The sequence below is a fragment of the Lentzea flaviverrucosa genome, from assembly GCF_003350445.1.
In the GTDB taxonomy this organism is placed as follows: domain Bacteria; phylum Actinomycetota; class Actinomycetes; order Mycobacteriales; family Pseudonocardiaceae; genus Lentzea; species Lentzea californiensis.
Genome location: NZ_QQAU01000005.1, coordinates 112,778 through 167,711, shown reverse-complemented (window position 1 = coordinate 167,711; position 54,934 = coordinate 112,778). Strand labels below are relative to the sequence as shown.

General features: G+C 68.3%; 61 protein-coding genes and 1 riboswitch (2 of these 62 cut by a window edge). Of the genes, 23 read left to right on the top strand and 38 right to left on the bottom strand.

All coding sequences use genetic code 11. From position 1 onward, the window contains the following. Positions 1-1,074 carry the 5' portion of an adenylosuccinate synthase gene (locus tag DFR72_RS17525; protein WP_090066164.1) on the bottom strand. Its footprint begins 216 nt before the window's first position, so 1,074 of the gene's 1,290 nt are visible here — the first part of the coding sequence; it begins with the start codon at positions 1,072-1,074; its stop codon lies beyond the left edge, outside the window. A gap of 110 nt (positions 1,075-1,184) precedes the next feature. Here DFR72_RS17525 and DFR72_RS17520 point away from each other — a divergent pair, with 110 nt between their 5' ends. Together DFR72_RS17520 and DFR72_RS17515 are read left to right on the top strand one after the other, a co-directional pair. Next, the gene (locus tag DFR72_RS17520) at positions 1,185-1,793 is read left to right on the top strand and encodes a hypothetical protein (protein ID WP_090066346.1); all 609 of its coding nucleotides are present in this window, start codon (positions 1,185-1,187) and stop codon (positions 1,791-1,793) included. A gap of 103 nt (positions 1,794-1,896) precedes the next feature. Beyond that, complete coding sequence (locus DFR72_RS17515; RefSeq protein ID WP_090066165.1) at positions 1,897-2,526, top strand: HNH endonuclease family protein; 630 nt, start codon at positions 1,897-1,899, stop codon at positions 2,524-2,526. Positions 2,527-2,685: 159 nt separating this feature from the next. Here the strand turns inward: DFR72_RS17515 and DFR72_RS17505 are convergent, their stop codons facing one another. Further along, on the bottom strand, positions 2,686-3,846 hold the full coding sequence (locus DFR72_RS17505; RefSeq protein ID WP_114773703.1) for an FUSC family protein: 1,161 nt from the start codon (positions 3,844-3,846) through the stop codon (positions 2,686-2,688). Positions 3,847-4,258: 412 nt separating this feature from the next. Beyond that, positions 4,259-4,669 (bottom strand): DUF3151 domain-containing protein, encoded by a 411-nt coding sequence (locus DFR72_RS17495; protein ID WP_090066168.1) that lies wholly within the window; start codon positions 4,667-4,669, stop codon positions 4,259-4,261. A 303-nt stretch (positions 4,670-4,972) separates the two neighbouring features. Here DFR72_RS17495 and DFR72_RS17490 point away from each other — a divergent pair, with 303 nt between their 5' ends. Further along, a complete protein-coding gene (locus tag DFR72_RS17490) occupies positions 4,973-6,097 on the top strand; it encodes a hypothetical protein (RefSeq protein WP_090066169.1) in 1,125 nt (374 codons plus the stop codon). Here the strand turns inward: DFR72_RS17490 and DFR72_RS17485 are convergent. Further along, positions 6,068-6,448 carry a winged helix-turn-helix transcriptional regulator gene (locus DFR72_RS17485; RefSeq protein ID WP_090066170.1) on the bottom strand — a complete coding sequence of 127 codons (381 nt, stop codon included), beginning with the start codon at positions 6,446-6,448 and terminating at the stop codon, positions 6,068-6,070. The two genes, DFR72_RS17490 and DFR72_RS17485, sit on opposite strands and share 30 nt — an antisense overlap. Before the next feature lie 84 nt (positions 6,449-6,532). Between DFR72_RS17485 and DFR72_RS17480 the strand changes: the two genes are divergently transcribed. Next, a complete protein-coding gene (locus DFR72_RS17480) occupies positions 6,533-7,366 on the top strand; it encodes an SDR family oxidoreductase (RefSeq protein WP_090066171.1) in 834 nt (277 codons plus the stop codon). A gap of 48 nt (positions 7,367-7,414) precedes the next feature. Here the strand turns inward: DFR72_RS17480 and fbaA are convergent, their stop codons facing one another. Further along, the gene (gene fbaA, locus DFR72_RS17475) at positions 7,415-8,449 is read right to left on the bottom strand and encodes a class II fructose-bisphosphate aldolase (protein WP_090066172.1); all 1,035 of its coding nucleotides are present in this window, start codon (positions 8,447-8,449) and stop codon (positions 7,415-7,417) included. Positions 8,450-8,606: 157 nt separating this feature from the next. On the opposite strand from fbaA, the gene DFR72_RS17470 reads away from it, so the two are divergent. Then, entirely contained in the window at positions 8,607-8,891 is a 285-nt protein-coding gene (locus DFR72_RS17470; protein ID WP_090066173.1) for a DUF427 domain-containing protein, read from the top strand. Here the strand turns inward: DFR72_RS17470 and DFR72_RS17465 are convergent. Further along, positions 8,881-9,663 carry a TIGR03620 family F420-dependent LLM class oxidoreductase gene (locus DFR72_RS17465; RefSeq protein ID WP_090066174.1) on the bottom strand — a complete coding sequence of 261 codons (783 nt, stop codon included), beginning with the start codon at positions 9,661-9,663 and terminating at the stop codon, positions 8,881-8,883. The genes DFR72_RS17470 and DFR72_RS17465 overlap by 11 nt on opposite strands. 38 nt (positions 9,664-9,701) lie before the next feature. Here DFR72_RS17465 and DFR72_RS17460 point away from each other — a divergent pair, with 38 nt between their 5' ends. Then, the gene (locus tag DFR72_RS17460) at positions 9,702-10,628 is read left to right on the top strand and encodes an aldo/keto reductase (RefSeq protein ID WP_177224555.1); all 927 of its coding nucleotides are present in this window, start codon (positions 9,702-9,704) and stop codon (positions 10,626-10,628) included. A 45-nt stretch (positions 10,629-10,673) separates the two neighbouring features. Next, a complete protein-coding gene (locus DFR72_RS17455) occupies positions 10,674-11,525 on the top strand; it encodes an SDR family oxidoreductase (protein ID WP_090066176.1) in 852 nt (283 codons plus the stop codon). Here DFR72_RS17455 and DFR72_RS17450 read toward each other — a convergent pair. Continuing rightward, on the bottom strand, positions 11,515-11,796 hold the full coding sequence (locus DFR72_RS17450) for a YciI family protein (protein WP_090066177.1): 282 nt from the start codon (positions 11,794-11,796) through the stop codon (positions 11,515-11,517). The two genes, DFR72_RS17455 and DFR72_RS17450, sit on opposite strands and share 11 nt — an antisense overlap. A gap of 40 nt (positions 11,797-11,836) precedes the next feature. On the opposite strand from DFR72_RS17450, the gene DFR72_RS17445 reads away from it, so the two are divergent. The 6 genes from DFR72_RS17445 (at position 11,837) to DFR72_RS17420 (ending at position 17,077) form a co-directional block, all read left to right on the top strand. Then, positions 11,837-12,400 (top strand): SigE family RNA polymerase sigma factor, encoded by a 564-nt coding sequence (locus tag DFR72_RS17445; protein WP_030477748.1) that lies wholly within the window; start codon positions 11,837-11,839, stop codon positions 12,398-12,400. Positions 12,401-12,541: 141 nt separating this feature from the next. Further along, a complete protein-coding gene (locus DFR72_RS17440; RefSeq protein WP_245983102.1) occupies positions 12,542-13,450 on the top strand; it encodes an ROK family protein in 909 nt (302 codons plus the stop codon). After that, positions 13,450-14,601 carry an N-acetylglucosamine-6-phosphate deacetylase gene (gene nagA, locus DFR72_RS17435; RefSeq protein ID WP_090066179.1) on the top strand — a complete coding sequence of 384 codons (1,152 nt, stop codon included), beginning with the start codon at positions 13,450-13,452 and terminating at the stop codon, positions 14,599-14,601. The genes DFR72_RS17440 and nagA overlap by 1 nt, the downstream gene beginning before the upstream one ends. A gap of 4 nt (positions 14,602-14,605) precedes the next feature. Continuing rightward, on the top strand, positions 14,606-14,800 hold the full coding sequence (locus tag DFR72_RS17430) for a hypothetical protein (protein WP_114773701.1): 195 nt from the start codon (positions 14,606-14,608) through the stop codon (positions 14,798-14,800). Between the two features lie 17 nt (positions 14,801-14,817). Further along, positions 14,818-15,540, top strand: a complete 723-nt coding sequence (locus tag DFR72_RS17425; RefSeq protein ID WP_245983100.1) for a DedA family protein — start codon at positions 14,818-14,820, stop codon at positions 15,538-15,540. Positions 15,541-15,649: 109 nt separating this feature from the next. Then, positions 15,650-17,077 (top strand): amidohydrolase family protein, encoded by a 1,428-nt coding sequence (locus tag DFR72_RS17420; protein WP_090066180.1) that lies wholly within the window; start codon positions 15,650-15,652, stop codon positions 17,075-17,077. Here the strand turns inward: DFR72_RS17420 and DFR72_RS17415 are convergent. Then, positions 17,074-18,444, bottom strand: coding sequence for an FAD-binding oxidoreductase (locus DFR72_RS17415; protein ID WP_090066181.1), 1,371 nt, complete (start codon positions 18,442-18,444; stop codon positions 17,074-17,076). The two genes, DFR72_RS17420 and DFR72_RS17415, sit on opposite strands and share 4 nt — an antisense overlap. 156 nt (positions 18,445-18,600) lie before the next feature. Here DFR72_RS17415 and DFR72_RS17410 point away from each other — a divergent pair, with 156 nt between their 5' ends. Both DFR72_RS17410 and DFR72_RS17405 read left to right on the top strand, forming a co-directional pair. Next, on the top strand, positions 18,601-19,248 hold the full coding sequence (locus tag DFR72_RS17410; protein WP_090066182.1) for a DedA family protein: 648 nt from the start codon (positions 18,601-18,603) through the stop codon (positions 19,246-19,248). A gap of 60 nt (positions 19,249-19,308) precedes the next feature. Continuing rightward, on the top strand, positions 19,309-20,301 hold the full coding sequence (locus DFR72_RS17405) for a right-handed parallel beta-helix repeat-containing protein (protein WP_090066183.1): 993 nt from the start codon (positions 19,309-19,311) through the stop codon (positions 20,299-20,301). Between the two features lie 7 nt (positions 20,302-20,308). On the opposite strand, the gene DFR72_RS17400 is transcribed toward DFR72_RS17405, so the two are convergent. Both DFR72_RS17400 and DFR72_RS17395 read right to left on the bottom strand, forming a co-directional pair. Then, on the bottom strand, positions 20,309-20,944 hold the full coding sequence (locus DFR72_RS17400) for a nucleoside/nucleotide kinase family protein (protein ID WP_030477739.1): 636 nt from the start codon (positions 20,942-20,944) through the stop codon (positions 20,309-20,311). Further along, positions 20,908-21,753, bottom strand: coding sequence for a PfkB family carbohydrate kinase (locus DFR72_RS17395; RefSeq protein WP_090066184.1), 846 nt, complete (start codon positions 21,751-21,753; stop codon positions 20,908-20,910). Before DFR72_RS17395 ends, DFR72_RS17400 begins: the two co-directional genes overlap by 37 nt. A gap of 34 nt (positions 21,754-21,787) precedes the next feature. On the opposite strand from DFR72_RS17395, the gene DFR72_RS17390 reads away from it, so the two are divergent. Continuing rightward, a complete protein-coding gene (locus DFR72_RS17390) occupies positions 21,788-22,765 on the top strand; it encodes a LacI family DNA-binding transcriptional regulator (RefSeq protein ID WP_090066185.1) in 978 nt (325 codons plus the stop codon). Further along, the gene (locus DFR72_RS17385; protein WP_090066186.1) at positions 22,759-23,490 is read left to right on the top strand and encodes a sugar phosphate isomerase/epimerase family protein; all 732 of its coding nucleotides are present in this window, start codon (positions 22,759-22,761) and stop codon (positions 23,488-23,490) included. The genes DFR72_RS17390 and DFR72_RS17385 overlap by 7 nt, the downstream gene beginning before the upstream one ends. On the opposite strand, the gene DFR72_RS17380 is transcribed toward DFR72_RS17385, so the two are convergent. The 4 genes from DFR72_RS17380 to pyrE are packed head-to-tail and all read right to left on the bottom strand — an operon-like array spanning position 23,480 to position 26,222. Further along, on the bottom strand, positions 23,480-24,577 hold the full coding sequence (locus DFR72_RS17380; protein WP_090066187.1) for a glycoside hydrolase family 76 protein: 1,098 nt from the start codon (positions 24,575-24,577) through the stop codon (positions 23,480-23,482). The genes DFR72_RS17385 and DFR72_RS17380 overlap by 11 nt on opposite strands. A 25-nt stretch (positions 24,578-24,602) precedes the next feature. Then, positions 24,603-25,268 (bottom strand): TrmH family RNA methyltransferase, encoded by a 666-nt coding sequence (locus tag DFR72_RS17375; protein ID WP_245983088.1) that lies wholly within the window; start codon positions 25,266-25,268, stop codon positions 24,603-24,605. Continuing rightward, positions 25,240-25,608, bottom strand: a complete 369-nt coding sequence (locus tag DFR72_RS17370) for a DUF2784 domain-containing protein (protein WP_090066189.1) — start codon at positions 25,606-25,608, stop codon at positions 25,240-25,242. Before DFR72_RS17370 ends, DFR72_RS17375 begins: the two co-directional genes overlap by 29 nt. A 59-nt stretch (positions 25,609-25,667) precedes the next feature. After that, complete coding sequence (gene pyrE / locus DFR72_RS17365; protein ID WP_090066190.1) at positions 25,668-26,222, bottom strand: orotate phosphoribosyltransferase; 555 nt, start codon at positions 26,220-26,222, stop codon at positions 25,668-25,670. Between the two features lie 65 nt (positions 26,223-26,287). On the opposite strand from pyrE, the gene DFR72_RS17360 reads away from it, so the two are divergent. After that, on the top strand, positions 26,288-26,839 hold the full coding sequence (locus DFR72_RS17360) for an LURP-one-related/scramblase family protein (protein ID WP_090066191.1): 552 nt from the start codon (positions 26,288-26,290) through the stop codon (positions 26,837-26,839). Positions 26,840-26,848: 9 nt separating this feature from the next. On the opposite strand, the gene DFR72_RS17355 is transcribed toward DFR72_RS17360, so the two are convergent. From DFR72_RS17355 to clpB, 7 genes are all read right to left on the bottom strand, one after another. Continuing rightward, the gene (locus tag DFR72_RS17355; RefSeq protein WP_090066192.1) at positions 26,849-27,304 is read right to left on the bottom strand and encodes a hypothetical protein; all 456 of its coding nucleotides are present in this window, start codon (positions 27,302-27,304) and stop codon (positions 26,849-26,851) included. After that, entirely contained in the window at positions 27,301-28,218 is a 918-nt protein-coding gene (locus DFR72_RS17350; RefSeq protein ID WP_090066193.1) for a WXG100 family type VII secretion target, read from the bottom strand. Before DFR72_RS17350 ends, DFR72_RS17355 begins: the two co-directional genes overlap by 4 nt. Next, on the bottom strand, positions 28,215-28,529 hold the full coding sequence (locus DFR72_RS17345; RefSeq protein WP_090066194.1) for a hypothetical protein: 315 nt from the start codon (positions 28,527-28,529) through the stop codon (positions 28,215-28,217). The genes DFR72_RS17350 and DFR72_RS17345 overlap by 4 nt, the downstream gene beginning before the upstream one ends. A gap of 37 nt (positions 28,530-28,566) precedes the next feature. After that, on the bottom strand, positions 28,567-29,340 hold the full coding sequence (locus tag DFR72_RS17340; RefSeq protein WP_090066195.1) for an SDR family NAD(P)-dependent oxidoreductase: 774 nt from the start codon (positions 29,338-29,340) through the stop codon (positions 28,567-28,569). A 49-nt stretch (positions 29,341-29,389) separates the two neighbouring features. Then, positions 29,390-29,512 carry an LPXTG cell wall anchor domain-containing protein gene (locus tag DFR72_RS17335; RefSeq protein WP_143086722.1) on the bottom strand — a complete coding sequence of 41 codons (123 nt, stop codon included), beginning with the start codon at positions 29,510-29,512 and terminating at the stop codon, positions 29,390-29,392. 310 nt (positions 29,513-29,822) lie between these two features. Next, positions 29,823-30,557: a type III secretion system chaperone family protein gene (locus DFR72_RS17330; RefSeq protein ID WP_090066196.1), complete on the bottom strand. Its 735-nt coding sequence runs from the start codon at positions 30,555-30,557 to the stop codon at positions 29,823-29,825. A gap of 159 nt (positions 30,558-30,716) precedes the next feature. After that, complete coding sequence (clpB, locus tag DFR72_RS17325; RefSeq protein ID WP_090066197.1) at positions 30,717-33,299, bottom strand: ATP-dependent chaperone ClpB; 2,583 nt, start codon at positions 33,297-33,299, stop codon at positions 30,717-30,719. Between the two features lie 156 nt (positions 33,300-33,455). Here clpB and DFR72_RS17320 point away from each other — a divergent pair, with 156 nt between their 5' ends. Beyond that, positions 33,456-33,839, top strand: a complete 384-nt coding sequence (locus DFR72_RS17320) for a VOC family protein (protein ID WP_090066198.1) — start codon at positions 33,456-33,458, stop codon at positions 33,837-33,839. On the opposite strand, the gene DFR72_RS17315 is transcribed toward DFR72_RS17320, so the two are convergent. Both DFR72_RS17315 and DFR72_RS17310 read right to left on the bottom strand, forming a co-directional pair. Further along, the gene (locus tag DFR72_RS17315) at positions 33,737-35,407 is read right to left on the bottom strand and encodes an MDR family MFS transporter (protein WP_245983087.1); all 1,671 of its coding nucleotides are present in this window, start codon (positions 35,405-35,407) and stop codon (positions 33,737-33,739) included. The two genes, DFR72_RS17320 and DFR72_RS17315, sit on opposite strands and share 103 nt — an antisense overlap. A gap of 550 nt (positions 35,408-35,957) precedes the next feature. Continuing rightward, positions 35,958-36,602 carry a pyridoxamine 5'-phosphate oxidase family protein gene (locus DFR72_RS17310; RefSeq protein ID WP_245983085.1) on the bottom strand — a complete coding sequence of 215 codons (645 nt, stop codon included), beginning with the start codon at positions 36,600-36,602 and terminating at the stop codon, positions 35,958-35,960. 317 nt (positions 36,603-36,919) lie between these two features. Here DFR72_RS17310 and DFR72_RS17305 point away from each other — a divergent pair, with 317 nt between their 5' ends. Beyond that, complete coding sequence (locus DFR72_RS17305) at positions 36,920-38,023, top strand: FAD-binding oxidoreductase (RefSeq protein ID WP_090066200.1); 1,104 nt, start codon at positions 36,920-36,922, stop codon at positions 38,021-38,023. Between the two features lie 6 nt (positions 38,024-38,029). Further along, a riboswitch (ZMP/ZTP riboswitch) is annotated at positions 38,030-38,114 on the top strand. Positions 38,115-38,127: 13 nt separating this feature from the next. Next, complete coding sequence (locus DFR72_RS17300; RefSeq protein ID WP_090066201.1) at positions 38,128-39,345, top strand: serine hydroxymethyltransferase; 1,218 nt, start codon at positions 38,128-38,130, stop codon at positions 39,343-39,345. Positions 39,346-39,370: 25 nt separating this feature from the next. Here the strand turns inward: DFR72_RS17300 and DFR72_RS17295 are convergent, their stop codons facing one another. Further along, a complete protein-coding gene (locus tag DFR72_RS17295) occupies positions 39,371-39,940 on the bottom strand; it encodes a TetR/AcrR family transcriptional regulator (RefSeq protein ID WP_090066349.1) in 570 nt (189 codons plus the stop codon). Positions 39,941-40,023: 83 nt separating this feature from the next. On the opposite strand from DFR72_RS17295, the gene DFR72_RS17290 reads away from it, so the two are divergent. Next, a complete protein-coding gene (locus DFR72_RS17290) occupies positions 40,024-40,923 on the top strand; it encodes an SDR family oxidoreductase (RefSeq protein WP_090066202.1) in 900 nt (299 codons plus the stop codon). A gap of 1 nt (position 40,924) precedes the next feature. On the opposite strand, the gene DFR72_RS17285 is transcribed toward DFR72_RS17290, so the two are convergent. The 9 genes from DFR72_RS17285 to DFR72_RS17245 form a co-directional block, all read right to left on the bottom strand. Next, a complete protein-coding gene (locus tag DFR72_RS17285) occupies positions 40,925-41,347 on the bottom strand; it encodes a hypothetical protein (RefSeq protein WP_090066203.1) in 423 nt (140 codons plus the stop codon). Then, entirely contained in the window at positions 41,344-41,772 is a 429-nt protein-coding gene (locus tag DFR72_RS17280; protein WP_090066350.1) for a heat shock protein transcriptional repressor HspR, read from the bottom strand. The genes DFR72_RS17285 and DFR72_RS17280 overlap by 4 nt, the downstream gene beginning before the upstream one ends. 5 nt (positions 41,773-41,777) lie before the next feature. Further along, complete coding sequence (dnaJ, locus tag DFR72_RS17275) at positions 41,778-42,941, bottom strand: molecular chaperone DnaJ (RefSeq protein WP_090066204.1); 1,164 nt, start codon at positions 42,939-42,941, stop codon at positions 41,778-41,780. A 17-nt stretch (positions 42,942-42,958) separates the two neighbouring features. Then, on the bottom strand, positions 42,959-43,579 hold the full coding sequence (grpE, locus tag DFR72_RS17270) for a nucleotide exchange factor GrpE (RefSeq protein WP_090066205.1): 621 nt from the start codon (positions 43,577-43,579) through the stop codon (positions 42,959-42,961). Then, positions 43,576-45,447, bottom strand: a complete 1,872-nt coding sequence (gene dnaK, locus DFR72_RS17265) for a molecular chaperone DnaK (protein ID WP_090066206.1) — start codon at positions 45,445-45,447, stop codon at positions 43,576-43,578. Before dnaK ends, grpE begins: the two co-directional genes overlap by 4 nt. A gap of 187 nt (positions 45,448-45,634) precedes the next feature. Further along, positions 45,635-46,477, bottom strand: coding sequence for a DUF4097 family beta strand repeat-containing protein (locus DFR72_RS17260; protein ID WP_090066207.1), 843 nt, complete (start codon positions 46,475-46,477; stop codon positions 45,635-45,637). Between the two features lie 80 nt (positions 46,478-46,557). Further along, positions 46,558-47,112, bottom strand: coding sequence for a hypothetical protein (locus DFR72_RS17255; RefSeq protein WP_090066208.1), 555 nt, complete (start codon positions 47,110-47,112; stop codon positions 46,558-46,560). 4 nt (positions 47,113-47,116) lie between these two features. Next, positions 47,117-47,689: a TetR/AcrR family transcriptional regulator gene (locus DFR72_RS17250; protein ID WP_090066209.1), complete on the bottom strand. Its 573-nt coding sequence runs from the start codon at positions 47,687-47,689 to the stop codon at positions 47,117-47,119. 14 nt (positions 47,690-47,703) lie between these two features. Next, on the bottom strand, positions 47,704-48,027 hold the full coding sequence (locus tag DFR72_RS17245) for a DMT family transporter (protein ID WP_090066210.1): 324 nt from the start codon (positions 48,025-48,027) through the stop codon (positions 47,704-47,706). A gap of 144 nt (positions 48,028-48,171) precedes the next feature. On the opposite strand from DFR72_RS17245, the gene DFR72_RS17240 reads away from it, so the two are divergent. Beyond that, entirely contained in the window at positions 48,172-50,433 is a 2,262-nt protein-coding gene (locus DFR72_RS17240) for a (Fe-S)-binding protein (RefSeq protein ID WP_090066211.1), read from the top strand. A gap of 69 nt (positions 50,434-50,502) precedes the next feature. Here DFR72_RS17240 and DFR72_RS17235 read toward each other — a convergent pair whose 3' ends face one another. From DFR72_RS17235 to DFR72_RS17215, 5 genes are all read right to left on the bottom strand, one after another. Continuing rightward, positions 50,503-50,883 carry a phage holin family protein gene (locus DFR72_RS17235; protein WP_090066212.1) on the bottom strand — a complete coding sequence of 127 codons (381 nt, stop codon included), beginning with the start codon at positions 50,881-50,883 and terminating at the stop codon, positions 50,503-50,505. A gap of 34 nt (positions 50,884-50,917) precedes the next feature. Beyond that, the gene (locus tag DFR72_RS17230; RefSeq protein WP_090066213.1) at positions 50,918-52,201 is read right to left on the bottom strand and encodes an LPXTG cell wall anchor domain-containing protein; all 1,284 of its coding nucleotides are present in this window, start codon (positions 52,199-52,201) and stop codon (positions 50,918-50,920) included. 23 nt (positions 52,202-52,224) lie between these two features. Next, complete coding sequence (locus tag DFR72_RS17225; protein ID WP_170176302.1) at positions 52,225-53,472, bottom strand: SdrD B-like domain-containing protein; 1,248 nt, start codon at positions 53,470-53,472, stop codon at positions 52,225-52,227. A 23-nt stretch (positions 53,473-53,495) separates the two neighbouring features. Continuing rightward, positions 53,496-54,752 carry an SdrD B-like domain-containing protein gene (locus tag DFR72_RS17220; RefSeq protein ID WP_090066215.1) on the bottom strand — a complete coding sequence of 419 codons (1,257 nt, stop codon included), beginning with the start codon at positions 54,750-54,752 and terminating at the stop codon, positions 53,496-53,498. A gap of 159 nt (positions 54,753-54,911) precedes the next feature. After that, positions 54,912-54,934, bottom strand: the 3' end of a protein-coding gene (locus DFR72_RS17215; RefSeq protein WP_090066216.1) for a MarR family winged helix-turn-helix transcriptional regulator. The gene runs 529 nt beyond the window's last position; the window shows 23 of its 552 coding nt (coding positions 530-552); the start codon falls outside the window, past its right edge — the gene reads right to left on this strand; it ends in the stop codon at positions 54,912-54,914.

Genomic DNA, 54,934 nt, shown 5'->3' with positions numbered 1-54,934 from the left:
CGGCATCTCGTCCGTGCGGCGTCCGTCCACTTCGTACGCGACGCAGACCGGCACCTTCTCGAGGCCGGACAGCACGTCGAGCTTGGTGAGGAAGTAGTCGGTGATGCCGTTGACGCGCGAGGCGTAGCGGGCGATCACGGCGTCGAACCAGCCGGTGCGGCGCGAGCGGCCGGTGGTGACACCGAACTCGCCGCCCTGCTTGCGCAGGTACTCGCCCTGGTCGTCGTTGAGCTCGGTCGGGAACGGACCGGAGCCGACGCGGGTCGTGTACGCCTTCAGGATGCCGATCACGGTGCTGATGCGGGTCGGGCCGACACCGGAACCGACCGTCGCGCCACCCGACGTCGGGTTCGACGACGTGACGAACGGGTAGGTGCCGTGGTCGACGTCGAGCAGCGTGCCCTGCGAGCCCTCCAGCACGACGATCTCGTCGCGGTCGAGCGCCTGGTTGAGCAGCAGGCGGGTGTCGGCGATGCGGTGCACGAAGTGCTGACCGTGCTCCAGCACCTGGTCGACGACCTGCTCGGGGTCGAGCGCCTTGCGGTTGTAGACCTTGACCAGCACCTGGTTCTTGAAGTCCAGGGCGGCCTCGACCTTCTGCCGGAGGATCTTCTCGTCCAGCAGGTCCTGCACGCGGACGCCGACGCGGGCCAGCTTGTCCTGGTAGGCCGGGCCGATGCCTCGACCGGTCGTCCCGATCTTGGCCTTGCCCAGGTAGCGCTCGGTCACCTTGTCGATGGCCACGTGGTACGGCATGATCAAGTGCGCGTCCGACGAGATCAGCAGACCGCTGGTGTCGACGCCCTTCTCCTCCAGGCCCGCGAGCTCCGTGAGCAGCACGCCGGGGTCGACCACGACACCGTTGCCGATCACGTTCTTCACGCCGGGCGTGAGGATGCCGGACGGGATGAGGTGCAGGGCGAACTTCTGGCCGTCCGGGAGGACGACGGTGTGTCCCGCGTTGTTGCCGCCCTGGTAACGAACGATCCACTGGACACGCTCACCGAGGATGTCGGTGGCCTTGCCCTTGCCCTCATCGCCCCACTGGGCACCGATCAGCACGACGGCCGGCATGTGAAACTCCAAGCACTTGGACTGGTTCGAGCGAATGCCGGTAAGTGAGGGTAGACCAGGAGATGACCGTGCGCGGAATCGTGTTGGCCTGCGGAAACACGCAGTTGCCAATGATCGCTCAACGTGACGACGTCCACGTCGTCCCGGCGAGGCCCGGCAAGGACCACGTAGATCCACATCTGGACGCAGAGCGGCTGGTCGTGGCGGGCACCGACGCCGACCTCGCGGCGGTCGCGCTGCGGTTGCTGCGCAAGGAAAAGCTGGGTTCGGTGGCACTGGGTTACGTACCCCTCGCCGATTCGTCCGTTGCCGCACTTTGGGGGCTTTCGACCGACCCGGCACGTGCCCTCGACATCGCCCTGAACGGTGACGTAGATCCCGTCCCGTTCGTCCGCGACGACGTCGGCGGAGTGCTGATGGGTCTCGGCGTGTTGGCACCCGTTCGGGGCGTCGGCTACAGCGACGCGGACAACGTGCTGCGCGGCCAGGCCTCCCGGATCGAGTGCACACCGGACCCGGACCGCGGCGCCGGCCTGCAGGTCCGGATCGTCAACAAGCGCTTCTTCGGCTCCAAGGTCCGGGTGAGCCGCCCGCGCGCGTTCCAGCTCGGCTGCCTCCCCACGACGGCGGTCCTGGACGGCCACAAGCACCCGCGCCCGGTCGACAAGTGGACCTGGTACCGCCACACCGAGGACTTGAGGCTCGTACGAGGTCTGTAGTGGCACCTGTCATTCACTTGAGTGTCACTCGAAGGCATTGCCTAATTCCATAATGTGACTGAGGGTAGGTCCCGATCACTTCCCAACAAGGAAGGTCGGGACGATGTCAAAAGTTAACCGAACCATTGGTGTTCTAGTTGCCACAGCAGCTCTCACCTTTGGTTTTGTTTCCCCTGCACTCGCGACACCGCCAGGAATCCCTCCCGCATCCACCGCCAGGACCGAATTGGCCACCCTCACCGTCCGCGCGGACGGCCCGATGACGGGCTATTCACGCGACAAGTTCCCGCACTGGTCCACCGTCTCGGGTTCCTGCAACACCCGTGAGGCAGTGCTCAAGCGCGACGGCACGAACGTGGTGACCGACTCGAGCTGCGCGGCGACGTCGGGCCGCTGGTTCTCGCCGTACGACGGCGCGACGTGGACCGCGGCCTCCGACGTGGACATCGACCACGTCGTGCCCCTGGCAGCCGCCTGGCGCTCCGGAGCGGCGTCCTGGGACCAGACGAAGCGCCAGAGGTTCGCCAACGACCTGGACGGCCCGCAGCTGATCGCGGTCACCGACAACGTCAACCAGGCCAAGGGCGACCAGGGCCCCGAAAAGTGGCAGCCGTCGGTAGCGTCTTACAAGTGCACATACGCAAGGATGTGGGTACGCACGAAGAAGACCTGGGGACTCAGCGTGAACAGCGCCGAGAAAACCGCACTGAACGGGATGCTGACGAACTGCTGATGCCAACACTCTCCTCGCTTTTCGTAGCGGGTCCTGGCGGCGTGATGACCGACGAGGTCGGCGTGGTCACGGGCGACCTGGAACTGAGCACGGAACTCTCCGACGACGGAAAGCTCCGTGCGCTGGTCCGCTACGAGGGCGCGGAAGAGTGGTACGCGATCACGGGCGCTTCGTGCGTTCTGACGGATCCTCGCGATCACGAACAGGTGCACTCTCTTCTGCACGGGCTTTTGCACCGGCCGGAGGGCTGAGAGGCGGTAACGCCTCCATCGCCTCACTCCGGCTCAGCCCCGTCGCCTGCAGCAGGTCCACCGCGACACTGCGGATCTGCGCCAGCACGACCTTGGACGAGAACCCGTCCCCACCGAGGCGCCGCGCGGTGAGCACCCGCGCGGCGTCCCGCACGGCCTCGCGCGTCAACTTGGGCTCGGCACCCTTCTCCAACTCGCCCCTCAAGCAGTCCACGGCGTCCGCGTAGTCCCTGAGCACGTCCGGCACCCCGTCAGGAATGGGCTCGTCGGCCTTCAACGCAGCCATGGCCCGCCGCGCAAGCACACGCGTGTTCCGAATCGCGTAGTCCACCGGCCCGCCGGCGGTCTGATACCGCTTGAGCTCGTCCTTGGACCGCCACCGAATAGGCGCGATCCGAGCGATCTCACTACCGGTCTGCAACGCCGCCTTGTAGTCGTCGATGGTCGTCTGACTGGTCCGCAACTCGGCCAGCACCCCAGCAGCCTTGACCGAATCCTTCGAGTCGAGCGCCCCAGCGAGATCCCGCAACGCCCCACTAAGGGTGTTCGTGAGCACCTTCAACTGCCGCTGAGCCACCGTCACAGGATTGGCCGGAATGAGCGCAGCCACCGCCAGCCCGACCAGCCCCCCGGTCAACGCGTCGATCATCCGATCGAACCCACCACCAGCACTGGGCGGCAGCAACGTGGCCACCAGCACCGCACTGCTCCCGGCCTGCAACGCGATGACAGAACCACCGTCCAGCAACACCGCAGCAGACATGGCCAACGCCACAACCAGCGCGATCTGCCAGGGCCCACTACCGATCCAGCTGATCAGCGCGTCCCCAACACCAACACCAACCGACACACCAACAACGAGCTCCCCAACCCTCCGCAACCGCTGCCCCAGCGAAACCCCAAGGCAGACAACAGCGGCAATGGGCGCGAAGAACGGGTGCTGATGCCCGATGACGAGCGTCGCGAACATCCAGGCAAGCCCAGCGGACAGGGCACATTGGACGATCGGCAAAGCGGCCCCACGCCACCGGCCGAACCCACGCCTGACTGCTTCCCGAACCGCTCCCACAACTCACCACTCTCACTGCACCCACACAGGCCGCCAGTCTCATCGCAAGCGAAGCCGAAGGCGAGCCGTCCTCCCCAGCGAAGCCGAAGGCGAGCCGTCCTTCCACACGGGCCGGGCGGTGGGGTCCCATCACGAGTCGCGCCATAGCTCTTGCTGCATGTAAGGAGGGGTGTCAACTCGACACGCTTTTCGTCGAGTTGACACCCCTCCTTGCATGTGGCCCGCTCTTGGCTCGGCTCGTGATGGGACCCCACCGCCAACACAACCCTCTAAGCAACCGGCGGCCGCCCAACGCAACAGGCGTGCCATCTGCCCGCTGGCGGCGCTACCCCCTGATCAGATTGCCGGGGTCTGGGGCAGAGCCCCAGGGAAAGCACGCAACGCAACCAGGCCGCCCGCAAGCCGGGACGCGTCAGGCCAGCCCAAGCGCAGCCGGAGCTTCCGGATCCGAGTCAGCGAGGAACTTGGAGCACCGGTCCCACTCCTCGTCCTCCCCGATCTCCCGAGCGGCAAGCGCCAACGCCGCCAACGCCCTCAAAAACCCCTGGTTCGGCCGGTGACTCCACGGCACGGGCCCAAATCCCTTCCACCCAGACCGCCGCAGCTGGTCAAGCCCACGGTGGTACCCGGTACGGGCGTAGGCATAAGCGGCAACGGGATCCCCGGCGTGCAAAGCGCGCTCGGCCAGCAGCGCCCACGCCTCGGAGAAGTCCGGATAAGCCCGGACGATCTTGCCGGGATCAGTACCGCCATCAGCGGCAGCCTGCGCCTCAGGACGTTCGGGAAGACGAGTCGGCTCGGGCCCGAGGAGGTTCTCAACCATGCGCCCCATCGTGCCCCATCCCCGGAACCGGGCTGGACGAACACCCTCAGACGAACATCCTCATCACGGTGGCCACAACGGCCAGCAGCAGCACGGTGACGAGCACGCCGGCGATGATCCGCTGCTTCGTGGTCGCCTTGTAACTGTCGGTCGAGTCAGAGCTCATGGCCGTGCACCTTGCCGATCCAGCCCGCAGAAGTTCAACTTCGTTCACCCCATCGAGCACATCGAATTGGAAACATCAGGGTAAAACCAGGGCCGTTCCGCCTACCTGGACACCACCGGTCAGCTCATGATGTGCGGATGATCCAGGGGGTTAGGCAGTTCCGGGACCAGTACTGGGAGCGGGGCGCGCCCGGCAGGGAGACACCGGCGGCGCTCACCAAGCAGCTCTACCAGCTGTGGCTCGTCGGTCTCCTGCTCAAGTTGATCGGGTCGTCGTGGGACGTCTCGTGGCACTTCAAGTGGCTGCGCGACGACCTCGCGCCGCCGCACCTGATCAACACGGTCGGCACGGTCATCGTGGTCGGGCTGACGTTGTTCCACACGTTCACCGGGTACGGCGGCGACAAGCCGACCATCCGGTTGATGCAGGTCGGGTGCGGGATCTTCCTCGTGGCCCTGCCGATCGACATCATCAACCACCGGGTCAACGGGCTCGACATCACGAGCTGGAGCGGGTCGCACGCGCTGCTCTACCTGGGTACGGCGGTGATGCTCGCCGGCGCGATCCGCGGGTGGATGAAGTACTTCCCCGAGGGCAACGCGCGGACGTTCGGGCTCGTGGCGCTGTGGTTCTTCTTCCTGGAGAACATCTGGTTCCCCAACCAGCACCAGGAGTACGGCGTGCGCGCGTTGCAGGCCTACGACAGCGGTAATGCCGAGGCCGAGCCGATCCTGCTGCAGTTCGCCGCGGACCAGCTCGGCGTGCCGGTCGGGCGGGAGGCGGTCGTGCACTTCGCGCTGCCCATCGCCGACTGGGTCTACCCGGTGTGGGGACTGGTCGCCGCGGCGCTCGTGCTGGTCATCGCGCGCCGGACGATCGGACGGCGGTGGGCCGCCACGGCGGTCGCGGGCGGGTACGTCGCGTACCGGTGCCTGATCTGGCCGTTGCTCGCGGGCATCGACTTCCCGAAGTCCGCGGTGCCGCTGTTCCTGATCCTGGTCGCGCTGGCCATCGACGCGGCGCACGCGGTGGAGATGCCGACCCCGGCTGCCGCGGTGCTCGGCTCGGCGGCCGTCACGACGGTCGGTTACGTCGGCATCTGGTTCCAGCAGGAGTACCTGTGGGGGCCGCCCATCTCGTTCTCGTCGGCGGCGGTCACGGCCGTGCTGCTGGCGGTGCTGTGGACGGTCGGGGACATGCTGGTCCACCGGCCGAGGGCGCAGCTGTTCGCGTCAGGGCCGAAGCTCGGCCAGCTCCGCTGACAGCCGGCTGGTGATCCGGCCGAACAGGTCGGCCAGCGGCTCACCGACGTCCCGCCCGAACTCGGTCAACCCGTAGGTGACCTGGGGCGGGGTCGTCGGCTCCACCCTGCGCCAGATCAGGCCGTCCTCGACGAGTCCGCGCAACGTCTGGGACAGCATCTTCTCGCTGATGCCCTGGATGCCGTCGCGCAGCTCGAAGAACCTCAGGTCGTTGGTCTGCAACGAGATCAGCACCCAGATGCCCCAGCGGCTGGTGACGTGGTCGACCATCTCGCGCGCGGGGCAGTTGGTGTGAAACACGTCATAGCGCCCGTTGTTCTCGGGGCGCGTGAACTGAGCTCCGACCGCCATGTAGGGAGCTTACCCAGAGGTACGTCCTTACGAAATGTAAGCCCGGTTCCTAGCGTCGTGCCCACATCGACGAAGGAGCTCGAAATGATCGTGGTGACCGGCGCTACCGGGAACATCGGCAGGCCGCTGACGAGGGCGTTGGCGGAGGCCGGCGAGCAGGTGACGGCCGTGTCGCGGCACGCGGCGGAGGTGCCTCCGGGCGTCCGGCACGTGCAGGCCGACCTCGCCCGTCCCGACTCGCTCCCGCTGGCGGGGGCGAAGGCGTTGTTCGTGCTGCTGTCCGGAGACCTGCACGTCGCCGGGGCGGTTCCGTCCGGCGTCGTCGACCACGCGAAGGCGAGCGGCGTGCGGCGCATCGTGCTGCTGTCCACGCTGGGCGTGGCGACCCGGCCGTTCGGGCCGACGCGGATCGCGACGCGTGAGCTGGAGGACGTCGTCCGCGGCTCCGGGCTGGACTGGTCGATCCTGAGGCCGGGCGGCTTCGCGTCGAACGCCCTGTGGTGGGCCGAGTCCGTCCGCGCACGAAGGACGGTCGCGGCGCCGTTCGGCGACATCGGCGTGCCGATCCTCGACCCGCTGGACATCGCCGAGGTCGCGGCGGCCTGCCTGACGGACGAGCGGCACGACGGCGGCGTGTACGAGCTGACCGGCCCCGGGCTGATCACGCCGCGCGAGCAGACCGCGGCCATCGCTGCGGCGCTGGGCCAACCGGTGGCGTTCCACGAGCTCACCCGCGCCGAGGCCAAGGCGGGCCTGGAACATCTCATGCCCGGCGAGCTCGCCGACGACACCCTGGACATCCTCGGCGCGCCGACCGAACACGAGCAGCGGGTCAGCCCGGACGTGGAGGAAGTCCTCGGCCGCGCCCCGCACACGTTCGCCGACTGGGCCGAGCGGAACGTGGAAGCCTTCCGCTGAAAGCGAAAGGGCCCCGGCGCACAGCCGGGGCCCTCGTCACGCCAGGTGTCAGCCCGCGATCATGCGGCCCGACGACTTGAGGTGCTCGCACGCCGAGGCGATGCGGGCGGCCATGGCCTGCTCAGCGGCCTTGAGGTAGCTGCGCGGGTCGTAGGCCTTCTTGTTGCCGACCTCGCCGTCGATCTTCAGCACGCCGTCGTAGTTGGCGAACATGTGTGCCGCGATCGGACGGGTGAACGCGTACTGCGTGTCCGTGTCGATGTTCATCTTGATGACGCCGTACGACACGGCCTCGTGGATCTCCTCGAGCAGCGAGCCGGAGCCGCCGTGGAAGACCAGGTCGAACGGCTTGGAGCCGGCCGCGAGGCCGAGCTTCTCCGCCACGACGTCCTGGCCCTGCTTGAGGATCTCGGGGCGCAGCTTCACGTTGCCCGGCTTGTAGACGCCGTGCACGTTGCCGAAGGTCGCGGCGAGCAGGTAGCGACCCTTCTCACCGGCGCCGAGCGCCTCGACGGTCTTCAGGTAGTCCTCGGCCGTCGTGTAGAGCTTGTCGTTGATCTCGTTGTCGACGCCGTCCTCCTCGCCACCGACGACGCCGACCTCGATCTCGAGGACGAGCTTCGCCTTGGCGGACAGGTCGAGCAGCTCGCTCGCGATCTGGAGGTTCTCGTCCAGCGCGACGGCCGAGCCGTCCCACATGTGCGACTGGAAGAGCGGGTTGCCGCCCTTGTCCACCCGCTCCTGGCTGATCGCGATCAGCGGACGCACGTACCCGTCGAGCTTGTCCTTCGGGCAGTGGTCGGTGTGCAGCGCGATGTTCACCGGGTACTTGGCGGCGACCACGTGCGCGAACTCCGCGAGCGCCACGGCGCCGGTCACCATGTCCTTGACCTTGGTACCCGAGGCGAACTCGGCTCCACCGGTCGAGAACTGGATGATGCCGTCGCTCTCAGCCTCGGCGAAGCCGCGCAGAGCCGCGTTGAGCGTCTCCGACGACGTGACGTTGATGGCGGGGTAGGCGAACTCGTTCGCCTTGGCCCGGTCCAGCATCTCCGCGTAGACCTCGGGAGTTGCGATGGGCATCGGTGGTCCTCCTCAGGCGCCCTGAACGGGTGTCAGCTCGCATCCTACGAGGCAGTGTCACGGGGCCGGCGCGGTGGCCGCCATCACAGAGTGATCGATCAAGTGGCAGTTGACCAGCCGCTCCGCGCTACCCGCCGGTAGGGGGATAGTGGATGACATGGCAACCGCTCAGTGGAACGGCAAGATCATCGCTTCGAGCGACGACACCGTCGTGGTCGAAGGCAACCACTACTTCCCGCTGGAGTCCGTCGATCCGGCCGTCTTGAAGCCGACCGACCACACCTCCCACTGCCCGTGGAAGGGCGACGCGAACTACTACTCGTTGCAGGTGGACGGCGCCGAGAACACCAACGCGGCCTGGTACTACGCCGAGCCGAAGGAAGCGGCGAAGCAGATCAAGGGCCACGTGGCGTTCTGGAAGGGCGTCGAGATCAGCGCCTGAGCCCGAGGGCGCCGGCCAGTTCCGCGTAGTGGCCGTTCAGCGACTGGACGGCCACGTGGTCGGCACCCGCGTCGACGTGCGCCTGCAGCTTCGCGGCCACCTGGTCCGGGCTGCCGTGCGCGACCAGGGCGTCCAGCAGGCGGTCCGATCCCTGGACGTCCTCCTCGGAGAACCCGTACCGGCGCCAGTTCTTCACGTAGTTCGTGAGCGTGAAGTAGACCGCCAGCTGCTCCCGCGCGATGGCCCGCGCGACCACCGGGTCCTCCTCCACGACCACGGTCACCTCCGGCGCGAGGAGCTTGTCGCCGACCGCCTTGCGCGCTTCCGCCGTGTGCTCGACCGGCACCAGGTACGGGTGGGCGCCCGCGGTCCGGTCGGCGGCGAGCTTCAACACCTTCGGGCCGAGGGCGGCGAGCACGAGCCGATCGGCCGGCACGTCGAGCCGGTCGAGGTAGGACACGAGCTTCTCGTAGGGCTTCTCGTAGGCCTGGTCGAGCTGCCGGTGCCCCGCGCCGACGCCGAGCAGGAACCGGTCGCTGGCGAGCCGGTGGAACTCGGCGGAGATCGCCTCGGGCTCGGTCTGCCAGACGTTGGTGATGCCGGTGGCGATCGTCATCGACGTGGTGGCGGCCAACGCCTGCTCCACCAGGGCGATGTCCGGTGAGGCGCCGATCCAGAAGGCGCCGTAGCCGAGTGCTTCGAGCTCGGCGATCTCGCCGATCTTCCCGGCCCATTCGTAGTGCGAACCCCAGACCCCGAACGTTCCCAGCATCCGAACCCCAATCGTCGTGGCGGACTACCTTGCGCAGTATGCCGATCTTGAGCACCACAGACCTGGACGTGTCCCGCCTCTGCCTGGGCGGCAACGTGTTCGGCTGGACCGCCGACGAGGACCAGTCGTTCGCCGTGCTCGACGCCTACACCGCGGCGGGCGGGAACTTCCTCGACACCGCCGACGTGTACTCGGCCTGGGCCGACGGCAACTCCGGCGGCGAGTCGGAGACGATCATCGGCCGGTGGCTGGCCAGGCGCGGCGACCGCGACCAGGTCGTGGTGGCCACCAAGGTCGGCATGCTCGCCGGGTTCGGCAACCAGAAGCGCGACACCGTGCTGACCGCCGCCGAACGCTCGCTGAAGCGGCTCGGCGTCGACCACATCGACCTCTACTACAACCACCTCGACGACCCGAACACGCCGCTGGAGGAGACGCTGGCCGCCTACGACCAGCTCGTCCGCGACGGCAAGGTCCGGTACCTCGCCGCGTCCAACTTCTCCGCCGAACGGCTGGCGCTGGCTCTGGAGGTCCAGGAACGCGAGGGCTTCGCGAAGTTCGTGGCGCTGCAGCCCGAGTACAACCTGGTCAGCCGCGACAAGTTCGAGGGCGCCCTGCAGGACACCGTCGCGGAGCACGGCCTGGCGACCGTGCCGTACTGGTCGCTCGCCAAGGGCTTCCTGACCGGCAAGTACCGGCCGGGCGTCGAGGTGCAGAGCGCGCGGGCGGGCGCGGCGTCGAAGTACCTCGACGAGCACGGTCTGCAGGTGCTCGAAGTGCTCGACGAGTTGGCCGAGACGCATGCGACGACGGTCGCGGCGGTCGCCCTGGCGTGGCTCGCCCAGCAGCCGACGGTCGCTGCGCCGCTCGCGTCCGCACGAACGTTGGAGCAGCTCAGCGACCTGCTCCCGGTGCTGACCCTGGAGCTCACCCAGGCCGAGGCAGACCGTCTCAGCGCAATTTAACTTGCCAGTAGCTTACCGGGAGTAGGTTGCGTTACCGTGACGAGCATGGACGTCACGGGCAAGGTGGTACTGATCACCGGCGCGGCCAGGGGCATCGGCGCCGAGGTGGCGAGGCAACTGGCCGGGCGCGGGGCTCGTCTCGCGCTCGTCGGGCTGGAGAAAGCCCAGCTCGAAGAGGTCGCGCGGGAGACCGGCGGCAAGGCGTGGGAAGCCGATGTCACGGACTGGGACGTGCTCGACCGCGTCATGAACGAGGTCGCTGCCCACTTCGGCGGCATCGACGTCGTGGTGGCGAACGCGGGCATCGCGGCCACCGGGTTCGTGCGCTCGATGGACCCCAAGGCGTTCGAGCGCGTCATCGAGGTCAACCTGCTCGGCGTGTGGCGCACGGTTCGCACGGCGCTGCCGCACCTGATCAAGAGCCGCGGCTACTGCCTGGTCGTCTCGTCGCTCGCGGCGATCGTCCACATCCCCGGCAACGCGGCCTACTCGGCGGCGAAGGCGGGCTGCGAAGCGTTTGCGGACAGCCTGCGGGCCGAGGTCAGGCACCTGGGCGTGGACGTCGGCACCGCGTACTTCTCGTGGATCTCCACGGACATGGTCAACAGCGCCGACGAGCACCCGGTCTTCGGCAAGCTGCGCCAGGGCATGCCGGGGCTCGCCAGCAAGAAGTACCCCGTGCGCAACGTCGGCAGGGCCGTGGTCAAGGGCATCGAGAAGCGGTCGAAGGCGGTCCACGTCCCCGGCTGGGTCGGCGCGCTGAAGTACTTCCGCGCGTTCACGCCGGTGGTCGTGGACCGCCAGGCGGTCGCGGAGGTGGCCGACGCCGACCGGCAGATGGCCGCGAGCGACACATCAGGCCTGGTCGGGCCGGGCGGGCAGGCTGCTAGCCGGTGATCCAGGGGCCCATCAGCGGGTTCCACTCGCGGATGGTCCACTCCGCGACGTTCGCGGGCGTGTACGGGTCGGCGGCGATGATCTCCTTCAGCGAGGCCTCGTCCGCGGCCTCGTAGATGATCAACGCGCCGGCGTCGTCCGCGTACGGACCTGACGCGAGGATCACGCCCTTCTCGGCGAGGGAGGCGATGTACTCGCGGTGCTCGGGGCGCACCGCGAGGCGCTTCTCGCGATCGGGACCGAACACCAATTCGACTGCAAAGCGGGCCATGCCTCCACCGTAGTGAAGCTGACCGGTACCGTCCTACCTTGTGGTTGGCGAAGAAACTCCGCGCACCGTGCAGGACACCCTGACCAACCTGCGAATCAAGGACGGCGTCGCAGGACCTCCCACAGGGCCCCTCACGCTCGAGGACCTGTACAAGCAGCACCGCATGCGCCTGGTCAGGCTCGCGCTGCTGCTGGTCGACGAGCCGTCGACGGCCGAGGACGTGGTCCAGGAGGCCTTCACCGGCCTGCACCGCAACTGGAAGGGTCTGCGCGACTCCCAGGCGGCGGTCGGCTACCTCCGCACGGCCGTGGTCAACGGCTCCCGCAGCGTGCTGCGCCGGCGCAAGACGGCCCGCGACTACACGCCGCCGCACGTGGCGAACGCTCGTTCGGCCGAGTCGCTCGCGATGCTGACCGCGGAGCACCAGGCCGTGGTCAAGGCGTTGCAGCAGCTCCCGCCGCGGCAGCGCGAGGTGCTCGTGCTGCGCTACTACGGCGACCTGTCCGAGGCGGAGATCGCCGAGGCCACGGGCATCTCGAAGGGCACTGTGAAGTCGACGGCTTCCCGTGCGTTGGACGCCCTCCAGAAGATCATGGCGGGCTGAGCCCACCAGGCAACAAACTTCACCGTTTCCCCAGCTGAGGCCGCTTTGCCCGATGTGGGCGGTTTCAGCCAGTAAGACCACGCGCCCAAATCGGTACTTGGTATAGACCAATAGGCCTCCCATGCCGCAGGATCAGTTCCCGTGGCACGCAGACACGTGGTCGCCGTTGACATCGGTGGCACCGAAACCAAGGCGGCGCTCGTCTCCGGCACGTCCGAGTCGGTGGCGGCGGAGAAGCACGCGCGCCGGGCGACTCCCGGCGAGCTGGCGCCCCTCCTCGACGTCATCGCCGAACTCGTCGACGAGCTCGGCAACGCCTCCGAGCACGAGATCGACGCCGTGGGGATCGTGGCGCCGGGGATCGTGGACGAGGCCAACGGCATCGGCGTGTACACGACGAACCTGCCGTGGAGCCAGTTCCCGTTCAGCGCGGTCATGACCGAACGGCTCGGCGTCCCCGTCGCGTTCGGCCACGACGTGCGTGCCGCGGGCCTGGCCGAATGCCGCATGGGTGCCGCCAGGGACCTGCGCAACGCGGTGATCATGCCGATCGGCACCGGGATCGCCGGCGCGCTGCTGCTGGACGGCAGGATCTACAGCGGCGAGGGCTTCGCCGGTGAGATCGGACATGTCAACGTCGGCCATGGCGTGCCGTGCGCCTGTGGCCAGATCGGCTGCGTGGAGACAGTGGCGTCCTCCGCGGCGATCGCCCGCCGGTACACCGCGCGTACCGGCACCCCCGTCAAGGGAGCCGCTGAGGTCGCACTCAGGGTGAGGGACGGGGAGCAGGACGCCGTCGCCGTGTGGCACGAGGCCGTGGACGCGCTCGCCAGGGGGATCCTGGTGCTGGCGACGCTGCTCGGTCCGGAGGCCGTTGTGCTCGGCGGTGGGCTCGCACTGGCAGGAGACCTGCTGGTGGATCCCTTGCGGGAAAGGCTGGACGGCCTGATCGCCTTCCAGCGCCGACCGGAGCTTCGGCTCGCGGCGCTCGGCGACGAGGCGGGCTTCCTCGGCGCGGCGCTGCTGGCCATCGACACGCTGGAGGCGTGATGAGCACGTGGGGTGGACCAGTCGACGTGATCCTGACCGGTGGTCGGGTCGTCACGCCTGGTGGAGTGCTCGAGAACGGGTGGGTGAGCGTCCGCGACGGCAGGATCGCCGCGGTCGGTGAGGGTGTGGCACCCGACGGCCCGGTGAACGACGTCAGCGGTTGCACGATCGTGCCCGGGTTCGTGGACATCCACTGCCACGGCGGTGGCGGTGACGCGTTCACCAGCCCCGACCCGGCGAAGGTCCGCAGGGCCGCGTCGGCGCACCGCAAGCACGGCACCACGACGTTGCTGGCCTCGCTGGTCTCGCGCCCGGTGCCGGAACTGGCCGACCAGGTGTCCGCGCTGGCCGAGCTGACCCAGGAGGGCGTGGTCGCGGGCATCCACCTGGAGGGCCCGTTCCTGTCCGCCGCCCGCTGCGGCGCGCACGACCCGGCGATCCTGTGCCCGCCGGAACAGACCTCGGTGACGAAGCTGCTCGACGCGGGCAAGGGCACCGTCCGCATGATCACGATCGCACCCGAGCTGGAGGGCGCGGTCCAGGCCGTGCGCCAGCTCGTGGACAACAACGTCCTCGCCGCCATCGGCCACACCGACGCGACCGAGGCGCAGGTCAGGCCCGCCGTCGACGCCGGTGCCTCGGTGGCGACCCACCTGTTCAACGGCATGCGCCCGCTGCACCACCGCGAGCCCGGCCCGATCGGCGCGCTGCTGGACGACGACCGCGTGACCGTCGAGCTGATCTGCGACCTGGTGCACCTGCACCCGACCGCGGTCCGCCTCGCCGCACGGCACGCGGGCCGCAAGCGCACGATCCTGATCACCGACGCCATCGCGGCGGCCGGTGTCGGTGACGGCGTGTACGACGTCGGCGGCCTCGAAGTGCGCGTCGTCGACGGGGTGCCGACGCTGGCGGGCGGTGCCGCGCTGGCCGGCAGCACGCTCACCATGGACGTGGCGTTCCGCAACGCCGTCAACTCGTGCGGGCTGACGCTCATGGAGGCCGTGTACGCGACGTCGACCCGTGGCGCCGAGCTCCTCGGCCTCGACACCGGAAAGCTTCAGCCGGGTTGTGCGGCGGACATCGTCGTCCTGGATGCAGAATTGAAGCCGAGGGACGTGATGGTCAGGGGCGAGTGGGTCAAGGACTAGGTGCATGGCGGACGATCCGGAACGACTGGTGACCAACGCGTTGAGAGCGCAGGCGACCAGCACGAACGCCGGATTTGTCGCGCATGTCCCAATCGCCGACGAACCCCGCTCCCCGATGCCGGTGTGGTGGATCCTGGGTCTCGCGTTGTTGTTGGGCCTGGCAGCGGGCGCGGTGGCCGCAGTGATCACCCTGAGCTGACCTGTACCGTTGTCGCCGTGACGATTGCATTGGGCCCTGACTGGCTGGACCCCACCGTTCTGCTGAACGGGCTCGGCCCGTACATGCTCATCGGGTTGTGCCTCATCATCTTCGCGGAGTGCGGGCTCCTCGTCGGTTTCTTCCTGCCCGGCGACTCGCTGCTGTTCACAGCGGGTCTCTTCGTCGCGGCGGGCACCATCGACACCCCGCTCTGGCTCGTCTGCGTGCTGCTGACGGTGTGCGCGTTCGTCGGCAACGTCGTCGGCTACTACATCGGCCAGAAGGCCGGTCCCGCGCTGTTCAGCAAGCCCGAGTCGAAGATCTTCAAGAAGGAGTACGTCGACAAGACGCAGGAGTTCTTCGACAAGTACGGCGCTCGCGCCATCGTCATGGCCAGGTTCGTGCCGATCGTCCGCACGTTCATCACGGCCATGGCCGGCGTCGGCAAGATGGACCCGAAGAAGTACTTCACGTACTCCGCGATCGGCGGCGTCGCCTGGGCCGCGGGCCTGACGGTCCTGGGCTACTTCCTCGGCCAGGTCTCCTTCATCAAGGAGAACCTCGAGATCACGCTGCTCGCCATCGTCTTCCTGTCGGTCGTGCCGATCATCATCGAGGTGATCAAGGCGCGCAAGGAGAAGAAGTCGCTCCTGCAGGAAGAGGCGGACGACATCACCCAGGTCATGCAGGCAACGCTGCAGGACGACTCGACGCAGATCATCCCCCGCGTGGAGCGCTGACCCGCCGGAAGACCGACCACCGCGAGGCCCGCCTGTTCCGACAGGCGGGCCTTTTGCTTCCTCGAAAGGATTTGAGTCTCACGCAACGTCAAGGTGTTGGTTGAACGGCATGACTGACACCACTCGACGTGAAGTGCTGGGATGGCTGGCCGGGCTCGGCGCGGCAGCGGGTGCCGGCCTGCTGCCGGGCCGGGCACAGGCATCGGTGGGCATCACCGCGTTGCGCGACGTGACGCTCATCGACTCGTCCGGCATCCGGCGCGGCACGACCATCGTGCTGGCGGACGACAAGGTTCTCGCCGTCGGCTCGTGCGACCTGCCGTTGCCGCGTGGTGCCACGGTGCTCGACCTCGCCGGCAAGTTCGTCATCCCCGGCCTGTGGGACATGCACGTGCACGGCGCGTTCCTGGACCGGATCACGTTGCCGCTGTGCCTGGTCAACGGCGTGACGGGCATCCGTGAGATGTGGGGCTTCCCGCCGATCTACGAGCTGCGCGAACGGATCGAGCGCGGCGAGGTGTTCGGCCCCCGGCTGGTCGTCGGCAGCACGATCATCGACGGACCGCACTCGACGCTGCCCGGCGCGTTGATCGTCAGCACGCCCGAAGAGGGCCGGCAGGCCGTGCGGGACGCCAAGGGCGCGGACTTCGTGAAGGTCTACTCGTACCTGGACCGCCCGACGCTCGAGGCCATCGCGGACGAATGTTCCCGGCAGGCCATCACGTTCGCCGGGCACTGCTCGAACCACGTGCCGCTGGGCGACGCGAGTGACCTGGGGCAGCGCACCTTCGAGCACATGTACGGCCTGCCGCTCGCCACCAGCACGCGGGAAACGCAGCTGCGCCAGGCGATCGCGAACCTGCCGCTCGATCCGGCGGACCCGTTCGCGTGGTTCAAGCAGGTGCTGGAGTTCGAACGGCAGGCAACTCTCTCGCACAGCCGCGGCAAGGCTCTTCAGCTGGCGAAGCGGTTGCAGCGCAACAACTCCGCGTTGTGCCCGACGATGGTCGCGATGCGGGTGTACGCGAGCCCCGCGGACCGGTTCGCGAACGACCCGCGGATCAAGTACATGCCGGCGTTCTACCGGGACCTCTGGCGCGACAGCCTGACGCGGTGGGTTCCCGTGACACCGCAGGAGATCCGGCAGCAGGCCGAGTTCTTCCGCCGCCGCCAGGAACTGGTCGCCGAGATGCACGCGCACGGCGTCGAGATCCTGCTCGGCACGGACGCGGGCAACCCGTACTCGTTCTCCGGCTTCTCGGTGCACGACGAACTGGAACTGCTGGTCGAGGCGGGCCTGTCGCCGAAGGCGGCGTTGAAGGCCGGCACGCGGGGCGCCGCGGTCAAGCCCGGCGAGGCCGCGAACCTCGTCGTGCTCGACGGCGACCCGCTGTCCGACATCCGCAACACGCAACGGATCCACACCGTGCTGACGCGGGGGCGGGTACTCGGTCCCGACGTCCGGCGGCGGATGCTCGCCGAGGTGGAGAAGGCAGCTCAGGAGCCTTTTCCCACTGTTCAGCGGACGTGCTGCTAGAACATCGAGCCCGGGTTGAACAGGTTCTCCGGGTCCAGCGCGTGTTTGATCTCGCGGTGGACCCGGAGGCCGACCGGCCCGATCTCCTTCGCCAGCCACTCGCGCTTGATCTTGCCGATGCCGTGCTCGCCGGTCACCGTGCCGCCCAGCGCGAGCCCGACCGCGAGGATGTCGTCGAACGCCTTCTGCGCGCGGGCGAACTGGTCGGCGTCGGCGGGGTCGTAGACGATCGTCGGGTGCATGTTGCCGTCGCCCGCGTGGCCGACGACGGCGATCTTGAGGCCGACCTCCCCGGAGATGTCCTCGCAGCCCTGGATGAGCTCGGCGATGCGGGTGCGGGGCACGCACACGTCGTCCGTCAGCCACGAGCCGTAGATCTCCAGCGCGGTCAGCACGGCCCTGCGCGCGGTCAGCAGGTCGCGTCCCTCGTTGACGTCGTGGGTCGCGTAGACGAGATCGGCCTCCAGGCAGATCTCCTCGATCTTCCGCAGTTCGTGCCGCGCCTGCTCGCCGCCCGCGTCGGACTGGCAGATCAGCAACGCCGCGCAGCCAGGACCGGCACCCAGCTCGGTCTTCAGGTACTGCTCGACGGCCTCGATCGAGGTGCGGTCCATGATCTCCATCAGCGACGGCACCAGGCCCTCGCGGACGATCCGGCTGACCGCGGCACCCGCCGTGGCGGTGCTGCCGAACGCGGCCACCAGCGTCGCCGGGGCTTGCGGGAGGGGCTTCAGCGCCAGCGTGGCCTTGGTGATCACGCCGAGCGTGCCCTCGGAACCGACGAAGAGCTTGGTGAGGTCGTAGCCCGCCACGCCCTTGACCGTGCGGCGCCCCGTGCGCAACACCTCGCCGTCGGCCAGCACGACCTCCAGGCCGAGCACGGAGTCGGTGGTCACGCCGTACTTCACGCAGCACAGGCCGCCGGCGTTGGTGGAGAGGTTGCCGCCGATCGTGCACCAGTCGTAGCTGCTCGGGTCCGGCGGGTAGAACAGGCCGTGCTTCTCCACGGCGCCGCGCAGGTCGAGGTTGACCACGCCGGGCTCGACGACGGCGAGGCGGTTGTCGGCGTCGATCTCGACGATCGCGTCCATCTTGGTCATGACCAGGACGACGCAGCCCTCGACGGCGTTCGCGGCACCGGACAGACCGCTGCCCGCGCCACGGGGCACGATCGGGACCCGGTGGCTCGCGCAGGCCCGCACCACCGCCTGGACCTGCTCGGTGTTCAGCGGGAACACCACCGCCAGCGGACTGCCGTGCGGTGCCAGCGGCATCATGTCGCGCTGGTAGCTCGCGGTGACGTCGGCGTCGGTCAGGACCCCTGAGTCACCCACTGCGGCGCGGAGTTCAGCGAGCAAGCTCTCCATACGCCCCACGCTAGCTCGATTCGCCTGGTTCACTCGAAGGTGATTCCAACGGAACGGAGTTCACGCGGTGACCCAGCGTGCTCAACCCAGATTTCGCCGATCCGTCGGCTCGACGTCGCCGCGACGCCGGCGCGGCACGACGTAGGCTGGCTCACCGTGGCGCATGCATTCGCCTCGCTGGAGACCGCGGGTCCGGTGGCCGTCTGGATCATCGTGCTGAGCTTCATCTTCGTCGAGTGCGCTTTCATCTTCGGACTCTTCCTGCCCGGTGACTCGCTGCTGTTCGCGGCCGGCGTGGTGCTGGCGTCGCACAACAGCGAGCTGTCGGCGTGGCTGCTGTCCCTCGCGGCTCTCGTCATCGCCGTCGTCGGCAACCAGGTCGGGTACTTCATCGGCCGCGGTACCGGCACGCGCGTGCTCGCCCGGAAGGGCGGCAAGGTGCTGAACAGGCAGAACCTGAAACGCGCGGGCGACTTCCTCGACCGCCGCGGGTTCTGGGCCGTCGTCCTCGCCCGCTGGATCCCGTGGATCCGCACGCTGGCACCCATGATCGCCGGTGCCGCGCGGATGGACCTCAGGCGGTTCACGCTGGCCACGACCATCGGCGCCATCGCGTGGGTGCCGACGCTCGTGCTGGCCGGCTACTACGGCGCCGGCATCCTGCAGACGCTCCCGTGGCTCGAGACGGCGGCGATCGTCGTCAGCGTCGGGTTCTTCCTCGGTGGCACCGGGTGGGGGATCTGGCGCTACCGCCAGGAGATGGCGAAGCCGATCGACGAAACGGTCGAAGTCGGAACGAACTAGCGACAAACCACTCGAACAGTGCTTACCTGTCCTTTCAGATAAAGGGCGGGGAGGCCTGTCATGCGATTACTCCATTCATTCGCCGTATTAATTGCACTGTTCGGCTCAGCAACACCGGCTCAGGCACAACCGATGCCGCAATGTGGTCAAGTCATCACGACGAACTTCACACTGATGGGCGATTGGGGCTGCGGAAACGAGCCAGCACTCATCGTCGGCGCAAATGGGTTGAAAATCAACCTGAATGGACACACCCTGAGTGGCACCCCCGCCATCAGGATGATCGACGTCGACGGCACGACGGTCCGGAACGGCACCATCCCCAGCAACATCGAGGCGGTCGAAGCGACCAACACCCGGTTCGTCGACATGACCATGGGGCAGCCGAGCTCGGCCTCGGGTGGCGACTGGACCGGCTCGACGGTGACGTTCGTGCGCAGCAAGATCACCATGTGGCGACTGTTCTGCGGGACGCGCTGCCAGTTCCAGGACAGCACGTCCAGCCTGAACCAGATCTACTCCGACCACCTGGTCCTCCGGGGCGGCGGCTGGCACGCCATCAACTTCGTCGGGGCCCTCAAGGCCGACGTCGTCAACACCACGCTGCACGCCCTCACCATCGGCGGGCTCGAGCGGCTGACCATCCGGGGCAGCGAGCTCAAGGGCGCCGAGGTGATCGCGACCGGCCGGATCGAACTGCTGAACAACACCTTCAGCACCGGCAACTGGCTCGGCGTCCACCGGCCGGTCAGCGGCATCATCCGCGGCAACAGGTTCGAGAAGATGCAGCAGGCAGGGCTGGCCGTGCGGGCGCCGTCGACTCTCAACGGCCCATTGTTGGTCGAACGCAACACATTCGCCGACAACCGGCGCGATGGCCTGCGAATCGACGTGCCGATTCCACTCGACATCACCGTGCGCAGGAACACGAGTGAGAACAACGGTCAGTACGGGATGTGGGCGCCGGAGGGCGCCGTCATCGATGGCGGCAGGAACGTGTCGAACAACGACGCGCTCGGCTGTTTCACCATCGTGTGCGGTTCAGGGGGATGACGAACCCCTAAAGCACCTCGGTGATCAGCAGGTCCGCTGCTCCCTTCGACGAGTTCACCATCAGCGCGTTGACGTGGTCCGTGCCGTGCAGCACCCGTTCCTCCGCCTCCGACAAGGTGCGCCCGTACCGCAGGTGCCGGTCGATCAGGCGCTGCACGCGCACGTCCTCGTCGATGAACAGGAACCACGCCTCGTCCAGGATGATCCGGACGCGCTTCCACTTGTCGTAGTTGAGCAGCAGGTAGTTGCCCTCGGTGACGACGAGCGGGACGTCCGGGTGCACCGGGACGGCGCAGGCGATGGGTTCCTCGATCTCGCGGCGGAACTCCGGCGCGTAGATCATGTCCGGGCCGCAGGCCTTGATCCGGCCGAGCAGGTCCACGTAGCCGGGGATGTCGAACGTGTCGGGCGCGCCCTTGCGTTCGACCAGCCGCAGCCGTTCGAGCTCGCTCTGCGCGAGGTGGAAGCCGTCCATCTCGACGAGCACGGCCTGGCCGTCGAGTGCCTCGACGAGCCTCCGCGCGAGTGTCGACTTGCCGGAACCGGGTGCGCCGCCGATGCCGAGAATCTTGCGCTCACCCTGATCGGTGAGCACCCGAGCCCGTTCTAGCAGCTCGTCGAACCTGACCTGCTGTCCTGCCACCGTGCCAGCTCCTCAACCCAGTCCCCGACCGCACCGACGCGAACGGCGGCCGCCTCCGACGCGAAGCCGATGGCAGCCACCGGGTCCGCGCCTGACGCCAGCGCGTAGGCGTACGCGCCGTGCCAGACGTCGCCGGCACCGTTCGTGTCCTTCACCTCCACCGCGGGGACGGGCAGCTCTCCGGCCGAGCCGTTCCGCGACCAGGTGACCGGCTTCGCACCGTGCGTGCGAATGACCAGCGGCACCCCGTAGGAGTGCACCTCGGCCTCGGACCGCTCGAACCCGGCAGAGCAGGCGGCCACGTCCACCAGCGGCAACAGGTGATCGAGGACAGGTTTCCAGCTCCCGGCGTCGAGCACCACAGGCAATCCCGCGGCTTTCGCCCGTCTGGCCACTGGGATCACGAGGCCTTCATGGTGTCCGTCCAAGAGCACCACGTCCGCGGCAGCCAGGAGATCGGTCAAATCCGGCGCCGTCACCGGCACCAACGCGTTCCGGGACACGACCGTGCGCTCCCCATCAGCGTCTCTGACGACGACCATGCTCACGGGCGTCATGCCCGCCACCGCGGTCACTTGGACCGGGTCCAAGGAGGCCCTGACGAATTCACCCAATGCGTCGGCACCCAGTGAGGTGAGCAACGCGGACCTCCCGCCCAGTGCCGCGACCGCGCGGGCCGCGTTGGCGGCCGGACCTCCGGGCGACAGCACCGCGCCGAGCGAGCGGACCTTCTGCCCGGGATCCGGGAACTCGTCCACCCTTTGGGTCACGTCGAGAGTTGTGAGGCCGACACACAGCACGGCTGCCATCTGGGCTTCCTCCAAACGGGTAAGGTCCCAGGTCATGGTCACCATGCGGGATGTCGCGGCTCTCGCGGGGGTCTCCATCACCACGGTGTCACACGTGATCAACGAGACGAGGCCGGTCGCCGGGGACACGCGCGAGCGCGTCCAGAAGGCGATCGACGAGACCGGGTACACGGGCGACGCCATCGCGCGATCGCTGGTCATGGGCGGCACGAAGTCGCTGGGCCTGGCCGTGTCACTGGTCTCCCACCCGTACTTCGCCGAGCTGATCGCCGCCATCGAGTCCGAGGCGACTCGCAACGGCTATTCGCTCGTGCTGATCGACACGAGGGACACCCCCGAATCCGAGCAGACCGCGGTCAGAATGCTGCGCTCGCGAAGAGTCGACGGGCTGCTGCTCACACCATCGGCCGGCGCCGGGGGAAGCCTCGTGCTGCCGGAGCTCAAGAAGCTGAACATCCCCACGGTGCTGGTCGACCGGCTGACCGTGGCCAAGGACATCGACCAGGTCGGGCCGGAGAACGTGCAGGCCACCTCCGGCCTGGTCAAGCACCTCGCGGAACTGGGGCACCGCCGGATCGGCATCGTCTGCGGCCAGGTGGGCGTGGCGACGACCGAGGAACGCATCCTCGGCTACCGCCTCGGCCTCGGCCGCGCGGGCCTGAAGTGGGACGAGGCGCTGGTCTCGCAGAGCGGCTGGCTCGCGCCGCTGCTCGACCAGGAGGACCCGGCCACGGCCGTCGTCGCGGCGGACCACCTCGTCACGGTCGGCATGCTGCACGAGGCACGGGCCCGCGGCCTGAAGCTCGGCACCGACCTGGCCGTCGTCGCCTACGACGAGGTCGAGTGGGCCACCCTGATCGAACCGCCGCTCACCACGCTGGCCCAGCCGGTCGAGGAGATCGGGCGCACCGCGGTGAAACTGCTGCTCTCCCGCATCGCCGACCCGCAGAGGGCACCGGAGACCATCCGGCTCGCGCCCTCCCTGAGGCACAGGCAGTCCTGCGGATGCTGATCCCCGGTCTCGTCTCGGTGACGTTCCGGCAGCTCACGGTCTCCGAGATCGGCGCGCTGGCGACGGAGTGCGGGCTGCAGGCCGTCGAGTGGGGCGGCGACGTGCACGTGCCGCCCGGCGACTTCGCGGCGGCACGGCGGGCGCTGGACACCGGCCTCAAGGTGGCCGCGTACGGGTCGTACTACCGCGCGGGCGTCTCGGACCGGGCCGACCTGGCACCGATCCTGGAGACCGCGGCCGAACTGGACGCGCCGTTCGTGCGGGTCTGGGCGGGCACGTCCGGCTCGGAGGAGTGCCCTGACCGGGCGCCGGTGGTCGAGGCGTTGCAACACGCCGTGGAACACGCCGAGGCGATGGGCACGAAGATCGCGTTGGAGTACCACCGGAACACGCTGACGGACACGCTCGACTCGACGGTGCAGCTGCTCGACGAGGCCGACGGCGTGGTGCCGTACTGGCAGCCCAGTGGAGGCCAGGACGTGTTCTCGGCCATGCACGAGGTGCGGACGCTGGAACCGGTGACGGCGCACGTCTTCTCGTGGGGTCCCGGTGGCTTCCAGGAGCGGTTCCCACTCGCCGAGCGCCGTGACCTGTGGAAGCCGGTGCTGACCGAGCTCGCCCGCGACGGCGTCGAGCGCAACGCGCTGCTGGAGTTCGTGCGGGACGACTCGCCGGAGCAGTTCCGCGAGGACGCCAAGGCGTTGCTGGGCTGGCTCAAGCCGTAGCGACGTCCAGACCGCGCCGTTCGAGCAGGGCGGCCGCTTCCAGGCACATCCAGCCACCGAGCTGGACGGACAGGTCGCGGCCCTCCGCTTCGACGGCCGGAAGAGTCCACTCAGGACCGAACAGCGGCCCGCTCACCGCCATCACGCGGTTGTTCCACGCCGCTTCCGCCGACTGGACGACGAGCTCCCTGGCCAGGTCCGCGGTCTCGTACCGGTCGGGGTCGAGGTCGGGGACGACCAGCGCGGCCTGGGCCAGGTAGCGGACCAGGATGCCCGCGAACAGGCCGCCGTCGCCACCGCCCTGGCCCCGGATCACGCCGTTGGTGGCGAGGTCGTCGTGCACGGCGGTGATCGTGCGTGCGGCCTTGTCGAGCCACTTGCCCTGCTGGCCGTGCTGGGCGAGCTCGACGCACGCGCCGATGAGAACTCCTTGGCAGTACGTGTAGATGTTCTTCTCGTACTCGCGGATCTCGCCGTTGGGGTGGACGTGCAGACCGTCCCACGCGAGGCCGTTGCCCGGATCGACGAGGTGTTCCTCGACCCAGTCCACGATGGACCGTGCGCGGGCGAGGTCGGTGCGTTCGTTCTGGCGGGCCAGGAAGATCGCGGCCGGTCCGTTCGCGGGGACGTTCTTGAAGTCGTCGTTGCGCTTCCACCAGATGCCGCCGCCGGCGTGGTCGGTCCAGCCGTCGCGCAGTCGCACGGCGATCGCGTCCAGGGCCTTGGGCTTCGCGATGCCGACCTCGTGCTCGGCGCGTTGCAGGGCCAAGCCGAGCCACGCGATGTCGTCGTAGAAGTCGTTGGTCCAGCCGAGGATGTTGCGGACCCTGATGCCGCGCACGACTTTCGCGACGGCCGTCTTGCGCAGCTCGTTGGGCGAGCGCAGGTAGCCGTCGATCATGCAGTCGAGCAGGTGCGCCTGCCACCAGTAGTTGAAGCTGGTGTGGATCTTGTCCCTGAAGAGCGGCGGCCACGCCCGCGCCCCGAGGAGCGTGCCCGGCACACCCCAGACCCGCCGAAGGTGCCTGGAGTACACCGCGCGCTCCGCGACACCCGCGCGTGCCGCCAGCAGTTTCGCGATCGCCACTTGGTCATCGTGCGTGCTTGACCGATCAAGAAGCTCGGTGAACCACCCAGTGGTAGAGGCCCATGGCCACAGAAGTTGTGAGGTTGTAACTGCTTACCTTCTCGCGCATGGGCAGCCGGACGATCCGCGCGGCCTTCTCCCGGACCTCTGCCGACAGCCCGTGGCGTTCCGACCCGAACGCGAGCACGGAGTCGTCGGGTATCGGGCCTTTCAGCAGGTCACCGTCCGCGTCGAACGCGATCAGCTCACCGGCGAAGTCGAGGCTCTCGACCTTGGCCACCGGCAGCGCGAAGTGCAGCCCGGCGGATCCCCGCAGCACGTTGGGGTGCCACGGGTCGACGTCACCGGTCGAGATCACGCCCCCCGCGTCGAGACCGGCGGCCACCCGGATGGCGGCGCCGAAGTTGCCGAGGTTGCGCGGGTTGTCGAGCAGGACGACCGGGGCGCCCCGGTCGAACGGCAGGTCCGGCTTCTCCGCGAACCCGGCCACACCCGTCGGGTGCGTGCGGCCGACCCTGAGCTTGAAGTGGTTCTGGTCGACCTCGGTGGCGGCGGCGAACCGCTCGCGCAGATCAGGTGCGTGCGTCTCGGCGAGGCCGATCGCGGCGGCGAGGTCCGTCGTGATCAGCGGGTGCACATCGGCGCCGAAGCGCAACGCGTGCTTAACAGCGTGAAAGCCTTCGAGCAGCACGGTGACCAGCATAGAAGCCGACCCACGAGATGATCACGATCGACCCCAGCACCAGCTGGACCAGCGTCGACGCGCTCTCCGGGTACCAGACGCCGTCGATGTAGTGGTCGATGAAACCCGTGCCCAGCGGCGGCATGCCCGCCTGGGCGCGGAAGAACTCCTCCGCCGTCGTCAGCGGACACGTCACCGGCACCAGCAGGCTCAGGATCGCCCACGCGCCGATCGCCAGGTGCGGATAGATCACACCGCGCCACCGCCATGCGAGGAACCCGCCCACGAGCAGGAACGCCAGCACGGCGAAGTGCAGCAGCATGACCGCCTCGGCGAAGAACCCAGCCATTCGCACCACCCCGTCCTCCAGACTAAGACGGGGTGGCTCGAAGCGCTCTCGATAAAACCTCAGGCGAGCCCGAGGTCGTTCAGGTCGAGCAGGTAGCGGTACTGCAGGCCCTCGGCCTCGATGGCCTCCTTGGCGCCCGTACCGCGGTCGACGACCGTGGCGACGCCGATCACGTCGGCCCCGTGCTCGCGCAGCGCGTTGACGGCCGTGAGCACCGAACCACCCGTGGTGGAGGTGTCCTCGACCGCGAGCACCCGCTGGCCGCGCACGTCGATGCCCTCGATCTGGCGCTGCATGCCGTGGGCCTTGTTCGCCTTGCGCACGACGAACGCGTCGAGCACGTCACCGTCGGCGCCGGCGGAGTGCATCATCGCGTAGGCGACGGGATCCGCGCCGAGGGTCAGACCGCCGACCGCGACGAAGTCCCAGTCCGACGTGAGCTGCCGCAGCAGCTTGCCGATCAACGGGGCCGCCGCGTGGTGCAGCGTCGCCCGCCGCAGGTCGACGTAGTAGTCGGCTTCCTTGCCGCTGGAAAGAGTCACCTTGCCGTGCACCACGGCCAATTCGCTCACGAGACGAGCGAGTTCTGACTTAGCGTTCGCGTCCAAGACCACTTCAGTTCGCACGGGTCGTCAGCTTCGCACACCCGCGCGTTCGACGCCTCGTACGCTGCATCACCGTGAGCACCTTGTACGTGGAACAGCCGTGGACGTTCATGAGCCTGCTGGCCCGGCCGCACTACCGCGTCGAGGTGTTCGACGAACGGGACGCGCCGGTCGCCGTCGTCCGCGAACGGACCGGGCCCGGCCTCCAGCGGCCGTTGCGGCACACGGGGTTCTCCGGCTGGACCGCGTTCGACCTCGACGTCGTCGGGCCGCACGGCCAATCGATCATGCACATCAGCAAGGGTTTCGGACGCAGGCCGCACGTGCGCGTGACCACGCCCCAGGGCCAGCTGATCGGGACGATCAAGACGCACGGCGCGTGGCAGCAGTCACTGCACGACGCGAACGGTCAGCAGCTCTGCTTCTTCGGTGACGTCGCGCGGATCCAGACCGGCGCGCGAGCCAAGCGCAACGGCTCGCGGGTGCGCCGGGACGTCGTGCAGATCAACCCGGCGGTGACCGAACCGGTGCGGTCGCTGGCGACCGCGTGCGCGGTCGCCTTCGACGTCGTTCGCGGTACCGGGACCAGCCACACCAGCAGTGGCGGAGTGGACTGGCCCGTCTAGTGGTGCCGGCTACCAGGCGTCCTTGCGGAAGTGGCTCGGGCCGTCGTCCTCGTCGTCGTCATCACGGCGCGGGCGGGGCGGCGGCTGGTGGGCTGCCGGGTTGCCCGAGGTGATGATGTCGTCGATGTCCTGGCCCTCCTCGATCGCCTGGTAGGCGCGCTGGAGGTCGGGAACGCCGACCGCGAGCGCCTTCTGCACGCCCTCGTCGTGGATCGCACGGCCGGAGGCGACGTCGGCCCACGTCATCTCGCCTGCGTCCACGCGCCGCTGGAGGTCCTTGAGCTCCTTCGGCGCGCCCGGCGACTTCGCGAACCGTTCGATCTCGCGGAGGTCCTGCTCGGAGAGCCCGCGCGACCTGCGCTGCACCTGCGACGCGGCGGTCGCGACCTTGCCCAGGTCGTCGACCCGGGAGTCCACCTCGGAGAACAGGGCCTGCAGCCGTGCCTGGTCGTAGGGGAACGTCACTGCTGACCACCGCCGGTGGGTGCCGGGGCGGGAGCGGGAGCGCCGCCAGCGGCTCCGCCGCCGCTGCCCGAGCTCGGGGTGCTGTACCGGCCGGAGGCCGCGGAACCGGCCTTGCCGAGGCCGTAGGCACCGAGACCGACGCCGATCGCACCGGACTTCGCGGCGGCCACGCCGTTGTCGTACTTCTGCTTGCCGTCCTGCACGCCGTCGACGACGTCCAGCGCGTCGTTCACGTCCCTGACGTCCTTGAGCTTCATCAGCGCCGTGCCCATCGCCACGATGCCGTCGACCATGCCCTGGACGCCCTCGATCAGCGTCATGATCGACTGGATGATCTTGCGGATGGCGTCGACGATCTGGATCGCGTCGTAGACCATCCACACCGCGCGGCCCCAGCCGACGACCGGGATCACCGCGGTCATCGCCGCTTCGAGCAGCATGGTGCAGAGCTTGTCGAGCAGGAACAGGGCGATCTTCGTGGCCGAACGGCACGCGGACGCCATCGACTGGAACTTGTTGCCGATGATCCGGGCGACCTGGGAGTCCGCCTCGATCGCGATGACCCACATGGTGTCCATGCGGCGTTCGAACGCCTGCGCGGCGCTGCCGTTCCAGTGCGGGTCGAGCTGACCGACGCTGTCACCGACGTTGTGCCGCACGGCGTCCAGCGCCTTGGCGACCTGGTCCCACGCGTTGGCGTTGGCGTCGATCTTCTCGAAGTCGCCGACCAGCGGGCTGATCAGCGACTCGATCAGGTTCTCGCCGGTGACCTTCTCGTAGATCCAGTTGACGCCCTGCAGCTTCCACCCGGCGGCCTCGATCAGCTCCTTGGTGGTCTGCCGGCCAGGGCGGTTCTCCGCGGCGGCGTTCAGCGCCACCGACGGGTCCTGGACGTCCGCGTACGCCGTGGTCATCGGCCACCCCCGGCCTGCTTGATCAGCTGCACGCCGTGGAGGTCGACCTTCTCGTAGGAGTCGGCCGACTTCCGCAGCGCCTCGGCGTCCTTGAGCATCGTCTTGTTCGCGAAGTCCAGCGTCTCGCCGTAGAGGCGCGCGACGCCGGTCACGACGGGATGCAGCAGGGTCAGCAGGCCGGTGAACCCGCTGGTGTCACCGCCCTTGGAGATGGCGTGGTCTTTGATGGTCAGGAAGTGCTGGGCGTTGCGGTCCAGCAGCTCGCTGTACCCGCGCAGCTCGTCCGGCTCGACGTGGAACTGTTCGCTCACGACGGCTCCGACGCACCGTTAGGCCGAACGGTTCCGATCAGGTGCGACCGCGGCCGCCCGCGAACCGCGACGCCATCTTGCGCACGAGGGGCCGCGGCAGCAGCCTCGAGATGGTCACGATCGCCTTGTACTGCAGACCGGGGATCGACAGCGGCTTGCCCCGGCGCAGGTCGCGCAGCGCCTCGTGGACGAGCTTGTCGGCGTCGACGTAGAGCCAACTCGGCGTCTTCGACATGTCGATCTTCGCGCGCTTGTGGAACTCCGTCCGCACGAAACCGGGGGCCAGCGCCATGATCCGCACGCCGGTGCCCTCCGCCGCGAGCGACATGCCCTCGGAGAAGGTCGTCACCCACGCCTTGTCGGCGCTGTAGCTGGTGCCGCGGCCGGGCAGGAAGCTGGCGACGCTGGACACGTTGATCACGTCGCCCTTGCCGCGGGCGATCATCGCCGGGATGGCGGCCCTGGACAGGCGCAGCACCGTGGCGACGTTGACGTCGAGCTGGGCCTGGAGCTTGTCGACGTCCGCGGCGAAGAACTCGCCGGTGTTCGCGAAGCCCGCGTTGTTGACCAGCAGGTCGACGGCCGACTCGGCCAGCCGCTGCTCGACCTTCAGCCGGTCGTCGTGGTCGCTGAGGTCGGCCGGCAGGACGTCCACGTTCACGCCGTGGCGGTCGTGCAGTTTCTTCGCGAGTTCTTCGAGTGCGGACGCGGTGCGCGCGACCAGCACGAGGTCGTATCCCTCGGCCGCGAGCCTGCGGGCGAAGGCGGCCCCGATCCCGACGGTCGATCCGGTCACCAGTGCGGTTGGCATGCCACCGAACGGTAGTCGGAAAGTCGCCGGGGCCGAAGGCCGCCGATGATCACGCTTCGTGCTTCGCCGGACGACGGAGCACGAACAGGCGCAGGGCGAGGCCGGAAACGACCATCGCCACCCCGCCGAACAGCAACCAACCGACTGATGCACCCGTGTTGGCCAGCGTCACCACGGACGCCGTACCCGTCACGGCTGCGGCCGGGACAATCTTTCCTCCGTACATCGTGCTTCCCTCCGGGGGTTCGGGACACGACGGACTTGCTGCACGGAGTATCTGAATCGCGCGCCAATGTTTTACACGGAGCGAAGTGTGATGTAGGTCACAACACTTTGGATGCGGTCTGGAATAGGGCTGGTCGAGGCGGCACGACAGGCGGTACGTAAACCTGTTGATCACCGAACGTCACATGACCCAGGCGTGCTTCGGCCGTGAAAAAGCCGCTGCCGGGTGTCCGGCAGCGGCTTCGGTGAAGGTTTCGTCAGGGCTGCTTGCGACCGAACGACGGGCGGTAGACCTCGCCGCCCTCGTCCTCTTCGGCCACCGGCTCCTCGCGCTCGGACGGGTCCGGGTCGAACGGGTCGATGACGTCCGCGAGCTCACCGACGTCGCGCAGCAGCCGTTCGAGGCGCGCGGGCGACGAGTTCGGCGGTGCGGCGGCCAGCACCCAGTCGTTCTCCATCCAGACGACCGTGACGTCGCCCCCGATCTCCTCGGCGGCGTCGATCAGGTCCGGCGTGATGATCTTGCGGGCTGCCGGCACGTCCGTGACGAACGCGTACCGCGACCCCACCGGCCCGAGCAGGTCGGGCATCGGCACCTTGTCGTTGTCGCGCTGGAACGGGACCGTCGACAACCACAGTTCGATCACCACCGACAGCGCCCTGCGGCAGCGCACGCCGACCAGCACCGAGTTGACCTTGCCGCCGGTCTCGTGGTCGAGCACGTAGACCTGCCTGCGCCCGTCCGCGGTGAAGGTGGAGCCGGCGACGACGTCACGGGCGAGACCCGTGCCGTAGTACGCGATGGCCCCGGCTTCCCACCGGGTAGGCAGCACGTGGTCTGTCTCCTCGAACTGCCAGCCCCTCAGAGCAGCCCAACGGCGCCGTTCACGATTACGCGCGGTTCGTTGCGCCCGGTCGGTCGCGAGCAGGGCGAACCCCGCCACGCCCGCCACCGCGGCGACGGTGAACCAGACCCACGCCGGTATGCCCACAGCCAGAGCCTAGTGGGTCGGAGGCGAGGAACGAAGATCACTTCCGCGCGTCGTGACCTGGGCGTGCCCAATCGACACACGCAAGCACACGAACACCTGGTCAACAGGTCGTGGGTGGTTCCCGCCCTGATAACGACGGAAACCACCCACCAGGTGACCTCAGACCTCGCGGCCCACGATCAGCCCCGAGTTGTCGTCCAGCACGTCGACCCGCACCGTGTCGCCGTCCCGCACCTCGCCGGCCAGCAACTCCTTCGCGAGCTGGTCGCCGATCGCCGACTGCACCAGCCGCCGCAGCGGCCGGGCGCCGTAGATGGCGTCGAAGCCGTTCAGGGCCAGCCAGTCGCGTGCCGACGCCGTGACTTCCAGCGTCAGGCGACGGGCCGCGAGACGGTCCGCCAGGCGAGCGATCTGGATGTCCACGATGGACGTAAGTTCCTCGGTGGCGAGGGCGTGGAACACCACCACGTCGTCCAGGCGGTTCAGGAACTCCGGCTTGAAGTGCCGTTGCACCACGGCCATCACGGCGTCCTTGCGTTCCAGCTCCGTCAGCGACGGGTTCACGATGGTCTGCGAGCCCAGGTTCGAGGTGAGCACGAGGATCGTGTTGCGGAAGTCGACCGTGCGGCCCTGGCCGTCGGTCAGGCGGCCGTCGTCCAGGACCTGCAGCAGCACGTCGAACACGTCCGGGTGCGCCTTCTCGACCTCGTCGAGCAGCACCACCGAGTAAGGGCGGCGGCGGACCGACTCGGTGAGCTGGCCGCCCTGGTCGTAGCCGACGTAGCCGGGAGGCGCACCGACCAGGCGGGCCACCGAGTGCTTCTCGGAGTACTCGCTCATGTCGATGCGGATCATCGCCCGCTCGTCGTCGAACAGGAACGCCGCCAGCGCCTTCGCGAGTTCGGTCTTGCCCACGCCGGTGGGGCCGAGGAACAGGAACGAGCCGGTCGGGCGGTCCGGGTCGGCCACTCCGGCGCGCGTCCTGCGCACCGCGTCCGACACGACGCGCACGGCCTCGGCCTGGCCGACGACCCTGCGGGCCAGTTCGTCCTCCATGCGCAGCAGCTTGGCGGTCTCGCCCTCCAGGAGCCTTCCCGCCGGGATGCCGGTCCACGCCGCCACCACGTCCGCGACGTCGTCGGGGCCGACCTCCTCCTTCAGCATCGCGGCGTCCTGTGTGGACTCCGCGGCGACGGAGAGTTCCTTCTCCAGCTGGGGGATGCGGCCGTAGCGGAGTTCCGCGGCGCGGCCGAGGTCGCCGTCGCGCTCGGCCCGTTCGGACTCGCCGCGCAACGACTCCAGCTGCTCCTTCAGGCCGCGCACGCGGTCGATGGAGCCCTTCTCGTTCTGCCACCTGGCCGTGAGCGCCGACAGTGCCTCGCGCTTCTCCGCGAGCTCGGCGCGCAGGGCGTGCAGCCGTTCGATCGACGCCGGGTCGGACTCCTTGGCGAGCGCCATCTCCTCGATCTCGAGGCGCCGCACGGCACGTTCGACGGTGTCGATCTCGACGGGCCGCGAGTCGATCTCCATGCGCAGCCGGGACGCGGCCTCGTCGACGAGGTCGATGGCCTTGTCCGGCAGGAAGCGCGCGGTGATGTAGCGGTCGGACAACGTCGAGGCGGCGACGAGGGCGGCGTCCGTGATGCGCACGCCGTGGTGCACCTCGTAGCGCTCCTTGAGGCCGCGCAGGATGCCGACCGTGTCCTCGACCGAGGGTTCGCCGACCAGCACCTGCTGGAAGCGGCGCTCCAGGGCGGCGTCCTTCTCGATGTGCTGGCGGTACTCGTCCAGGGTCGTGGCACCGACCATGCGCAGCTCACCGCGGGCGAGCATCGGCTTGATCATGTTGCCGGCGTCCATCGCCGACTCACCGGTCGCGCCGGCACCGACGATCGTGTGCAGCTCGTCGATGAACGTGATGACCTGCCCGGCCGAGTCGGTGATCTCCTTCAGGACGGCCTTGAGCCGCTCCTCGAACTCACCGCGGTACTTGGCGCCCGCGACCATCGAGCCGAGGTCGAGGGACACGACCTTCTTGCCGCGCAACGACTCCGGCACGTCGCCGGCCACGACGCGCTGCGCCAGGCCCTCGACGATCGCGGTCTTGCCGACACCGGGCTCACCGATCAGCACGGGGTTGTTCTTGGTGCGCCGCGACAGCACCTGCACGACCCGGCGGATCTCGGCGTCACGGCCGATCACGGGGTCGAGCTCGCCCTTGCGCGCACGTTCGGTCAGGTCGACGCCGTACTTCTCCAGCGCCTTGTAGGTGCCCTCGGGATCGGCCGACGTCACCCGCGCCGAGCCGCGCACCTTCGCGAAGGCCTCGGTCAGCGCGTCAGGCGTCGCACCGTGCCGCCGCAGCAGGTCGGCCACCTGGCCACCGTGCTGCGCCAGCCCGACGAGCAGGTGCTCGGTCGAGACGTACTCGTCACCCATCTCGGTGGCGAGCTCCTGCGCCTTGCCGATCACCCGCACGGCGTCGCGCGAGAACTGCGGAGCGGACACGGTGGAACCGGACGCGCTGGGCAACGAGCGGGAGAGCTGCTCCAGCTCCTTGCGCACCTGCGCCGGGTCGGCACCCACCGCCGACAGCAACGGCGCGGTCAACCCGTCCGTCTGCGCCAGCAGTGCACTGAGCAGGTGCACGGAACCCACGTCCGGGTTCCCGTTCAGCGTCGCGGCCTGCACCGCCGCGGAAACGGCCTGCTGCGTCTTGGTCGTCGGGTTGAAAGCGTCCATTCCTCCACCTCGTGGTCAGCCTCAAGCATGGACCATCATCCCGCACAACGTCAGAAAAGTTGAGTGTGTTCCGCTCAACCTTGAACTCGGCCCAGATCACACGTCCGTCCCGAAATTCAGGCCGCCGCTCGCACGGGTTGGGCGAAGATCAGCGCCATGACCTCAATCATCCACAACATCACGGTCGACGCGCGCGACTCCTACGGCATCGCGTCGTGGTGGGGCCAGGTCCTGGACCTGCCACTCGACCCGGAGGACAACCCCGGCGACCCGGAGTGCCTGATCCACCTGCCGAGCGGCATCCGCTACCTGTTCATCAACGTCCCGGAGGACAAGGAGCTCAAGAACCGCCTGCACATCGACCTGCAGCCGACCGACGGCACCCGCGACGAGGAGGTGGAACGCCTCGTCGGCATCGGTGCGACGATCTTCGACGATCAGCGCAGGCCGGACGGCACCGGCTGGGTCACGATGCGCGACCCCGAGGGCAACGAGTTCTGCGTGGAACGCAGCGCAGCCGAACGCGCCGCGACCTCCTGATCACCGTCACCCGAAAGCACCAGCAGCTTGTCCACAGCGGGTGCCGACTTGTCCACAATCCGCAGGTCAGTATCCACAGGTGAACCGGTTTCAGTGGCGACCGTCAGTGCACCAGAACCCGTTGGGGTGACAACCTCGTCGTCGTCCATCGAGTCCCGCAGCGGCTGTTCCTTGATCATCAGCACCGCGATGACCGTGAACACGGCGAGACCGGCGGCGATCAGGAACAACTCACCCATCGCGTCACCGTAGGAGTCCCGCACCACGGGGGAGAGGGACCCGGGGTCGAGCGTCTTGGTGCTCACGGAGGCAGCCAGCACCGCCCCGAGCACCGAGACGCCGGCCGTCCCACCCAGCGACCGCAGGAACGTGGCCGTGGAACTGGCGGCCCCGAGATCGGCCATCCCGACCCCGTTCTGCACGGCCAGCACGAGGTTCTGCATGGTCAGCCCCACCCCGACACCGACCAGCGCCAGGTAGGCCCCCATCAGCACCAGGTTGGTCCGGTGGTCGATCGTCCCGAGCAACGCCAGCCCGGCGACCAGCGAGAACGACCCCCACACCAGGTAGCTCTTCCACTTGCCGCTCTTGGCGATCAACTGCCCGCTGACCGTGGACGAGATGCTCAGCCCGAGCACCAGCGGCACCGTCAACAGCCCGGCCTTGGTGGGCGAGAACCCACGCGCGATCTGGAAGTACTGCCCCATGAACACCGAGGCCCCGAACATCGCCGTGCCCACCGCGACACCACCAAGCATCGCCAGCACCACGGTCCGGTTCTTGAACAGGTGCAGCGGAATGACCGGAGCCGAAGCCCGCCGTTCCACGAAGTAGGCCCCACCCAGCGCCAGCAACGCCCCACCGACGAACAGCGCACTCTCCCGGCTCACCCAGGCGAAGTCCTTACCGGCGAACGACACCCACATCAGCACCAGGCTGACACCACCGGTGATCAGCGTGGCCCCGAGGTAGTCGATCTTCACCCGCTGCTTCTTGACCGGCAGGTGCAACGTCTTGTGCAACACGGCCAACGCCACCAGCGCCAACGGCACGCAGACGAAGAAGCACCACCGCCACCCGGGCCAGTCGACGAGGAACCCACCGACCAACGGCCCGCCAACGGTCCCGGCGGAGATCACCATCCCGGTGTACCCGCTGTACCGCCCACGCTCGCGCGGACTGAGCAGCGCACCGACGACAACCTGCCCCAGCGCCTGCACACCACCCATGCCAAGCCCTTGCACGACCCGGAACGAGATGAGCTGCTCCATGTTCTGGCTGAACCCGGCCAGAACAGAACCGACGACGAACAACACGATCGCAGCCTGCAACAACCTCTTCTTGTCAAAGAGGTCAGCGAGCTTCCCCCACAACGGCGTACTGGCGGTGGACGCCAGCAACATCGCGGTGATGACCCACGTGTACTGGGTCTGCGTGCCCTTGAGCTCGGCGAGGATCGTCGGGAGAGCATTCGAAACGATGGTGGAGCTGAGGATCGCGACCAGCAACGCCACCCAGATGCCGGACAGTGCTTCGAGGATCTCCCGATGCGACGAGGGCCGAGTCAAACCGGCACACCTCCAGTAATTAGTTGATGTCATACAACTATATCTGGAGATAGTTAGCTAGGCCAACTAATTCAGTGGCTGATGCATCACACCCAGGGTCACCCAGCCCACTGGAGCCCAAGTCGCACGCGAAGCCGAAGGCGAGCCACCCACCCAAACGCGATGCCGAAGGCGAGCCGTCCCTTCGCATGCGAAGCCGAAGGCGAGCCGTCTTTACCGCGCGGGCCTGGCGGTGGGGTCCCGTCACGAGTCGCGCCACAGCTCTTGCTGCATGCAGGTAGGGGTGTCAAGCGGACACGCTTTTCGTCCGCTTGACACCCCTACCTGCATGTGGCCCGCTCTTGGCGCGACTCGTGACGGGACCCCACCGCCACAACGCACTCTCCACGCAACCGGCGGCCGCCCAACGCAACAGGCGTGCCATCAACCCACAGGCGGCGCCACCCCCCGATCAGATTGCCGGGGGTCTGGGGGCAGAGCCCCCAGGAAAACGCACGCAGCCGCAAGGCCGCCCGCAACCCAACCACCCACAAGGTCGCGGCAGCCCACGTCACCCGCCGGCATCACTCATCTTGTCGGCCTTGACCCCGAAGAAGTCCCCACCCTTCCTCTTGACATCATCAGTCCCCCAATGCCGAACCCGATCCACAGGCACCATCCGCGGGATGTGCTTGCGGCAGTGGACGTAGGCCTCCCGAACCTCAACCACCACCCACCGCTCGACCTTCTTCACCCCAGGACCGGTCTCCTCGTCCTCGGAGGCGAACTCCTCAAGCGGAGCGATCCGGGCCCGCCCGTTCACATGCAGCCCGATCAGGTCCTCGGCGAAGTCGACCATCAACATCCCGACGTGCGGGTTCTCCATGATGTTCCCGAGCGAGGCCATGACCCCGTTCCCCCGATACTCGGGGTACACGAGGGTCCGGGAGTCGACAACACGGATGAACCCGGCCGACCCGGCACGCAGCGAGGAGTCGCACTCCCCGTCCGCATCAGCGGTCGAGATGAAGGCCATCTCCATCCGGCCCACGAACTCGGCCATCGCGGGGTTGAGGTGATCGAGAACCTGGTCCGAGTAGAAGCGTGTAGCGCGGTCGGACGTCTCCAGGGCACATTGGAGGAAGTGCTCTCCGCGTGAGCCGGGGAGCTCGACACGGTCGGGTGAGGTGGTTTCAGTCAGCTCAGGCAGGGACACGCGCCCAACCCAAGCACGCAAGCGCGCAACCCGGTACAGAAGGACCCTCACATTCACACTGTTGCGGTAACAACTACTCACCTAGAGTGACCATGCTTCGCTCGAAGGTGGCATCAAGGAGTCAAACGGCCCGATCAGGGGTTACTGTCCACCCTGTCGGGGGACGGATGCTTGACGAGGACGAACGGTGCCTTGCCGGCACCACCCAGAACGACGACGAAGAACGTGGAGACTGCGCGCGGACCATGACTGCGAACGCTGTGCTGAGCCCCATCCCTACCCCGCCCCACCGAGAGCCCCCGCCTGGTGTCACCGCGATGGTGCGGATGATCCGGGAGAGCTTCGCCGTGGTGGAGCCGCATTCCGAAGAAGTGGCGAAGTTCTTCTACGGGATGCTCTTCTCGCTCTCGCCTGCCACACGCGAGATGTTCCCCGCGAACATGGAGGTGCAACGCAGCCGTCTGCTGCGCGCCCTCGTGCACGTGGTGCAGATGGTCGACCGCCCGGACGACCTCATCCCCTTCCTGCGTCAGCTGGGTCGTGACCACCGGAAGTTCGGTGTCATCAACGTCCACTACGAGGCGGTCGGGACGGCACTGCTGTCCGCGGTGAAGAAGTTCGCCGGCGCCGCCTGGACGCCCAAGGTCGAGATGGCGTGGGCCGAGGCCTACACCCTCATGGCCAGGGCGATGCAGGAGGCGGCCGACGCCGACAACGGGCCCGCCTACTGGCACGCGACGGTGCTGGAGCATCAGCGCGTCTCGTGGGACCTGGCCGTCGTCCGGCTGCAACCGGACCACCCCGTCAGCTACAAGGCCGGTCAGTACGTCAGCGTGGAGACGCCGCAGCGCAAGCGCCTGTGGCGGTACTACTCGCCGGCGAACGCACCGCGCGAGGACGGCGTCATCGAGTTCCACATCCGGTCCGTCGACGGCGGCTGGGTGTCCCGCTCGGTGGTCGGCCACACGCAGGCCGGTGACACGTGGCGCATCGGGCCGCCCATGGGACGTCTCTCGGTCGACCGCACGTCCGGGACGGACATCCTGATGGTGGCCGGTGGCACGGGTGTCGCGCCGATGCACGCCATGATCGACGAGATGGCGCAGTACGGCGAGAACCCGCGCGTGCACCTGTTCTACGGCGGCCGCACCCGCGAGGACCTCTACGACCTGGACAACCTGCAGCGCATCGCGACCACGAACCCGTGGCTCACGGTCGTGCCGGTGCTGGAGTCCGACCCCGGCGTCCGGGGTGTCGAGCAGGGCAGCCTCGCCGACGTGGTCACCCGCTACGGCGCGTGGGAAGACCGCGACGTCCTGGTCTGCGGCAGCCCCGCCATGATCAGATCGACGGTGTCCCGCATGCTGGTCGCCGGAACTCCGCTTGACCGGATCAAGTACGACCCGTTCACGCTGGACTAAACTCGGCACGTCGAAAGCGACTGGCGTGCCGAGGGTGGAAGTGACCACCGGGAAGCGACGGCCGAGCGCACCGAACGCCTGGGTGCCCGGCACGGAGTGATGCCGTGCTGCGCGAAGTCGATCCCGAGATCGCCACCCTGATCCAGGCCGAGGAACACCGCCAGGCCCGCAAACTGCGCATGATCGCGTCCGAGAACGACGTGTCGGCGGCCGTGCTTGAGGCAACAGGCTCGGTGCTGACGAACAAGTACTCCGAGGGCTACCCCGGCAAGCGCTACTACGAGGGCCAGCAGGTCATCGACCAGGTCGAACTGCTGGCTCAGGACCGCGCGAAGGCGCTCTTCGGCGTCGACCACGCGAACGTCCAGCCGTACTCGGGCTCCCCGGCGAACCTCGCCGTGTACCTGGCGTTCCTGCAGCCTGGCGACACCGTGATGGGCATGTCCCTGCCGATGGGCGGCCACCTCACGCACGGCTGGAGCGTCTCGGCCACCGGCAAGTGGTTCCGCAGCGTCCAGTACGAGGTCCGCAAGGACACCGGCCGCGTCGACATGGACGAGGTCCACGCGCTCGCACTCGCCGAACGCCCGAAGGTGATCTTCTGCGGTGGCACGGCGATCCCGCGCACCATCGACTTCCCGGCGTTCGCGGACATCGCCAGGGAGGTCGGCGCACTGCTGGTCGCCGACATCGCGCACATCGCGGGGCTCGTCGCCGGCGGCGCGCACCCGTCGCCGGTCGGACACGCGCCGGTGATCACCACGACCACGCACAAAACGCTCAGGGGCCCGCGTGGCGCCATGATCCTCACCGACGCCGCACACGCGAAGGCGATCGACCGGGCGGTCTTCCCCGGTCTGCAGGGCGGCCCGCACAACCACACGACGGCCGCCATCGCCGTCGCACTGCACGAGGCCGCGAAGCCGGAGTTCCGCGACTACGCGCACATGATCGTGAAGAACGCGCAGGCGCTCGCGGAGGCGTTGCTGGAACGCGGGTTCGACCTGGTGTCGGGCGGCACGGACAACCACCTGGTGCTGATCGACCTGACGTCCAAGCTGATCGGCGGCAAGCCGGCCGCGCAGGCGCTCGACCGCGCGGGCATCGAGCTGAACTACAACGCCGTCCCGTTCGACAGCCGCAAGCCGTTCGACCCGTCCGGCATCCGGCTCGGCACGCCCGGCATCACGACGCGCGGCCTCAGGCCCGAGCAGATGCCGTTGATCGCGGACTGGATGGACCGCGCGATCGCCGCGCACGACAACGACCAGGCGCTGGACCGCATCGCCGCCGAGGTCGAGGAACTACTCGGCTCGCTCTAGTGGTGTGGCCCGCCAACGGGCCGGGTCACGCCACCAAGGAGCCGACGGCCGCACGCACGTCGCTGAACGTCCGGCGGGCGACTTCCGCGAAGTCCCCGCCGGTCTCCAGCCAGCGCTCGTAGCCGTGGTTGAACGCCAGCACGCCCAGCTCCGCGGCCACGGCGGCTTCCAGTTCCGGCACCCCGCGCCGCTTCAACGCGTCGGTCATCGCGACGGCGAACCCGACCATCTTCAACGCGGCCCGCTCGCGCAGCTCGTCGTTGCCCGCGATCACCACGAGCCGCTGCGGACCGTGCGCCCTGCACTCGTCGGTGAACGTCCCTGCCGTCGCCAGCAGCGCCGCCTCGACCGCCTCCAGCGGCCCCGCCTCCGCGGGCGCACCGGAGATCGCGCCGGTCATCAGGTCGGCCAGCACGTCCTGGCCGCCGAAGAGCACCTCGCGCTTGTCCCGGAAGTGCCGGAAGAACGTGCTCTTCGTGAGGCCCGCGCGCTCGGCGATCTGCGCGACCGCGGTGTTCTCGTACCCCTGCTCGCTGAACAGGTCGAGCGCGGCGCGCACCAACCGCTCCCGCGCGTCCGGCTCCCATCGACCCATGACCCACATCCTAAGTGATGGGACTTGGTCTCATCACTCTGCTACGGTGATGAGACCAAGTCCCATCACTTGAAGGAAGTGCCATGAAGGTCTTCGTCACGGGCGCCAGCGGCCACGTCGGCTCGGCGCTGGTCCCGGAACTGCTGCGAGCGGGACACCAGGTCGTCGGACTGGCCCGGTCCGACGCCTCCGCCGCCAAGCTCGACGCCCAGGGCGCCACGGTCCGGCTCGGCGACCTGGACGACCTCGACGGGTTGCGCAAGGGCGCGGCCGAGGCGGACGCCGTGATCCACCTGGCGTTCAAGCACGACGAGATGTACGCGGGCGACTACCAGGGCGCCTCCGACGCCGACCTCGCCGTCGTCCAGGCCTTCCTAGACGAGCTCGCCGGCACCGGCAAGGCGTTGATCGGCACCTCCGGCACGCTGTCGTACTCGGGCCTCGGCCGCACCGCCACCGAGGAGGAGCGGGTCTCCAGCGAGGGCCCGCGCGGCGCCGCGCGCAACGCGATCATCGACGCCGCGGACGTCCGCGGCTCGGTCGTCGTGCTGCCGCCGACCGTCCACAGTGCACTGGACACGGCCGGTTTCATCCCGATCCTGGTCAGGACCGCCCGTGCCACGGGGATTTCCGGCTACCCCGGCGACGGCGCGAACCGCTGGTCCGCCACGCACACGCTGGACGCGGCGAGGCTCTACCGGCTGGCCGCGGAGAAGGCACCCGCGGGCTCGGTGCTGCACGCGGTCGCGGAGGAGGCCGTGACGATGCGGGAGATCGCCGAGGTCATCGGGCGGAAGCTGGACGTACCTGTCGAGAGCATTCCGGTGGAACGCGGCCAGGAGCACTTCGGCCCGCTCGCGTTCATGGTCTCGCGGGACGCGCCCACGTCCGGTGCGCGCACGAAAGCGTTGCTGGGCTGGGAAACGAAGGAACCCGGCATCCTGGAGGACCTGGAGGCCGGGTTCTACTTCGAGCAGCGGTGAGTCAGCGGGACTCTCGCCCGGCGACCCACTTCGCGAGGCGTTCACCGGGAGCGTTCTGGCCCGTGCACTCCTCGACGAGGGCTGCGAAAGCGCGCGGCGTGGCGTCGTAGTACTCCTCGATCGCCCGCCGTTCGCGCGCATCGCCCTTCTCGTGCGCCGTGTTCGCGATGCGCAACCAGTAGAAGTCGGCGTCGAGTTCACCGGCCGCGATCAGGTCGAGCACGCGCGGGAGCAGGTAGCGCGCGAAGTTCTCGTCGCCGATCTTGCCGGAACGCAACCAGTACGTCTCGACCTGCTCGGCCGTCAGTTCGCGCAACGGCACGGTCGTGAACGGCGCCACGTCCGCTGCTGTGAGGCAGTGGTCGCAGAACTCGACCACTCGCGGACGCGGCATCGCGAAGACGTCGTACAGGCGCTCGATCATTTGCGGGGCTTCGGTTTCCACACGACGAGCGCGGTCTCCTGCCGGATCGGCACGAGGTCGCGGCGGTAGGACGCGTGCACGGCGGCGGCCGTGGAATCGGCTGCCGCCATGGCCTGCGCGAGCTCCTGCTGGAGCTCGGCGACCCGCGACCGCAGCGCATCGACCTGGTTCTCCAGGTCGATGATCCGCTTGATGCCGGCGAGGTTCACGCCCTCGTCCTGCGAGAGGCGCTGGACTTCCCGCAGCAGCACGATGTCGCGCATCGAGTAGCGGCGGCCGCCACCGGACGTGCGGCCCGGCGAGACCAGACCCATCCGGTCGTAGGACCGCAGGGTCTGGGCGTGCAGGCCCGACAGCTGGGCCGCCACCGAGATCACGAAGAACGGCGTGTCCTCATCAGTTCCCGGCGGGAACGGAAAACCCACCGAACTCACCGCCCTTCGAGGAGTGCGTTCAGATCGCCGCGCGGGTCGTGGTCCTGGGTCACTTCGGCGTACGCCTCGAGTGCCTTGCGGGCCTCGGACGACAGGTTGTTCGGCACCGCGACCTCCAGGGTGATCAGGAGATCGCCCGCGGTGCCGTCCCGCTTCGTGATCCCCTTGCCCCGTGCCCGCAGCACCCGCCCGGAGGCGGTGCCGGCAGGCACCTTCAAGGAAACCTTGCCGTCCAGCGTGGGCACGGTCAACGTGGTTCCGAGCGCGAGCTCGGAGAACGTCATCGGCGCCGTCAGCGTCAGGTCGTTGCCCTGACGGCCGAAGATGCCGTGCGGGTTGACGTGCACGCGCACGAACAGGTCACCGTTCGGGCCACCGTTGCGCCCCGGTTCGCCTTGTCCCGCAAGGCGGATCCGCTGGCCGTCGGCGACTCCCGAAGGAATCCGGACGGTCAGCGTGCGGGTGCGGGTGCTGACGCCGTCGCCACCGCACTCGGGGCACGGGTCGTCGATGATCCGGCCGGTGCCGCGGCAGTCGCGGCACGGCTCGCTGAACGCGAACGCGCCCTGCGACCGCGTGACGAGGCCGGAACCCGAACACGTCGCACAGGTGTGCGGCGTGGTGCCGGGCTTGGCACCGGAGCCGTTGCACGTCGTGCAGGCGGCGGGGGACGACAGGCGCAGCGGCACCGTCGCGCCCTTCACCGCCTCGGTGAAGTCGATGCGGACGTCGGTCTCGACGTCCTCACCACGACGCGGCCGTGTGGGCGAACCCGCCGCCGCGCCGCCGCGCCGGTTGAACAGCCCGCCGAGCAGGTCGCCGAGGCCACCGCCACCGGTGCCCTGCGCGGCACGGCCGAACAGGTCGTTGACGTCGAACCCGCCGGAGCCGAAGCCACCGGAGCCCGGGAACCCGCCGCCGCCCGCGAACAGGCGGCGGGCCTCGTCGTACTGCTTGCGCTTGGCCGCGTCCGACAGCACGCCGTAGGCCTCGGAGACCGCCTTGAAGCGGGCCTCGGCCTTGGCGTCACCGGGGTTCGCGTCCGGGTGCAGCTCGCGCGCGAGCTTGCGGTAAGACTTCTTGATCTCGTCCGCGGTCGCCTCGGAGGAGACGCCCAGCTCGCGGTAGAAGTCCTTCTCGATCCAGTCCCTCTGACTCACCGGACGGCTCCTCCTCCCTAGGCTTCTTCGGACGGTGCGGCGGGCTCGTGGTCGGTCACCGCGACGAGCGCGGGCCGGACGAGCTTGTCGCCGAACGTGTAGCCACGACGCAGAACGGCCGTGACGGTCGGGCCGTCGACGTCCGGGGACGTGCTGTGCTGCACGGCCTCGTGCACCGACGGGTCGAACGCCTCGCCGTCGTGCGCGAACGGCTCCAGACCGGTCTTGGCCAGCGTGGACACGAGCTTGTCCGCCACCGCCTTGAAGGCACCGGTCAGGTCGCCGTGCGCGGCGGCCCGCTCGATGTCGTCCAGCACCGAGAGCAGTTCGGAGGCGACGGACGCCTTCGCGTTGTTGATCACCGCTTCCCGGTCGCGTTCCACCCGCTTGCGGTAGTTCGCGTACTCGGCGGTGAGCCGCTGCAGGTCGGCGGTGCGCTCGTCGAGCTGGGTCTTCAGCTCGGCGGCCACCTCGTCCACGACCTCGGCGACCAGGGGTTCGGCCGGAGCAGCACCTTCCTCGTCGGCAGCGTGGGCCGGCGGCCGGACCTCACCCGTTTCGGGGTCGATCCGGCGCCGGTCGTTCACGACTACCTGAGGCTGCTCCTCGTCAGGGGCGGCGTGCCTCGGTTCGGTCACTTCTTCTCGTCCTCGTCCACGATCTCGGCGTCGACGACGTCGTCCTGGCCGGCCTTGGCACCGGCGCCCGCACCAGCGGCACCCGGCGCGTCAGCACCGGGGGCCTCGGCACCGGGAGCGCCCGGAGCGTTGGCGTAGATCGCCTGGCCGATGGCCTGGGACTCGGTCGCGAGCTTCTCGACCGCCGTCTTGATGGCGTTGATGTCGGTGCCCTTGAGCGCCTCGGTCGCCTCGGCGATCGCCGCATTGACCTTGTCCTTGATCTCGGCCGGGAGCTTGTCGTCGTTCTCCTTGACGACCTTCTCCGTCTGGTAGACGAGCGTCTCGGCCTGGTTGCGGACCTCGGCTTCCTCGCGGCGGCGCTTGTCCTCCTCCGCGTGGGCCTCGGCGTCCTTCACCATGCGCTCGATGTCGTCCTTCGGCAGCGCGGAGCCACCGGTGATCGTCATCGACTGCTCCTTGCCGGTGCCCAGGTCCTTCGCCGACACGTGGACGATGCCGTTCGCGTCGATGTCGAAGGTGACCTCGATCTGCGGCACGCCACGCGGGGCGGGCGGCAGGCCGGTCAGCTCGAACATGCCGAGCTTCTTGTTGTGCGCCGCGATCTCGCGCTCGCCCTGGAAGACCTGGATCTGCACGGACGGCTGGCTGTCGTCGGCCGTCGTGAAGGTCTCGGAGCGCTTCGTCGGGATCGTGGTGTTGCGCTCGATCAGCTTGGTCATGATGCCGCCCTTGGTCTCGATGCCGAGGGACAGCGGGGTGACGTCGAGCAGCAGGACGTCCTTGACCTCACCCTTGAGGACACCGGCCTGCAGGGCGGCGCCGACGGCGACGACCTCGTCCGGGTTCACGCCCTTGTTGGGCTCGCGGCCGCCGGTCAGCTCCTTGACGAGCTCCGCGACGGCGGGCATGCGGGTCGAGCCACCGACGAGCACGACGTGGTCGATGTCGCCGACGGAGACGCCGGCGTCCTTGATCACGTTGTTGAACGGCGCGCGGGTGCGCTCGAGCAGGTCGTTCGTGATCCGCTGGAACTCGGCGCGGGACAGCGTCTCGTCGAGGAACAGCGGGTTCTTGTCGCCGTCGACCGTGATGTACGGCAGGTTGATCGAGGCGTTGTTGGAGCTCGACAGCTCGATCTTGGCCTTCTCGGCGGCCTCGCGGATGCGCTGCAGGGCCATCTTGTCCTTGGTCAGGTCGATGCCGTTGGCCTGCTTGAAGCGCTCGACCAGCCAGTCGACGACGCGCTGGTCCCAGTCGTCGCCACCGAGGTGGTTGTCACCGGAGGTCGCCCGGACCTCGACCACGCCGTCGCCGAGCTCGAGCAGCGAGACGTCGAACGTGCCGCCACCGAGGTCGAAGACCAGGATGGTCTGCTCCTTCTCGCCCTTGTCGAGGCCGTAGGCCAGAGCGGCCGACGTCGGCTCGTTGACGATGCGGAGCACGTTGAGGCCCGCGATCTGGCCGGCCTCCTTGGTGGCCTGGCGCTGCGCGTCCTCGAAGTAGGCGGGGACGGTGATGACCGCGTCGGTGATCTCCTCGCCCAGGTACGCCTCGGCGTCGCGCTTGAGCTTCATCAGCACGCGCGCGCTGATCTCCTGCGAGGTGTACTTCTTGCCGTCGATCTCGTCGGTCTGCCAGTTCGTGCCGACGTGGCGCTTGACCGACCGAATGGTGCGGTCGACGTTGGTGACGGCCTGGTTCTTCGCGGGCTGGCCCACGAGGACCTCGCCGTTCTTGGCGAAAGCGACGATGGACGGGGTCGTCCTGGAGCCCTCCGAGTTGGCGATGACCGTCGGCTCACCGCCTTCGAGGACTGCGACGACCGAGTTGGTCGTCCCGAGGTCGATGCCGACTGCACGCGCCATTGGAGTTCCTTCCGCTAGTACTTGTTGAGCGTTGCTGACTCAAGTTTGCCATCTCGCCCAACCTTGAGCCTACCCGACTCAAGCTTTCTGACTGTCCCAACGGCCGACAAGGTCTGCTTGTTCCCTCACAACGCGCCGAGGGCCACTCCATGTGGAGTGGCCCTCGACACATTCGCCCCGGTCAAGCTCAAGCGGCGAACACCTGGACGTCCCCGGAGTCCGCGGTGAGGCTGAGCTCGAGCGATGCGCCGGGATCGGTCGGCACGTGGATCGCACGCTCACCGCTGCCCGACGATCCGGTGATCCTGAACGGGCCCCCCGGCACCCGGACGGTGACGCTGCCGGACCCGCTGTTGGCCCGCACCGACTTCGCCGCCGACAACGTCAGGGCGATGTCCCCGGAGTCGGCTTTGGCGATCACCTCGTTCTCCAGCGAGGTGCCCTCGATGTCTCCGGAACCGGTGTCGAGCAGCGCCTTGCCCTTGACCGCGTCCAGCGCGATCCGGCCGGACCCCATGTCGGCCGTGACGGCGCCACCGATCCTGGTGCCCTCGAAGCCACCGGACCCGTTCTTCACCTTGACGTCTCCCGCGATGTCGCGGGTGGTGATCCTGCCGGAGCCGGTCTTGAACTCGACGGAGGCCAGCCCCTCGATGATCACGTCGCCCGAACCGATGTCACCGACCACCGTGGTGGCCGCGGACGGCACCAGGACCTCGTAGTTGATCTCGCAGTCGTTGCCGCAGCCGTCCAGCACCAGCGTGTTGCCCTCGACGCGGTGTGCGACGCCCGACGGCTTGTTGTCCCGCTCGTGCTCGACCCTGCGGTGAACCTTCGCCTCGCTCAGGCCCTGCTGGTACCGGATCGTCACGTCCCCGGAGTCCTGGTCGCTGCGGACCTTCACCGAAGTGATCGTCCCCGCGACCACGTGGTCGTCGGAGAACTCGTACTTCATGATGCGAATGCCACAGCCGGTCAGCCCTGTGAGCACCGCCCCCGCAAGCAACGCCACCAGCGCCGTCCTCATCATGAGCACAAAACTAGAGGTGGCGGCGCCCGGCTACACGGCTGCAAGCCCCCGAAGCGGGGGTGGGGTTGTCCCTACCCGTCTCAGACCAGGTCTTCGAGCACCGCGCGCAACGCCGGAGCGGTGCGCGCCGGGTCGTTGAGGAACCGCGTCGACGCCAATACGTGCGCGGGCGCGATCCGTTCCCACAGCAGGCCGTCGACCGGCACCTCGGCGATGTGCAGCTCGACGCTCTGCGCCCACCGGCCGATGCGCGACTCGATGCCGCGCAGCACGTCGCCCATCGGCAACGCGGCAGGGCTCTGCACCTGGTGCAGCCGTTCGATGCCCGGCTTCAGCGCAAGCACCACGGCACGGCTGGCCGGACGGGTCAGCAACGCCTCGGCGTCCTCGGGCGTCGTGGGTTCGGCTCCCCGGCGGCACGCGTCCAGCGCGTCGTTCCACCAGCCCGGCCATTCGGCGGTCACCGCGGCGCGGTCGGTGCCCGGCGGCACCTGCACCGGCAACGACGGGTCCAGGCCCGGCACGTGCGGCTCGACGTCGACCGACAACGCCAGCGAGTCGCGCACGTACAGCGCGGAGAGCAGCCCCAGGCTCACCCCGTGGCTGATGCCGGACACCTCTCGCGCGAACCTCATGGCTTCATTCTTCCTTCGGTGCGGCCGTGAAATCGTCGCGGCCGCGGATCAAGAAGGACACGATTGGCTCCAGCTCGTCCTCGTTCGGAGCAACGTCGGCGATCAGGCCCTGCAGCAGCAGTCCGTCGATGGCCGCGAGGAACGCCCGGAACGCGAGGGGGTCCGCCGGCCGCACCACCTCGACCGCCCGGTCCAGCCACCGGCGCGCGGCGGGCTTCAGCTCGGGACGCCGGCCGGCCAGCAGGTACAGCTCGTACTCGGCGAGCGTGCGGCCGCGGTTCTCGTTGACCGCCTCCGCCAGGCTCCGCGCGATCTCGCGGGCGCTGCCGCCGCTCGCGACGATCTTCAGCATGTCATCGCACAGCTCTTCCGCCGACCAAAGCAGCGTCGCGATCAGAAGGTCGTCGAGCGTCGCGAAGTAGTAGGTAGGTGCTGTCGTCGGCACACCCGCCTCACGGGCGACGCTGCGATGTGTCACGCCCGCGACGCCTTCACGTTCGATCACGCGCAGGGTGGCCTCGACGATGGCTCGCCGCTTCTTCTCGCCGCGCGCCTTGCGGCCGTCGACCTTCTGCAACTCCGCTGTCGCGGTCAGTGCGTCCTCCCGAGTTCGAGCGTCACCACGCCCCCGATGATCAGGACCAGCCCGATGACCATCGTGGGGTTGAGGGTTTCGCCGAGGAACTTCCAGCCGATGATCGCGACCGAAGCAACGCCGATAGCGGACCATACGGCGTAGGCGACGCCCACGGGCATACCCAACTTCAACGCGCGCGAAAGCACGGTGAAGGCGATGGCGTACCCGAGGACGACGACCACGGACGGCCAGAGCCTGGTGAAGCCCTCGGACAGTTTCAACGAGACGGTGGCGGCGACTTCCGCCACGATCGCCGCGGCGAGGTACAGGTACAACACGGCGGCCTCCGGCTGCTCAGGACTACTACCTGAACAAGTGTTCCACAAGTTTTCGATCAATTTCCGGATTCTTGACCGGTACGTGAGGAGACCCCGGCCACGTCCAAGTGGTTACTCACCGGTAACGTGTCCTAGAATCCCGCCATGACCCTCCAGCTGGTTCTCGGACTCGTCGCCGTGGCGGTGAGCGTCGTCGCCTGGGGCGTGTTCGTCGCCGGTGTGCTGAAGCAGATCAAGATCATTCGGCTCGGCCAGCCGGACGGCACCCGCATGGGCCCGTTCGTGCCGCGCATGAAGACGATGATCGTCGAGTTCGTCGCGCACACCAGAATGGCGAAGTTCCGCTCGGTCGCCCCGTGGCACTGGATGGTGATGTGGGGCTTCCTCATCGGCTCCGCCGTGCTGTTCGAGGCGTACGGCGAGGTGTTCGACCCGCACTTCCACTGGCCGATCATCGGCACGTGGTCGGTCTGGCTGCTGCTGATCGAACTGCTGGGCCTCGGCACGGTCGTCGGCGGTGTGGCCCTGGCGATCATCCGCCAGCTCAACCACCCGCGCCGCGCCGACCGCGTCTCGCGCTTCCTGGGCTCCGACTTCAAGTCCGCGTACTTCGTCGAGGCCGTCGTGGTCATCGAGGGCGTCGGCATCCTGATGGTCAAGGCGTTCAAGCAGTCGAGCGGCCTGGAGGTCGCCCCGCTGTGGACGTCGTTCGTGACGCAGCCGCTCGCGCAGATCCTGCCCGCCGCGCCCATCTGGGTGTCGGTGATGGCGCTGGTCAAGCTGCTGAGCGGCATGATCTGGCTGATCGTGGTCGGCCGGAACCTCACGATGGGCGTCGCCTGGCACCGGTTCTCGGCGTTCTTCAACATCTACTTCAAGCGCGAGGACGACGGTGGCGTCGCCCTGGGCGCGCTGAAGCCGATGATGTCCGGCGGCAAGGTCCTCGACCTCGAGGAGGCCGACCCGGACAAGGACGTGTTCGGCGTCGGCAAGGTCGAGGACTTCACCTGGAAGGGCGTCCTCGACTTCTCCACCTGCACCGAGTGCGGCCGCTGCCAGTCGCAGTGCCCCGCCTGGAACACCGGCAAGCCGTTGTCCCCCAAGCTGGTGATCACGCAGCTGCGCGACCACATGTACGCCAAGGCGCCGTACCTGCTCGCCGGTGGCTCGCGGGACATGGCGGGCGACGAGGTCGGCCTGACCGAGGACAAGTACGAGGACTACAAGAAGCGCCTCGAGTCCATCGACGTGCTGGCGATGGCCGAGGCCGACCGGCCGCTGATCGGCGGCCCGGACGAGCTGGGTGTCATCGACCCCGAGGTGCTGTGGTCCTGCACGACCTGCGGCGCGTGCGTCGAGCAGTGCCCCGTGGACATCGAGCACGTCGACCACATCGTCGACATGCGCCGCTACCAGGTGCTGATCGAGTCGAACTTCCCGTCCGAGCTCGGCGGCATGTTCAAGAACCTGGAGAACAAGGGCAACCCGTGGGGCCAGAACGCCAAGGACCGCCTGGCGTGGACCGAGGGCCTCGAGTTCGAGGTGCCGGTGTTCGAGGGCGAGCTGGGCGACGCGGAGTACCTGTTCTGGGTCGGCTGCGCCGGTGCGTTCGAGGACCGCGCGAAGAAGACCACGCGTGCCGTCGCCGAGCTGCTGCACACGGCGGGCGTGAAGTACACGGTGCTCGGCCCGGAGGAGACCTGCACCGGTGACCCGGCCCGCCGCGCCGGCAACGAGTTCCTGTTCCAGATGCTCGCGCAGCAGAACGTCGAGGTCCTCAACGCGGTGTTCGAGGACCGGCCGGTGGGCCAGCGCAAGATCGTCGTGACGTGCGCGCACTGCTTCAACACGCTGGCCAACGAGTACCCGCAGGTCGGTGGCACGTACGAGGTCGTGCACCACACGCAGCTGCTGAACAAGCTGGTGCGCGAACGCCGCCTGGTACCGGTCGCGCCGGTCACCGAGGACGTCACCTACCACGACCCGTGCTACCTGGGCCGCCACAACAAGGTCTACGAAGCACCGCGTGAGCTCATCGGGGCGTCGGGCGCGAAGCTGCGCGAGATGCCGCGGCACGAGGAACGGTCCATGTGCTGCGGTGCCGGTGGCGCCCGCATGTGGATGGAGGAGCGGATCGGCAAGCGCATCAACGTCGACCGCGTGGACGAGGCCCTGTCCACCGCGCCGTCGAAGATCGCGACGGGCTGCCCGTTCTGCCGCGTGATGCTGACCGACGGCGTGACCGCACGTCAGTCCGACGGCCTGGCGGGGGCGCACGTCGAGGTCGTGGACGTGGCGCAGATGCTGCTCGAGTCCGTGAAGCGCGGTACGGAGAAGCCGGACACGCCGACCGACGAGGTCCCGACCGGCACGCCGTTGCCGGACGAGGACAAGGCGAAGGCCTAGCCAAGGCTGGTCCAGGCAAGCGAAAGGCCCTCGGTCCGTTGTGGACCGAGGGCCTTCTTCGTCGCGGTGTCAGTCCTTGTCCGTGACCTTGTCGTAGACCACGTTCAGCACCCAGCCGGTCAGGGCGACGATGATCGCGCCCCAGAAGGCGGGCCAGAAGCCGTCGACGCGGAACGGCAGGTCGAACTGCTCGGCCAGCCAGCCGGTGAGCATGAACAGCAGCGCGTTCACCACTAGCCCGATGAGACCGAGCGTCAGCAGGTAGAACAGGCAGCCGAAGAACTTCACGAGCGGCTTCACGATCGCGTTCACCAGGCCGAAGATCACCGCGACGCCGATCAGCGTGAGGATCCTCGCCCCGGTGGAACCCTCGCCCAGGTCGATGCCGGGGAGGGCGGTCGACACCCACACCGCCACGGCAGTCAGCAGCACATGCACCAAGATGCCCATGCCGCGCAGACTAGCCGTGGCGGGTCCTATGTGGTCAGGACCGGCGGCGGCGCGCCACGAAGAACGCGCCCGTGCCCGCCGCGAGCAGCAGTGCGCCGAGAGCCAGGAAGCCCAGCGGCGAGGCGCCCGTGGACGCGAGGTCCGACTTGTTGCCCGCCTGGGCCACGGCCTGCGTGGTCGTGGTGGACGTCGGTGCGGGGGTGGTGGTGGTCGTCGTCGGCGTGGTGGTCTCCGCGCCCTTCTCGACGACCTTGATGACCTTGCGGCCCTCCTGGCCCTGGTTCGTGGTGTCGACGTCGGTGAACCCGCCGACGCCAGGGCGCACGAACGCGTAGATCTCACCGAGGTCGGTGTTGAGGAACTCGAACCTCATCTCGACGGTGATCGACTCGCCCGGCAGGATCTGGCCGACCGACTCGAAGCTCTCGATCCGGCCGGTGACGTTCTCACTGCGCGAGATCAGCTTCACGTCACCTTCGGCGAGCTGGAACAACACGACCGAGATCTTCCCGGGCACGTCACCCTTGTTGACCACCTTGAACTTCAGGTCGAACTGCTCACCGACGGTGTAGGTGTCCTTGGACGGCGTGATCGTGAGGCCTTCGAGGGCGGAATCGGCCTTGGGTGCGAAGTAGCGCAGGTCCACCCGGACATTGCGGTCCTCGGTCTTGCGCTGCACCACCTGCCGGCCGGTCAGCCAGTCGATGTCCTCGTCGGACTTCGGCTTCACCAACGCCAGCTGCTTCTTCTTCAGGTCCGGCGCGATGACGGTGTACTCGCCCAGCGGAAGGTCGAGCAGGTACGCACCGTTCGGAGCGGCCTCCGTCTCGGCGTTGAAGTCCACGCCGTTCGCCATCTTGCCCACGACGGTGACCTTGCCGCCGTGCGTCTTCTCGTCGTCCTGCTTCACGCCGTCGTCGTTCGCGTCGACGAAGGTGAAGCCGTTCAGGAAGATGCCGCGCAGCGGGAAGTCCGCGTCCGTCCTCGACTCGGAGGCCGCGTATCCCGGAACGGTGTAGGAGTAGTCCAGCTCCCGGTTGTGCACGAGGTACTTCGGACCCTTGGGCAGCACGGCCTTGTACCGGCCGTCCGGGCCGGTCGCGAAGTTGCCGACCAGTTCGTTGGTCCCCTGGGTGTAAACACCGACCCCGGGCCCGTTGGCCCTGACGGTCTCACCGGCGTTGAAAACGTTGTCCCCGTTGCGGTCTACGAAGAACAGACCCTCGACGGTGATCGTCTCGTCCTGTGCCGCGGCGGCGGTGGCCGCCGGGAGCAGCGCGAGTGCGGCCGTCGTGGTGACGACCAAGAACTTCTTCACTTGTCCCCCAATGGATTCGGTGTTCAGGAGCGGCGGCGGCGCGCGACGAAGAACGCGCTCGTGCCTGCCGCGAGGAGCAGCGCGCCGAGACCGATGAAGCCGAGAGGCGAGGCACCGGTCGACGCGAGGCCGGACCTGTTGCCCGCCTGGGCCACAGCCGCAGTGGTGGTCGTGGTCGGCGCGGCCGTGGTCTCGGACGGTGACGTGACCGGGGCGGTGGTCTCCGCGCCCTTCTCCACGACCTTGATCGGCAGACGTGCGACGTTGTTCCTGCGGTCCACGTCCTTCAGGTGGCCGAAGTTGAAGCGCACGATCGGCCACACCTCGTCGAACGTGACGTCGTTCAGCTCGACCTCGAACGTCACCCTGGCCTGTTCGCCGGGCAGGATCTTGCGGGTGGTCTCGAAGTCGTCGTGCCTGCCTTCGACGAACTTCACGTTGTCGCTGTGCTTCAGCACCTTCACCGCGAACTCGGCCATGACCACCGACGGCGTGACGGGCACGTTGCCCTTGTTGGACAGCGTGACCTCCACCTGAGCGCGGTCGCCGACGGTGTGGGTGTCCTTGGTCGGCGTGACGGCGGCCGAGACCGCGATGTCCGCCTTGGCCTCGAGGTACAGCGCGTCGAGCGGGGCAGGGCCCTCGAGCTCGCCGAGCTTGAACCGCAGCTCGCCGGTGGCCCAGTCGATCTGCTCGGTGCCCTTCGGCTCGACCAGCGCCAGACCGCGTTGCGTGTAGTCGGCGGCGATGAACTCGTACTCCCCGGCGGGCAGGTCCTCGACGCTGAACTGACCGTCCTCACGCGACACCGCGATGGGCTTGCCGTTGAGCGTTCCCGGTGACAGCAGGTCCTCGTCCGCCTGGCGCAGGCCGTCCCCGTTCCGGTCGAAGAAGGACCGGCCGGCGACGCCGTAGCCCTGCGCCCCGAAGTCGACGGCCCCGCCCTCGGTGACCACGTTCGGCACGGTGGTGAGCCTGTACCGGTCACTGATGAAGCTCACGCGGTACTTGCCGGCCGGAAGGTCCTTCGCCGCGTACCTGCCCTCGGCGTCGGTCGTGTACTCGCCGACGACCTCGCCACCGTCCGCCTTGGCGATCCTCACGGCCTTCTCCCCGGCGAGACCGGGCTCGTCCCCGGCCACCCGGTCACCGTTGCGGTCGAGCCAGACGAGACCGCCGATGGAGATCTCGTCCTCCTGCGCGAAGGCGGGAGCACCCACCGATGTCAGCACGAAGGCAGCCGTCGTCGTGACGGCGAAGAGCTTCTTCACTTGTCCCCCAGAGACTTCAGTGATCAGGAACGGCGGCGGCGCGCGAGGAAGAACGCGCTCGTGCCCGCCGCGAGCAGCAGTGCGCCGAGGGCCAGGAAGCCCAGCGGTGACGCACCGGTCGACGCGAGGCCCGACTTGTTGCCCGCCTGGGCCACGGCCTGCGTGGTGGTCGTCGTCGCCGGTGCGGCAGTGGTGGTGGTCGAGGTGGTCGGAGCGGTGGTCTCCGCACCCTTCTCGACGACCTTCGTGGAGATCAGCAGGAGGTTGTCGGTGGTGTCGACGTCCTTCAGCGCGCGCATCGGGTCGAACACGACCAGCTCGAACGCGGTGAAGATGGTGCCGGTGGGCGTGAACGTCAGCTCGATCTCTTCCGTCGCACCGGGAACGATCCGATGTTCGAGCTCGAACTGGGTGCCGCTCTCCGCCTCGAGGTTGTCGCTGTGCCGCAGCACCTTCGCGTGGAACTGGCCCAGCCCGATGGTCGGCATGACCGGCGCGTTGCCGGTGTTGACGAGCTGCACCTTCGCGGTGATCTCCTCACCGACCAGGTAGGTGTCCTTGGCGGGCACGAGCGAACCCCTGACGGTGATGTTCGCCGCCGCGGTGATGTAGCGCAGGTCGACCTGCTCGGTCTGCCCGGTGAGCTTGCGGGTACCGGTCGCCCAGTCGATGTCCGTGGCGGCCGCGGGCTTGCCGAGGACGAGGTTCTCGTTGTTGAGCAGCGGAGCCGTGAGCGTGTAGTCACCGAGCGGCAGGTCGAACCGGTAAGCGCCGTCCGCACCCGCGGTCCTGGTCATGTCGACCGGGGAACCGTCCTTGGTGTTGCCCGTGACCCTGAGCCCTTCGGTGACGGGCTTCTCGTCCGCCTGCTTGGTTCCGTCGCCGTTGGCGTCGACGTACGCGATGCCCTTCGCGACCTGACCGACCAGCGCGAAGTCGCCGTCGGTCACCGTCTCCGAGGTCGTGTACGAGCTCTTGGTGGTGGTGTAGTTGACGACGTCGAGGGTCTCCACCTTGTACGTGGACTTGAGCAGCTTCTGGACCCGGTACCTACCGCTGGGACCGACCGGGAGGTCGGTCGTGCGCCCGTCCTCGTCGGTGATCCGGACACCTGGTCCACCGACCCGCACGCCGTCACCCGCGTCGAAGGTGCCATTGCCGTTGTGGTCGAGGAAGACCCGGCCGGTGATGCTGATCGTCTCGTCCTGCGCGAGGGCGGGAGCGCCCGTCGCAGCCAGCACGAGGGCAGCCGTCGCCGCGACTGCGAAGGTGTTGCGCACTGATTCCCCCAGTGTCCGAATTACTCCATTTAGGACATCGGAACACCGGGGATCAGCGTTGCGTGTTCTACGTCACTCCGACAGCGGATAGCCACCCATCTCGCACCCCTCCCTCTCGCACCAGTTAGCACGATATCGGATAGTACGAGTTCGTAGCAATTACTCCTTGCTGTCGAGTGCGA

Excerpts from the sequence above, each read along its gene's own strand:
- DFR72_RS17520 (WP_090066346.1), top strand. The coding sequence starts at position 1,185 with ATGATCGCTCAACGTGACGACGTCCACGTCGTCCCGGCGAGGCCCGGC.
- DFR72_RS17515 (WP_090066165.1), top strand. The coding sequence starts at position 1,897 with ATGTCAAAAGTTAACCGAACCATTGGTGTTCTAGTTGCCACAGCAGCT.
- DFR72_RS17495 (WP_090066168.1), bottom strand. The coding sequence starts at position 4,669 with ATGGTTGAGAACCTCCTCGGGCCCGAGCCGACTCGTCTTCCCGAACGT.
- DFR72_RS17490 (WP_090066169.1), top strand. The coding sequence starts at position 4,973 with ATGATCCAGGGGGTTAGGCAGTTCCGGGACCAGTACTGGGAGCGGGGC.
- DFR72_RS17485 (WP_090066170.1), bottom strand. The coding sequence starts at position 6,448 with ATGGCGGTCGGAGCTCAGTTCACGCGCCCCGAGAACAACGGGCGCTAT.
- DFR72_RS17480 (WP_090066171.1), top strand. The coding sequence starts at position 6,533 with ATGATCGTGGTGACCGGCGCTACCGGGAACATCGGCAGGCCGCTGACG.
- fbaA (WP_090066172.1), bottom strand. The coding sequence starts at position 8,449 with ATGCCCATCGCAACTCCCGAGGTCTACGCGGAGATGCTGGACCGGGCC.
- DFR72_RS17470 (WP_090066173.1), top strand. The coding sequence starts at position 8,607 with ATGGCAACCGCTCAGTGGAACGGCAAGATCATCGCTTCGAGCGACGAC.
- DFR72_RS17465 (WP_090066174.1), bottom strand. The coding sequence starts at position 9,663 with ATGCTGGGAACGTTCGGGGTCTGGGGTTCGCACTACGAATGGGCCGGG.
- DFR72_RS17460 (WP_177224555.1), top strand. The coding sequence starts at position 9,702 with ATGCCGATCTTGAGCACCACAGACCTGGACGTGTCCCGCCTCTGCCTG.
- DFR72_RS17455 (WP_090066176.1), top strand. The coding sequence starts at position 10,674 with ATGGACGTCACGGGCAAGGTGGTACTGATCACCGGCGCGGCCAGGGGC.
- DFR72_RS17450 (WP_090066177.1), bottom strand. The coding sequence starts at position 11,796 with ATGGCCCGCTTTGCAGTCGAATTGGTGTTCGGTCCCGATCGCGAGAAG.
- nagA (WP_090066179.1), top strand. The coding sequence starts at position 13,450 with ATGAGCACGTGGGGTGGACCAGTCGACGTGATCCTGACCGGTGGTCGG.
- DFR72_RS17430 (WP_114773701.1), top strand. The coding sequence starts at position 14,606 with ATGGCGGACGATCCGGAACGACTGGTGACCAACGCGTTGAGAGCGCAG.
- DFR72_RS17420 (WP_090066180.1), top strand. The coding sequence starts at position 15,650 with ATGACTGACACCACTCGACGTGAAGTGCTGGGATGGCTGGCCGGGCTC.
- DFR72_RS17415 (WP_090066181.1), bottom strand. The coding sequence starts at position 18,444 with ATGGAGAGCTTGCTCGCTGAACTCCGCGCCGCAGTGGGTGACTCAGGG.
- DFR72_RS17405 (WP_090066183.1), top strand. The coding sequence starts at position 19,309 with ATGCGATTACTCCATTCATTCGCCGTATTAATTGCACTGTTCGGCTCA.
- DFR72_RS17395 (WP_090066184.1), bottom strand. The coding sequence starts at position 21,753 with ATGGCAGCCGTGCTGTGTGTCGGCCTCACAACTCTCGACGTGACCCAA.
- DFR72_RS17390 (WP_090066185.1), top strand. The coding sequence starts at position 21,788 with ATGGTCACCATGCGGGATGTCGCGGCTCTCGCGGGGGTCTCCATCACC.
- DFR72_RS17385 (WP_090066186.1), top strand. The coding sequence starts at position 22,759 with ATGCTGATCCCCGGTCTCGTCTCGGTGACGTTCCGGCAGCTCACGGTC.
- DFR72_RS17370 (WP_090066189.1), bottom strand. The coding sequence starts at position 25,608 with ATGGCTGGGTTCTTCGCCGAGGCGGTCATGCTGCTGCACTTCGCCGTG.
- DFR72_RS17350 (WP_090066193.1), bottom strand. The coding sequence starts at position 28,218 with ATGACCACGGCGTACGCGGACGTCCAGGACCCGTCGGTGGCGCTGAAC.
- DFR72_RS17340 (WP_090066195.1), bottom strand. The coding sequence starts at position 29,340 with ATGCCAACCGCACTGGTGACCGGATCGACCGTCGGGATCGGGGCCGCC.
- clpB (WP_090066197.1), bottom strand. The coding sequence starts at position 33,299 with ATGGACGCTTTCAACCCGACGACCAAGACGCAGCAGGCCGTTTCCGCG.
- DFR72_RS17320 (WP_090066198.1), top strand. The coding sequence starts at position 33,456 with ATGACCTCAATCATCCACAACATCACGGTCGACGCGCGCGACTCCTAC.
- DFR72_RS17305 (WP_090066200.1), top strand. The coding sequence starts at position 36,920 with ATGGTGCGGATGATCCGGGAGAGCTTCGCCGTGGTGGAGCCGCATTCC.
- DFR72_RS17295 (WP_090066349.1), bottom strand. The coding sequence starts at position 39,940 with ATGGGTCGATGGGAGCCGGACGCGCGGGAGCGGTTGGTGCGCGCCGCG.
- DFR72_RS17290 (WP_090066202.1), top strand. The coding sequence starts at position 40,024 with ATGAAGGTCTTCGTCACGGGCGCCAGCGGCCACGTCGGCTCGGCGCTG.
- DFR72_RS17285 (WP_090066203.1), bottom strand. The coding sequence starts at position 41,347 with ATGATCGAGCGCCTGTACGACGTCTTCGCGATGCCGCGTCCGCGAGTG.
- dnaK (WP_090066206.1), bottom strand. The coding sequence starts at position 45,447 with ATGGCGCGTGCAGTCGGCATCGACCTCGGGACGACCAACTCGGTCGTC.
- DFR72_RS17260 (WP_090066207.1), bottom strand. The coding sequence starts at position 46,477 with ATGATGAGGACGGCGCTGGTGGCGTTGCTTGCGGGGGCGGTGCTCACA.
- DFR72_RS17255 (WP_090066208.1), bottom strand. The coding sequence starts at position 47,112 with ATGAGGTTCGCGCGAGAGGTGTCCGGCATCAGCCACGGGGTGAGCCTG.
- DFR72_RS17240 (WP_090066211.1), top strand. The coding sequence starts at position 48,172 with ATGACCCTCCAGCTGGTTCTCGGACTCGTCGCCGTGGCGGTGAGCGTC.
- DFR72_RS17235 (WP_090066212.1), bottom strand. The coding sequence starts at position 50,883 with ATGGGCATCTTGGTGCATGTGCTGCTGACTGCCGTGGCGGTGTGGGTG.